This is a genomic window from Psychrobacter sp. LFX-11D, from assembly GCF_904846475.1.
Taxonomy (GTDB): Bacteria; Pseudomonadota; Gammaproteobacteria; order Pseudomonadales; family Moraxellaceae; genus Psychrobacter; species Psychrobacter cryohalolentis.
Genome location: NZ_CAJHAV010000015.1, coordinates 1 through 57,671, shown reverse-complemented (window position 1 = coordinate 57,671; position 57,671 = coordinate 1). Strand labels below are relative to the sequence as shown.

The 57,671-nt window shown below is 42.5% G+C and carries 42 protein-coding genes and 3 tRNA genes (1 of these 45 running past the window's edge); 14 read left to right on the top strand and 31 right to left on the bottom strand.

Going from position 1 to position 57,671, the window contains the following annotated elements; genetic code table 11:
- Together JMX75_RS10880 and JMX75_RS10875 are read right to left on the bottom strand one after the other, a co-directional pair.
- Positions 1-481, bottom strand: partial view of an RluA family pseudouridine synthase gene (locus JMX75_RS10880; protein ID WP_201532329.1) — the beginning only. It extends 536 nt beyond the left edge of the window; the window shows 481 of its 1,017 coding nt (coding positions 1-481); the start codon lies at positions 479-481; its stop codon lies off the left edge, out of view.
- A gap of 381 nt (positions 482-862) precedes the next feature.
- On the bottom strand, positions 863-1,120 hold the full coding sequence (locus tag JMX75_RS10875; protein WP_144061740.1) for a hypothetical protein: 258 nt from the start codon (positions 1,118-1,120) through the stop codon (positions 863-865).
- A gap of 569 nt (positions 1,121-1,689) precedes the next feature.
- On the opposite strand from JMX75_RS10875, the gene JMX75_RS10870 reads away from it, so the two are divergent.
- Positions 1,690-6,030 carry an Rne/Rng family ribonuclease gene (locus JMX75_RS10870; protein WP_201532328.1) on the top strand — a complete coding sequence of 1,447 codons (4,341 nt, stop codon included), beginning with the start codon at positions 1,690-1,692 and terminating at the stop codon, positions 6,028-6,030.
- A gap of 124 nt (positions 6,031-6,154) precedes the next feature.
- Here JMX75_RS10870 and JMX75_RS10865 read toward each other — a convergent pair whose 3' ends face one another.
- Positions 6,155-7,078, bottom strand: a complete 924-nt coding sequence (locus tag JMX75_RS10865; protein WP_201532327.1) for a DUF808 domain-containing protein — start codon at positions 7,076-7,078, stop codon at positions 6,155-6,157.
- A 415-nt stretch (positions 7,079-7,493) separates the two neighbouring features.
- Between JMX75_RS10865 and JMX75_RS10860 the strand changes: the two genes are divergently transcribed.
- The 5 genes from JMX75_RS10860 (at position 7,494) to JMX75_RS10840 (ending at position 13,228) form a co-directional block, all read left to right on the top strand.
- A complete protein-coding gene (locus tag JMX75_RS10860) occupies positions 7,494-8,351 on the top strand; it encodes a DsbC family protein (RefSeq protein WP_201532326.1) in 858 nt (285 codons plus the stop codon).
- 214 nt (positions 8,352-8,565) lie between these two features.
- Positions 8,566-9,912, top strand: coding sequence for a homoserine dehydrogenase (locus JMX75_RS10855; protein ID WP_201532325.1), 1,347 nt, complete (start codon positions 8,566-8,568; stop codon positions 9,910-9,912).
- Positions 9,913-9,970: 58 nt separating this feature from the next.
- Entirely contained in the window at positions 9,971-11,152 is a 1,182-nt protein-coding gene (locus JMX75_RS10850; protein WP_020442635.1) for a thiolase family protein, read from the top strand.
- Between the two features lie 387 nt (positions 11,153-11,539).
- Positions 11,540-12,388: a DUF2382 domain-containing protein gene (locus tag JMX75_RS10845; protein ID WP_020442634.1), complete on the top strand. Its 849-nt coding sequence runs from the start codon at positions 11,540-11,542 to the stop codon at positions 12,386-12,388.
- 171 nt (positions 12,389-12,559) lie between these two features.
- Positions 12,560-13,228 carry a YsnF/AvaK domain-containing protein gene (locus JMX75_RS10840; RefSeq protein ID WP_020442633.1) on the top strand — a complete coding sequence of 223 codons (669 nt, stop codon included), beginning with the start codon at positions 12,560-12,562 and terminating at the stop codon, positions 13,226-13,228.
- A 94-nt stretch (positions 13,229-13,322) separates the two neighbouring features.
- Here the strand turns inward: JMX75_RS10840 and JMX75_RS10835 are convergent, their stop codons facing one another.
- Together JMX75_RS10835 and secA are read right to left on the bottom strand one after the other, a co-directional pair.
- Positions 13,323-13,847, bottom strand: coding sequence for a hypothetical protein (locus tag JMX75_RS10835; protein WP_020442632.1), 525 nt, complete (start codon positions 13,845-13,847; stop codon positions 13,323-13,325).
- A gap of 234 nt (positions 13,848-14,081) precedes the next feature.
- A complete protein-coding gene (gene secA, locus JMX75_RS10830) occupies positions 14,082-16,862 on the bottom strand; it encodes a preprotein translocase subunit SecA (protein ID WP_020442631.1) in 2,781 nt (926 codons plus the stop codon).
- Between the two features lie 398 nt (positions 16,863-17,260).
- Here secA and mutS point away from each other — a divergent pair, with 398 nt between their 5' ends.
- A complete protein-coding gene (gene mutS, locus JMX75_RS10825) occupies positions 17,261-20,335 on the top strand; it encodes a DNA mismatch repair protein MutS (RefSeq protein ID WP_201532324.1) in 3,075 nt (1,024 codons plus the stop codon).
- 93 nt (positions 20,336-20,428) lie between these two features.
- Positions 20,429-20,752: a ferredoxin FdxA gene (gene fdxA, locus JMX75_RS10820; RefSeq protein ID WP_201532323.1), complete on the top strand. Its 324-nt coding sequence runs from the start codon at positions 20,429-20,431 to the stop codon at positions 20,750-20,752.
- A gap of 99 nt (positions 20,753-20,851) precedes the next feature.
- On the opposite strand, the gene tfpZ is transcribed toward fdxA, so the two are convergent.
- The 23 genes from tfpZ to JMX75_RS10705 all read right to left on the bottom strand — a co-directional run bounded on the left by tfpZ (position 20,852) and on the right by JMX75_RS10705 (position 45,808).
- Positions 20,852-21,640: a TfpX/TfpZ family type IV pilin accessory protein gene (gene tfpZ, locus JMX75_RS10815; RefSeq protein ID WP_201532322.1), complete on the bottom strand. Its 789-nt coding sequence runs from the start codon at positions 21,638-21,640 to the stop codon at positions 20,852-20,854.
- A gap of 29 nt (positions 21,641-21,669) precedes the next feature.
- On the bottom strand, positions 21,670-22,083 hold the full coding sequence (locus JMX75_RS10810) for a pilin (RefSeq protein ID WP_201532321.1): 414 nt from the start codon (positions 22,081-22,083) through the stop codon (positions 21,670-21,672).
- A gap of 133 nt (positions 22,084-22,216) precedes the next feature.
- Entirely contained in the window at positions 22,217-22,648 is a 432-nt protein-coding gene (locus tag JMX75_RS10805; RefSeq protein WP_201532320.1) for a pilin, read from the bottom strand.
- Positions 22,649-22,962: 314 nt separating this feature from the next.
- Positions 22,963-23,454, bottom strand: a complete 492-nt coding sequence (locus tag JMX75_RS10800) for a type IV pilin protein (RefSeq protein ID WP_201532319.1) — start codon at positions 23,452-23,454, stop codon at positions 22,963-22,965.
- Positions 23,448-23,945, bottom strand: a complete 498-nt coding sequence (locus JMX75_RS10795; protein WP_320157705.1) for a type IV pilin protein — start codon at positions 23,943-23,945, stop codon at positions 23,448-23,450. The genes JMX75_RS10800 and JMX75_RS10795 overlap by 7 nt, the downstream gene beginning before the upstream one ends.
- Before the next feature lies 1 nt (position 23,946).
- On the bottom strand, positions 23,947-27,750 hold the full coding sequence (locus JMX75_RS10790; RefSeq protein ID WP_201532318.1) for a hypothetical protein: 3,804 nt from the start codon (positions 27,748-27,750) through the stop codon (positions 23,947-23,949).
- 101 nt (positions 27,751-27,851) lie between these two features.
- Positions 27,852-28,655 carry a PilX N-terminal domain-containing pilus assembly protein gene (locus JMX75_RS10785; RefSeq protein WP_201532317.1) on the bottom strand — a complete coding sequence of 268 codons (804 nt, stop codon included), beginning with the start codon at positions 28,653-28,655 and terminating at the stop codon, positions 27,852-27,854.
- Positions 28,655-29,812 carry a PilW family protein gene (locus tag JMX75_RS10780; protein WP_201532316.1) on the bottom strand — a complete coding sequence of 386 codons (1,158 nt, stop codon included), beginning with the start codon at positions 29,810-29,812 and terminating at the stop codon, positions 28,655-28,657. The genes JMX75_RS10785 and JMX75_RS10780 overlap by 1 nt, the downstream gene beginning before the upstream one ends.
- A 1-nt stretch (position 29,813) precedes the next feature.
- Positions 29,814-30,404: a type IV pilus modification protein PilV gene (gene pilV, locus JMX75_RS10775; RefSeq protein WP_201532315.1), complete on the bottom strand. Its 591-nt coding sequence runs from the start codon at positions 30,402-30,404 to the stop codon at positions 29,814-29,816.
- A complete protein-coding gene (locus JMX75_RS10770) occupies positions 30,404-30,910 on the bottom strand; it encodes a Tfp pilus assembly protein FimT/FimU (RefSeq protein WP_201532314.1) in 507 nt (168 codons plus the stop codon). The genes pilV and JMX75_RS10770 overlap by 1 nt, the downstream gene beginning before the upstream one ends.
- 295 nt (positions 30,911-31,205) lie before the next feature.
- The gene (locus JMX75_RS10765) at positions 31,206-32,048 is read right to left on the bottom strand and encodes a ComF family protein (protein ID WP_201532313.1); all 843 of its coding nucleotides are present in this window, start codon (positions 32,046-32,048) and stop codon (positions 31,206-31,208) included.
- A 42-nt stretch (positions 32,049-32,090) separates the two neighbouring features.
- On the bottom strand, positions 32,091-33,509 hold the full coding sequence (locus tag JMX75_RS10760) for a phospholipase A (RefSeq protein WP_201532312.1): 1,419 nt from the start codon (positions 33,507-33,509) through the stop codon (positions 32,091-32,093).
- A gap of 473 nt (positions 33,510-33,982) precedes the next feature.
- Positions 33,983-36,217 (bottom strand): protein-disulfide reductase DsbD domain-containing protein, encoded by a 2,235-nt coding sequence (locus tag JMX75_RS10755; RefSeq protein ID WP_201532311.1) that lies wholly within the window; start codon positions 36,215-36,217, stop codon positions 33,983-33,985.
- A gap of 59 nt (positions 36,218-36,276) precedes the next feature.
- A complete protein-coding gene (locus JMX75_RS10750) occupies positions 36,277-36,801 on the bottom strand; it encodes a protein-disulfide reductase DsbD N-terminal domain-containing protein (RefSeq protein ID WP_227673176.1) in 525 nt (174 codons plus the stop codon).
- A 441-nt stretch (positions 36,802-37,242) separates the two neighbouring features.
- On the bottom strand, positions 37,243-37,776 hold the full coding sequence (gspG, locus tag JMX75_RS10745) for a type II secretion system major pseudopilin GspG (protein WP_413786639.1): 534 nt from the start codon (positions 37,774-37,776) through the stop codon (positions 37,243-37,245).
- Between the two features lie 515 nt (positions 37,777-38,291).
- A complete protein-coding gene (gene gspF, locus JMX75_RS10740) occupies positions 38,292-39,494 on the bottom strand; it encodes a type II secretion system inner membrane protein GspF (protein WP_201532308.1) in 1,203 nt (400 codons plus the stop codon).
- An 83-nt stretch (positions 39,495-39,577) separates the two neighbouring features.
- Positions 39,578-40,666 (bottom strand): hypothetical protein, encoded by a 1,089-nt coding sequence (locus JMX75_RS10735; protein ID WP_201532307.1) that lies wholly within the window; start codon positions 40,664-40,666, stop codon positions 39,578-39,580.
- Between the two features lie 283 nt (positions 40,667-40,949).
- Positions 40,950-41,885: a helix-turn-helix domain-containing protein gene (locus JMX75_RS10730; protein WP_011512626.1), complete on the bottom strand. Its 936-nt coding sequence runs from the start codon at positions 41,883-41,885 to the stop codon at positions 40,950-40,952.
- Between the two features lie 346 nt (positions 41,886-42,231).
- Positions 42,232-42,307: transfer RNA gene (locus tag JMX75_RS10725), tRNA-His, on the bottom strand.
- Between the two features lie 40 nt (positions 42,308-42,347).
- A tRNA-Arg gene (locus tag JMX75_RS10720) sits at positions 42,348-42,424 on the bottom strand.
- 92 nt (positions 42,425-42,516) lie between these two features.
- Positions 42,517-42,593, bottom strand: a tRNA-Pro gene (locus tag JMX75_RS10715).
- Positions 42,594-42,841: 248 nt separating this feature from the next.
- The gene (locus JMX75_RS10710) at positions 42,842-44,293 is read right to left on the bottom strand and encodes an McrC family protein (protein ID WP_227673175.1); all 1,452 of its coding nucleotides are present in this window, start codon (positions 44,291-44,293) and stop codon (positions 42,842-42,844) included.
- A 57-nt stretch (positions 44,294-44,350) separates the two neighbouring features.
- On the bottom strand, positions 44,351-45,808 hold the full coding sequence (locus JMX75_RS10705) for an McrB family protein (protein ID WP_227673174.1): 1,458 nt from the start codon (positions 45,806-45,808) through the stop codon (positions 44,351-44,353).
- 287 nt (positions 45,809-46,095) lie between these two features.
- Here JMX75_RS10705 and JMX75_RS10700 point away from each other — a divergent pair, with 287 nt between their 5' ends.
- Positions 46,096-46,818 carry a DUF4442 domain-containing protein gene (locus JMX75_RS10700; protein WP_201532304.1) on the top strand — a complete coding sequence of 241 codons (723 nt, stop codon included), beginning with the start codon at positions 46,096-46,098 and terminating at the stop codon, positions 46,816-46,818.
- A 146-nt stretch (positions 46,819-46,964) separates the two neighbouring features.
- A complete protein-coding gene (locus tag JMX75_RS10695) occupies positions 46,965-47,486 on the top strand; it encodes a RidA family protein (RefSeq protein ID WP_201532303.1) in 522 nt (173 codons plus the stop codon).
- A 22-nt stretch (positions 47,487-47,508) separates the two neighbouring features.
- Here the strand turns inward: JMX75_RS10695 and gspE are convergent, their stop codons facing one another.
- Positions 47,509-49,077 (bottom strand): type II secretion system ATPase GspE, encoded by a 1,569-nt coding sequence (gspE, locus tag JMX75_RS10690; protein ID WP_201532302.1) that lies wholly within the window; start codon positions 49,075-49,077, stop codon positions 47,509-47,511.
- 161 nt (positions 49,078-49,238) lie between these two features.
- Between gspE and JMX75_RS10685 the strand changes: the two genes are divergently transcribed.
- Complete coding sequence (locus tag JMX75_RS10685) at positions 49,239-50,063, top strand: thiazole synthase (protein ID WP_011512620.1); 825 nt, start codon at positions 49,239-49,241, stop codon at positions 50,061-50,063.
- A 46-nt stretch (positions 50,064-50,109) separates the two neighbouring features.
- Positions 50,110-51,549: a WS/DGAT/MGAT family O-acyltransferase gene (locus JMX75_RS10680; protein WP_133103850.1), complete on the top strand. Its 1,440-nt coding sequence runs from the start codon at positions 50,110-50,112 to the stop codon at positions 51,547-51,549.
- Positions 51,550-51,597: 48 nt separating this feature from the next.
- Here the strand turns inward: JMX75_RS10680 and JMX75_RS10675 are convergent, their stop codons facing one another.
- Complete coding sequence (locus JMX75_RS10675) at positions 51,598-52,425, bottom strand: inositol monophosphatase family protein (RefSeq protein ID WP_011512618.1); 828 nt, start codon at positions 52,423-52,425, stop codon at positions 51,598-51,600.
- A gap of 368 nt (positions 52,426-52,793) precedes the next feature.
- The gene (gene dxs / locus JMX75_RS10670; protein ID WP_201532301.1) at positions 52,794-54,845 is read right to left on the bottom strand and encodes a 1-deoxy-D-xylulose-5-phosphate synthase; all 2,052 of its coding nucleotides are present in this window, start codon (positions 54,843-54,845) and stop codon (positions 52,794-52,796) included.
- Between the two features lie 563 nt (positions 54,846-55,408).
- Here dxs and ribA point away from each other — a divergent pair.
- Both ribA and hemF read left to right on the top strand, forming a co-directional pair.
- Entirely contained in the window at positions 55,409-56,083 is a 675-nt protein-coding gene (gene ribA / locus JMX75_RS10665; RefSeq protein ID WP_201532300.1) for a GTP cyclohydrolase II, read from the top strand.
- 18 nt (positions 56,084-56,101) lie between these two features.
- The gene (gene hemF / locus JMX75_RS10660) at positions 56,102-57,112 is read left to right on the top strand and encodes an oxygen-dependent coproporphyrinogen oxidase (protein ID WP_201532299.1); all 1,011 of its coding nucleotides are present in this window, start codon (positions 56,102-56,104) and stop codon (positions 57,110-57,112) included.
- The last annotated feature ends 559 nt before the right edge of the window (positions 57,113-57,671 follow it).

The following is a 57,671-nucleotide window of genomic DNA, read 5'->3' as shown; positions in this document are numbered from 1 at the left end:
GCTCTAAATACTTCTTGCCTGTGACTTCACGCATGGCTTCAATGACACCAAAGGCAAGACCACTACCGCCATGAACCGCAATACCTGATGGTTTATTAAGCACGATCAAACCTTCATCTTCATAGACCACACGCGCCAATAAGCTTTTGGCAAATTCGGTGCTGATGATAGGTTTTTCACGAGTGGCAAGTACCACTGGCGCAATACGTACCACATCTTCACGCTGCACTCTGTCATGAGCCTTGCAGCGCTTGTTATTGACGCGAATCTCATCTGAGCGAATCATTTTATAGATATGCGGTTTTGGCAAACCTTTTAAGCGATTAAGCAAAAAGTTATCCAAGCGCTGGTCGTGCTGATGACGCGTGACTTCAAGGTAATTGACCTTGCCGAAGTTGCTAATCTCATCGTCAGCACTTTGTGGGCGCGTTTTGCTATTAAAGATAGCTGGCGCTTCGTGGATAGGTTCGTCGTTTGTCATTTTTGAGTTCGTCATTTTTAGTTAGGCAATTACATAAAGATTTGCTATAGTTTAACATGTTGAGCGCCAATTAAGCAGAGGCTGAGACAATAATTCATTGCTAATTGATTGTTGTTTTAGGTGGAAAATATCGATTTTATGACTGGCTAATCACTTGTCAATATAATCGGCTGACTCATACAACCTATGCAAGCTCGGCGCTTCATCTGATTTTAAGGGTGTTATAGCAACAGATATACTTTATAATACCTAATAAATTGAAAGAACATGACTGATATTTATCAGTAAAAAATTATTTTTTAGTAAAAACTATTTATTCTTATGAAGCATTTCTTACAGGATATTATGACAATAGATAGTATCGACTTTATAAATATGGCATTAGCCTTTTATTAAGCGATAACCAACCATACACCCTTTACTCACTACCCGCATGATAACGACTTGATTTGATGATTTATTATCTAACAGTCCTTTAGCCGCGTGCAGTTGAGCAAGTATGGGTCGTTGAGAGTGCAATCGAGTATTACCCTGTAAACCTCGATAACTGCCTGAGTATTGGTGGTCAAACAGAGGACGATAAGTAGAATAGACATGAGACACCGTGCCGATAAGCCGGTCATTTATTCTGTTTGCCAAGTACGCCCCGCTGATGACTAACGCAGCAAGAACTCGCTTTGAGACGCCCAAGATATTATTAACGTTATATCCAAAAGAACGATAAATAAAGAATGACTAATTGCTTAATCTGGACGGATAACCGCTGAATTGTAATTTATACAGTCAACAGCGATATGATTGCTAGACCTTGATTGATTATGTGACAGCACGATGCTTTTTTGGTATCAGTAATACCTTTATATATCAGTAACCATCCGCCACTATGACGAAATGACAAAGTGCGCTGACCACCAATATGGTTCAAAATACTGATAATAAACGATCACTAACCTGCTTATGCATTAATCGCTATAACAAGCCTGCTTATATTAAGATATAGACTTACACCCTATACCTTCTATATTGAAGTTACTATCACTGGTCCAAAGTTAAGCTTTCGAAACGCGTTTCTGCGCTTTATTAATGCCATGCTTTATGTTCTTTCGTTAATTTATATCTGTTTATGCTGATTTTGTTATTAGCAAGTACTTGCCACTTTACCCTAAAGCCTGTCTTTTCGTTATTATGCGTACTCATAGGATACTATTATGAAACGCATTTTAATCAACGCCACCCAAAACGAAGAGATTCGTGTTGCCCTCTGTAAAGGCAATCATCTATACGATTTCGATCTCGAAAACCGTACCCGCGAACAAAAAAAATCTAATATCTATAAAGGTCATGTGACCCGTGTCGAGCCCTCGCTTGAAGCGGTATTTGTCGAATATGGCTCACAGCGTCAAGGCTTCTTGCCGATTCGTGAAATCTCTGCCGAATATTTAAGCGGAAATCCACGTGATGAGAACATCAAAAAGCTGATCAAAGAAGGTGACGAGCTCATCGTCCAAGTTGAAAAAGAAGAGCGCGGCAATAAAGGCGCTGCCCTTTCAACTTATGTGTCATTGGCTGGTCGTTATCTGGTATTAATGCCAAACAATCCTCGCGGCGGTGGCATCTCGCGTCAAATCTCAGGCAAGCTGCGTGAAGATATGAAACGTATGCTTGGCAGCTTAGATCTGCCAAAAGGCATGAGTGTCATCATACGTACTGCTGGTATTGGTAAAACCCAAGAAGACTTGCAGCACGATTTAAATCATTTGCTAAACATCTGGCAAGCCATTCAAGAACAAAACCAAAAATATCCATCACCGCGCCTAGTGCATCAAGAAGCGGGCGTCGTTACGCGTGCTGTCCGTGACTATCTACGTGATGACATCTCTGAGATTTGGATTGATAACGAAAATGCTTATATTGAAGCGGCGGGATTTATCGATGCTGTGATGCCAAAACAGGCTGAAAAACTACGCAAATATACCGATTATGAGCCGATGTTTTCGCGCTTTAATATTGAAAAACAGATTGAAACCGCCTATCAGCGTGAAGTTCGCCTACCATCAGGTGGCTCAATTGTTATCGATCAGACAGAAGCATTGGTATCTATCGATATCAACTCTGCTAAGTCTACTAAAGGTTCAGACGTTGCTGAAACCGCTTACCATACCAATCTAGAAGCCGCCGATGAGATTGCCCGTCAATTGCGCCTTCGCGATATGGGCGGTTTGATTGTCATTGATTTCATTGATATGAATGATAACAAGCATCAAAAAGAAGTTGAAAAACGTCTGATTGATGCCACTAAATATGACCGTGCCCGCGTTCAGTTTGGTGATATTTCCAAGTTTGGTTTGATGGAAATGAGCCGTCAGCGCCTGCGTCCGTCATTAGAAGAATCAACTGGTTATATCTGCCCACGCTGTCATGGTAATGGCATGATTCGTGACCTGCGTTCATTGTCATTATCTATCATGCGTCAGATCGAGCAAATCGCGCTAAAAGAGCGTCAAGGTGAAGTTCAAGCAGAAGTACCGACTGATATCGCAGCGTTTTTGCTGAATGAGAAACGCGACAGCTTGGTCTATCTTGAGCAAGACAGTGGTACGCGTATCACTATTTTGCCGCATGCGCATTTAGAATCGCCAAACTTTAAACTTCACTTTAATCGCGATGGCTTTGCTCCATCAAGCTACGAGCGTATCACCGATACTCAGCTGCAAGAACATAGCGAGCTTGGCTACAACGTTGACTGGCAAACGGCTGAAAAAGAGCGCCCTGAGCAGCAGCCAACTCGACAGCCTCGTCAAGCTGCGGATAAAAATAGCAGCGATCAAGCGCAGGCTCGTCCTAACGCCCAGCAAAGTACGCCTACGCAGCAGCAACAGAATAGCACCAGTCATAGCAATGAACATCGCAGTAATAACAATAGTAGCAATGTGACATCAGCACGTGCGTCACAGGCTCAAGAGACTCCAAGCGCTCAAAACCCTCAGAGCTCTCAAAACATTGTGACCCCATCAGCGCCAGTAGCACCACAACCTACTGCTATTGCCGCTGCACAGCCGCAAGCAGTTGCTTGGTTGTCTAATTTATTTGCGCAAGCACCGCAAGCTCAAACCACATCAAGTGTTAGTAGTCGAGATGCTGCTGAAGCTATTGAAGCATTGGTTAATACCGGAGCACAAAGTCTAGGCTCGTTTGGCCAAGTGGATAATACGGCTTTAGCGAACAATGACAATAGTCAAAATACTGCAACGCCTCAGCCAGCAACTAATCAGCAAAGTAGTGATGAGCAAAATCGTCAATTGACACGTTCTGCTGAGAGTAGTACTGATGATAGCAGCGACGCTGAAGAAAGAAGAAGACGTAAACCACGCAAATCAAGACCATCTAAGCCGCGTCAAAGAAAAGAGCAGGCAGATGAAACTGAGAATAGCGCCACTAGCAATACGACTGACAGCAGCGCTAGCACTGATGACAAAGCTAACAATCAAGATAAACGTCAGCAGGATAATAGACGTCATAACGATCGTAATCGCAACAATCGCCAAGACAATAATCGTAATACAAATGAAGACAACGCTAATCCGACCAGTGTTAATGCAACCAGTGTCAGCGACAGCAGTCGTTCTGACAGCTCTGATAATGTAGTAGAAGAGCAAACTCGTACTAAGCGCAAATCGAACAGTCAACGTGGATCACGTGGCAAGCTTGAGCGCGGTGAAACTTTAACGGCAGCTGACTCTAAGCAAAACAATCAGCAAGCCTCTAAAAATGCTAACAGCAACAAACACCATTCTAATGCGCGTCGCAACCAAGACCCTAATGAAGTAGTATTACAGGTGAATGAAGCTGCTAGTGAGCTCAAATCACCAGAAGTGGTACATTTGTCATTAGATGATAGCAAGTCTGCATCACGCCAAGCGACTCACAAGCAAGCAGTAATTGAAAGTGATACTGATGCTGAAAAAGAGCGTTCAGAGAATAATAATGAGCAGCGTGCGGATAAGCAAAAGTCAGTCGATAACAAACCAGCTCAACAAACTGCTAAAACGATTGATACCAGCAGCGTTGCATCTGATAACACACAACAAAGTAGCGTCCAAGCTGAAACTTCCGAAAAAGTCTCTGCACAAGTCAATACTACTCAGATCGATCAAGTAGAAAAAAGCGCTAATCCCAACAAAGCGGATCAACCTACTTCGAAAGAAGACGATAAAAGCGGCGATAAAATTAGTAGCCACAAACCTGCTGTAGATGAACGAGCTAATACAAAAATTAGCATAGACAGTGAAGCCGAGAATACTGCATCAACTCAAGAAGTGGTAGCGGTACAAGTAGAAAAGGCAGCGCCAATCGAAACCACTCAGAAGGCTCATGTTGCTGAAGATACTGCCGAAGAAAATGTGGTCGTGGATTCTAACGAAGTTGCTGCCGAGGATAGTAGCAGTCAGGCAGTACTTGAGCTTAGCCGTGATTCTTTATTTGCTGAACGCTACGTTGCGGCAAATAAGTTTGGTCAAGCCAGTAATGACCCACGCGTCGTACGTCTTCAACAGGTGCAAGCATCATTTGCTAAAGCGTCTCACGCAAATGAGCAAGATGTGCAAGTTAGTGAACGCGCGCCTACCATTCGTGGTACGGTTGGTGAATTTATCCGTGCAACCTTAGCAGAGGCAGAAAATCGCTTAGCGACAGACGGTGTCATCAGCTGCTTTAATGCTGCTATCGCTAAGCATCTAGAGCAGACGCTAGTTAAAGACAGCGCTGACAAGCAAGTGGCTATTAAACCAGTTGCTCATAGCGACTTTGACTTTAGTAACTACGGCTATCAGCCTTTAGCAGCGGACTACATTGCACGTTTTGAGTCAATGACAAAAGCCGTCAGTCAGTTTGCAGCGTCCCAAGGTAAAACCTCAGTAGAACCCCGTGCTATCAGTAAACGTGCTAGCAACGATCCACGTGGTCAGCATCCTGATTATAAAGAATCAGCGGTATTGGCGGTTACTGATGCGGCAAATAACGAGCCCGTTCAAACGGGCATCGATATTGATGCGCATGAAGTAGAAGCCGGTGCTCTGGTCAATCAAGCTCAAACAGATGCTGTCAGTGATCAAAGCAAGCAGTTATTAGATACTGAGCAAACATTAGCAGAAGTAGATGCAGTGCAAGCTCATATCGAAAGCACTGATATCGAAAGTATCAAAAGTGTCGAAAATGATGTACCTGAAATCAAAATGACCGACATCGACGCTGCTGAGGTTGCAAACGTTACTGTCGAGCAAAGTGAGACCGTACAAGATGCTGAATCAATAGTAGCGCCTTCTCTGAAAGACGACAGTCAAGCAGCCAAGTCAAAAACGACCATAGCCAGTTATAAAAACATGATTGAAAATGTGGCAGAGCAATTACTACCACAAAAAGGCATGTTCAACTTAACAACGCCTAAAGTACCAAAGGCTCGTGCCCGTAAGCCAAAAGCTGACCATAAAAAGCCGACGCAAGCTGAAAAACTTGAGTCAGATGATTCAGATAACTCAGATAGAGAGAGCTAATCGTAAGTTACCCTGTCTAAAAAGCAAAAGCCCCAAAGTTGTCAGCAACTTTGGGGCTTTTTTTATTTTCTATTTGATTGAATATAAGAGCTTATTTAATATTGTCGATTAATAACCAAAGCTATTAATGAGCAGCAGATTCATCCTTGTTGCGTATTTTACCAACAACCGTCAAGAGTGCAACGATGATCGCGCCAATAATAAAGCCAATAACACCATTCAATAATGCGGTAGTGAAACTTTCAAAAATACCGGTCAAATGGGCAATATCCTCAACACCATGATATAAGAAATTAATGCCATGCACTAAGATACCACCACCGACTAAGAACATCGCCAAGGTACCAGCGATAGATAGAAATTTCATTAATTTGGGCGCTGCGGCAAATAAAACCTTACCGACCTTTTGGGTAAATGCGCCTTCTTTTTCCATCATATGTAAACCAACATCATCAATCTTGACAATACCAGCAACCAGACCATAAATACCAACGGTAATACTAATCGCTAAAATAGACAGTACCAAACTGCGCTCTAGCAAAGTTGCGCTAGCAGTAGCACCCAGTGCAATCACAATAATTTCTGCTGATAAAATAAAATCGGTACGTATTGCTCCTTTGATTTTCTCTTTTTCAAAAGCAACCAAATCTACCTTTTCATCAGCATTGGCTTTGCGACGAGCTTCTTGCTCTTCATCATGCGGTAAAGCATGTGGCCAAAAGCGGTGGATGACTTTTTCGGCACCTTCATACACCAAAAACAACCCACCACACATCAATAAAAACGTAATTAATGGCGGGTAAATAGCGCTGATAAGTAACGCCGCTGGCACCAAGATAAGCTTATTAATAAATGAGCCTTTGGCAACCGCCCAAACAACGGGAAGCTCACGGTTTGCTTTGACGCCTGAGACCTGCTCAGCGTTAAGCGCTAAATCATCACCCAGTACCCCTGCTGTTTTTTTAGCAGCAAGTTTAGTCATGACTGAGACATCATCCAATATCACGCTGATATCATCAAGTAAGGTTAATAAACTGGCACCTGCCATAGTTGCTCCTTAAGCTAAATTGCTTCAATAAGTAAATTTTCAAATAACAGATGACTCTGTCATAAAATATGGTCAGTCACAAAACACAGTTATAAGCAGTAGCCTACCTAGACATAAAATGATATGAAATAGCACAAATGTATTTTATTTATATTTTCTTAACGAATAGCTACAAATTGTGTATTTAATAAGACCGTTATACAGGCTTTCGCTGTTATTTATAAAAATATGCTAATATGAGGCTGATTATTAGTTATCTTTTGTTATCAATAAACTGTAAAAATTTATTACCTCTTATGGCTCGATCTAGTCATCATGTTAGATCAAAATATGTTAGATCAAAATTCCAAAAAATCTTCATTACCTTTTGCTATCAAAATCTTGATTAGGCATGACTGCCTAAAGGAAACATCCTATGTTCTTAGCGCCTTTTTCTAAAACCAATCTCAACCGTGATACATTTTCTCGCAGTCCTCTTACTCGTGTTATGAGTGCTGCCTTGCTGGTTATCGTTGCAGCTGGCTGCTCTAATAATGCAGCAGATGCGACCAGCAATACAGATCTTGTCAATAGCAGCAAAGCCAAAACGAGTACTGCTGCGGTTTCTAAGGACAGCGATGCTAAAGTAGTAAAGTCTTTGCAAGCCAATTTAAAGGCTTCTGGCATTGAAGAGACTATTCTCTCAGCTGTACCAACCGATATGACTGGTATTTATTGGGTGACAGCTGAAGGATTGCCTTCTTTTTTTACGGATAAGGCGGGCAAGCATATTATTCAAGGGCAAATCATCGCGGTTGGTGCAGAAGCGCCTGTAGATATTAGTGCCGCGTTGTTGGCCAGTACTGCCCAAGAAGCGTTAAAAGCAGTCGACAAAAAAGACATGGTTATTTATCCAGCAAAGGGCGCGACTAAAGCTGTGGTTTACGCCTTTACAGATGCAGATTGTGGTTATTGCCGTAAATTGCATGAAGAGATGGATGATATTAATACACGTGGCATCGAGGTACGTTATCTGGCATGGCCACGTAGCCAAGAATCAGTGCCAAAAATGGAAGCTATTTGGTGTAGTCAAGATCGTAAGGCGGCAATGAATCAGGGGAAAGCTGGCGCCGATGTGCAAGCGCCTAGCTGTGCCAATCCTGTGCAAGAACAGATGGCATTAGGGGCAAAACTTGGTGTGCGAGGTACGCCGGCTATCTTTACTGAAGCAGGACAGCAAGTAGGCGGCTATCTACCTGCAGCTCAATTGGCAGAAGCAGTTGGCGCTAACTAAAGACGGTTATATGCTTTAAGTATTTGTGATATGTATGACGGTGGCGACATTGTGTAGACGTCACAACTGCTTATCGGTATGATAGGATAAAGCGCTAGGCAAACTTAGCCATATCATTTCTATATAAGCGCTTATTTATGTTAGTGATTCTTGTAGTTTCAAGATCTTTCATAGCAGCGTTTTTTATCCCACTATTTAATCTCTTGAGGATCCTGTGAGCAAATCCATCAAACTAGCGATACTTGGTTTAGGCACCGTCGGAACGGGCGTGGTCAATCTAATCAATGATAATTTAGATGAACTAAAACGTCGTAGCGGACGCGACATTGTGATTACCGAAGTTGGTATTCGTCGTCAGCGTGATGACATTAATCCCAATATTATGCAAAACAGTGATCTGATGGCAACCGCTGCCAGTGACAATGTCGATATTGTCATCGAATTAATTGGCGGTACGACCCTTGCAAAAGACGTTATTATGTACGCTATCAAAAATGGCAAGCATGTGGTGACCGCCAATAAAGCGTTATTGGCTGAGCATGGTAATGAGATTTTTGCTTTTGCTGAACAGCATAATGTTCATGTCGCCTATGAAGCAGCTGTAGCAGGTGGTATTCCAATTATTAAGGTCATGCGTGAAGGTTTGGCTGCCAATAAAATTGATTGGCTAGCGGGTATCATTAATGGTACGGGCAACTTTATCATGACAGAGATGCGCGATAAAGGTCGCCCTTTTGCCGATGTACTGAACGAGGCGCAAGCACTTGGTTATGCTGAAGCCGACCCTACTTTTGACGTTGAAGGTATCGATGCGGCGCACAAGCTGGCGCTGCTTGCCTCTATCGCCTTTGGTATTCCATTGCAGTTTGACAAAGTCTACTGTGAAGGTATTACCGGTATTACTTTGCAGGATGTCAATTACGCTGAAGAGCTTGGCTATCGTATTAAGCACTTGGGCTTTGCAGTTCGCCGTGCAGGAAATGGCAGCGGGGACGACAGCGCCGGTATTGAGCTGCGTGTACACCCAACGCTGATTCCACAGAACGCCCTACTTGCTAATGTTAATGGCGTAAAGAATGCCGTACTGGTGAACTCTCACCCTCTCGGTCAGACGTTATATTGCGGTGACGGCGCGGGTGCAGGCGCAACGGCTTCTGCAGTGATGGCAGATGTGATGGATTTAGTGCGTGTATTAGGATGTAAAGATGCTGACCAACAAAACAGCAATGGTCATCATGTACCGCACTTAGCCTTTATCCCTGAAAAATTGTCAGATACGCCGATATTGCGTGCTGAACAAATGATTACCGGATATTATTTACGTGTACATGCCTATGACAGTCCTGGAGTATTGGCAGATATTACCCGTATCTTGAGTGATGCCGGTATCAATATCGATGCTATTTTACAAAAACCGGCGCATAAGCTTGGGCAAGTGCCAGTGATTATTTTAACGCTGCCAGTGGTTGAGAGTCAGATGAATCTTGCCATCGAAAAAATCGAGAAGTTAGACACCATTACTGATAAAGTAGTACGCATACGCTTAGATGAGCTGGCGTAAAAATATGCTTTAATCAATCAAATATGTTGGATTAAAATACTCAAAAAAGGAAATAACAATGTCACATGATGCAATTGTAATCTTAAACGGCGCTCGTACCCCAATGGGCGGCTTCCAAGGCGCATTGACAGACATAAGCGCCACAGATTTGGGCGCAGCGGCTATCAAAGCAGCTGTTGAGCGTTCAGGCGTTAATGTTGATAATATTGATGAAGTTATTATGGGCTGTATCTTAACCGCAGGTTTGGGTCAAGGTCCTGCGCGTCAAGCGATGCGCAAAGCTGGCTTGTCTGATGCGACGGGTGCAGTTACCATCAATAAGCTGTGCGGCTCAGGTCTAAAAGCAGTTATGCAAGCTCATGACGGTATCAAAGCCGGAAGCTTTAAGGTTGCTGTTGCTGGCGGTATGGAGTCGATGACCAATGCGCCTTATATCATGCCAGGTTCGCGTGGTGGCTATCGCATGGGACATAAAGAAGTCAAAGATCATATGTTCTTAGACGGTCTAGAAGATGCCGATACTGGTAAGTTAATGGGTCAATTTGCACAAGAAATGGCGGATGAAAAAGGCTATACGCGCGAACAAATGGATAATTTTGCTATTGAGTCGCTAAATCGTGCACTTACAGCGATCAAAGACAATCATTTCAAAGATGAAATTGAACCAGTTACGTTCAAAACTCGTAAAGGCGAGCAAACGGTTGATACCGATGAGCAGCCTGCCCTTGCTAATGCTGAGCGCATCCCTACTTTGCGTCCTGCCTTTGCAAAAGACGGTACCATCACCGCAGCAAACGCCAGCTCTATCTCAGACGGTGCTGCAGCTGTTGTATTGATGAAAGAGTCACAAGCCAAAGAAGAAGGTCTAGAGTATCAAGCGCGTATCATTGCGACTGCCTCTAATTCTCGTCATCCAAGCGAGTTCACTATTGCCCCAGTTGGCGCGATTGAAAAAGTATTGGCAAGTGCTGGCTGGTCAGTCGCTGATGTCGATTTATGGGAAATCAATGAAGCATTTGCCATGGTTACGATGGCAGCAATGGATGAGCTAAACATCGAACATGCTAAAGTAAACATCGAAGGCGGTGCTTGTGCCCTTGGTCATCCAGTGGGCTGTTCAGGCGCTCGTATCCTAGTGACGCTTATTAACTCTCTAAAGCGTACTGGTGGCAAAAAAGGCGTTGCTACACTGTGTATCGGTGGCGGCGAAGCAGTAGCAGTAGCAATCGAATTGGCTTAAGCTATTTTAAAATGATCGGTATGCTGTAAATATTTAGCTTATTATTAGAATCTAAAACCGCGTAGCTTTGAGCAATGCGGTTTTTTTATGTCAAAATATTAACACCCGTCTGCTTAAACGTATTAGCGTAGGAAAGCCTTAACTTAAAGGTTATATAGTGATTATGCTCTTTACAGCCTATTACACACCCTTACGTCAAGCGCACACTTTGCTACCTTGCTTATATATCTCATGCCAAATCGTCCTGTTACGATAACAACAAGTCGAGATAGCGACTGGCTATAATAAATACTATTGCTTGAACCGTTTATCTAATAACAGTTCATATAAGAATATCAATAAACCATTTTATAAAAAGAAATTTACTCATACAAAAGGAAGATAATAATGAGCCAACTTATTCGTTTAAGAGATATCCAAGCAACTCACCGTGATCTGATCGGTGATGATTATTATGACCCAACTGGCAAGACTGCTTTTGGTGTTAATGAAGAAAAAATCGGTAAAATTGAAGGCGCATTGGTAGAAGATACTACTGGTCGCATTCGTTACTTAATCGTCGATGCAGGTGGCTGGTTTAGCTCAAAAGAAGTATTGGTACCAGCAGGTTTAGCACGTATCGTTGGTGATGACGTATTCTTTGATAGCTTGACCAAATCGCAGGTCGAAGCGATGGAAGTCTATGACCATGATTATCAATATAGCTATAAAGAACAGTATGAAAGAGACCGTCAGGCATTTGTCGCTGACAGTATCCCAGAAGCTGAGCGTATGGAAATTGCCGATCATAATTACGATGCACCAAATACGTTAGAGCTATTAGAAGAACGTCTGACTGTTAATAAAGATCGTATTGTGGCAGGTTTGGTAAAAGTCGGTAAACATGTCGTGACTGAAGAGCGTAACGTCAATGTTGACTTGGAAGAAGAGCATGCCAATATTGAACGTACCAATGTTAATCGCCCAACTGAACGCCGTATCGGTGATATCGATGGCAATAATACGATCGAAGTTGAGCTAGAAGCTGAGCGTGCTCATGTCAATAAAGAGACCTATGTCACAGAAGAAGTGAATGTTGGTAAAACGACAGAGCGTCATACTGAGACTATCGTAGATACTATTCAACGTGAAGAGCTAGATGTCGATAATAATGGTAACGTGATTGATCGTGATGGCAATTTGTTTACCCGTGATGATATCACTGCTGAAGATGTACGCCGCGCTCGTGGTATGTAATAGGCTAGCCATTCGTATGCCTTTGTAATCTAAATAGTATTTGTGATATTGTTATATACTATTTAAATCAATACCATACGACAGCCATTAGCCACTGAGTGATTTGCTCAGTAGATAAGACCAGAGCTCGTCTCTGGTCTTTTTTTATATACAATAATAAGGACAACAACCATGAATGCTAATAATGAAAATAACTATCCTAATACCAACTATCCTGATTTTACCAATAATACCGCTAGTGGCACGCAAGATGATTTAACCTCATCTGACTTGTTATCATCTGATCATAGTCAGAAGCAAACAATAATAAGCAATCAACAAGAAAGTATTTCAGAAAATCTACCTGATACTAATAACAATAACGGTGGTTATCTAGAATTATTAGAAGAGCGCCCAGTAGTCAATAAAGAGCGCTTGGATGTTGGTAAAGTAACTGTCACCAAGCATTTTCGCACCAAAACTATTCAAGTACCTATTGAGCTGGTAGAAGAATATATCACGGTACGTACCGATTATCAGGATGCCGAAAGTCAGGATCTATTGTCAGGGAACTATGATGATAAAGACATATTGCGTCATGTGGAGCCTTCATTAGACAGTAAAGCCGTCGTTACTATCAATGGCACACAAGTTGAGATTGGCGATGCGCCTATTGAAATTGTCTTATCGCGTCAAATCGCAACCATTACTAAGGACACTTATGTTATCCAAGAAATAGCCATTGAAAAAACCACACATACGCATACTGACAGCATTGAAGTCGAACTCAAACATGAGGAACTCGATGTTACTGAAGAAGGGTTTTTGGCACATGAACAAAATACGGCTCATAAGAGATAAGCTGTCGAATTTCGAATTTTGTGGAAAGCAAAAGCAAAAAAGCAACGCGAACGTTGCTTTTTTTATATTAAATTATCCATCAACGTTCTAGCCATTATTGAGTCTTTTTACATTCATAAGTAGTGACGTTAGTAGTGTCAGTGCCAGCGGTACGCATTACACCTGTTTCGCGATCTTTATGGGCTACGCGCCATTGTACAAAGCCTGTCGTCCCATCGATAGCCGTTGCGCCCTCAAATACTTCAGGATTGCTGGCTTCATTGGTTTTTGTCAAAGTGACAGTACCTTTAGCAGTTGCAAGTACCACTTGGCTATCCGTATCTTTATAAGTCGCTTCGACTTCTAGCTCAGGAGAGCACAAGTACGTTATTTGATTGACGCCAGTATTTACTGTAGCTACGGTATCATCTTCTACGTCGCTGGCAGGCGCATCTACCACCACATCACTAGGCTCGGCAGGATCAGCGGACATGGGTACAGACTGCTCTTCACTGATACTGTCTTCTAGACTTGGCTCTGTCTCTTGCTGTTGTTGACAAGCGCTAAGCGTCATGGCACCCGCCAGTAAACTGGTTAGGACGATAGAGGTACGCAATTTTTTTAATAATTCTACATTCATCACACTCTCCCAAATAAAGATGTTAAACACTATAGCGCGCCCGTAAATTCACGCCTATGTTGGATTTGTAATTAATCGCCAAAAAGACACTGATACTTTTATAATCGTAATTCTCATACTCATACTCATACTTATACTCATATTAATTATTCGATATAAGTACTAAGGCTATATCTATAAAAAAGCCCCTATCTATTCGATAAGGACTTTTTAATCAAGGAATGTTAGCTAGGTTTAGATTTTGCCATGACATTGCTTATACTTAAGTGCTGAACCACATGGGCATGGGGCGTTACGGCTGATATTCATACCAGCATATGGGTCTGTATCATCGCTACTGCCCGCCATAGCACCTGCCACGCCAGCACCCGTAGCACCGCCAACGACATTGCGGCTTTGCACTGCTGCTCTTTCCACACCGCCATCCATATTATCGATATCACTATGCTCAAACTGCATTTGCATATGGGCTGCATTTTCACGTTGCTGTGTTTCTAACGCCTCTAGCTCTTCTTTGGTTGGGATATGCACACGTGATAAGTCTTGTACTGTTTCAGACTTGATCGCGCCAAGCATCATCTGGAACAGCTCAAATGATTCACGCTTATATTCCTGCTCAGGGTTTTTCTGTGCATAGCCACGCAGATGAATACCTTTACGCAGCTGATCCATCTGGGTTAAATGCTCTTTCCAGTGCTTATCTAAACTTTGCAGCATAAAATGACGCTCAAGCTGGGCAGCATCTTTTTCGCCCATTTGCTCACGGCGACTGTGATAACGATCCAATGCTGTTTCGATGATCTTGGCTCGTAAGCCTTCTTCATCTAGGCGGCGATCTTCATCAAGCCAATCGTTAATGGGCATTGCAATCTTAAATTCGTTCTCAAGCTCATCCTCTAACCCATCGATATTCCACTGATCATCGATAGAACCTGGCGGAATAAACTGGTTAATCATGGCATTATAGACTTCTTGATGCATGATTTTAATGGCCTCTAACAAATCCATCTCAGCCAACAAATCATCACGCTGACCATAGATGACTTTACGTTGATCATTGGCCACATCATCGTATTTCAGTAGGTTTTTACGCGCATCAAAATCACGACTTTCTACTTTACCTTGAGCGTTTTCAATCGACTTTGAAACCATTTTATGTTCAATGGCTTCATCTTCTTTGAGACCCATGGCACGCATCATATTCACGACGCGGTCACCGGCGAAGATACGCATTAAGTCATCTTCAAGTGATAAGAAGAAACGTGACATCCCAGGATCACCTTGACGACCCGCACGACCACGCAGCTGATTATCAATACGGCGTGATTCATGACGTTCAGAACCAATAATATGCAAACCACCAGCCGCAACGACTTGGTCATGCTTGATTTGCCATTGGGCTTTTAGACGCGCCATTTCTTCAGGGCTAACCGCATCAATATCTTCAATAAACGATTGCCAGTTACCGCCAAGGATAATATCGGTACCACGACCTGCCATATTGGTAGCAATCGTGACCGATTTTGGACTACCTGCCTGCGCAATGATTTCAGCTTCACGCTCATGCTGCTTAGCGTTTAGCACATTATGCTTAACGCCTTCTTGATCGAGCAGATAGGACAATTCTTCACTGGCTTCAATCGTTGCCGTACCGACCAATACTGGCGCGCCTTTAGCTTGAATCTCTTGAATCTCGCGGATGATGCCTTTGTATTTGCCTAACTTGGTTAAGAAAATTTGGTCATCCATATCGACACGAGCAATCGGCTCATGCGTTGGAATCACAATGACGTCTAAATCATAAGTTGATTTAAATTCTGCCGCTTCAGTATCAGCGGTACCCGTCATACCAGACAGTTTGTCATACAGACGGAAAAAATTCTGGAATGTGGTGGTTGCAAGGGTTTGATTTTCGGCTTGAATCTCAACATTTTCTTTGGCTTCAACGGCTTGATGCAGACCTTCTGACCAACGACGACCCGGCATAGTACGACCGGTGTTTTCATCAACGATAACCACTTCGCCATCATCGACAATATAATGGATATTTTTGACAAAGACATGGTGGGCACGAATCGCCGCTTGTACGTGAGCCAATAATGGCAAACGGCTTGGGCTATAAAGACTTTCGTTTTCGCCAAGCTCACCGACTTGGATTAAGAAGCGCTCAATCTTCTCATAGCCTTTTTCACTAATCTCAATCTGGCGATTTTTCTCATCAATCCAAAAATCTTCTTCTTCATTATTCTTATTAGCTTCTTCGTCTTTTGAGCGAATCAGCACGGGAATAATGGTATTAATCAGCGCATACATGCGTGATGAATCTTCAGCTTGACCCGAGATAATCAACGGCGTACGAGCTTCATCGATTAAAATAGAGTCAATTTCATCGATAATACAGAAGTTTAGCGGGCGCTGCTTTTTCTCTTTTAAACTAAAGACCATGTTATCGCGCAAATAATCAAAACCGTACTCGTTATTGGTACCGTAAGTGATATCCGCTTGATAAGCATCGACTTTTTCTTGTGGTGGTTGCTGCGAGTAAATCACGCCAACCGTCATGCCCAAAAAGCCAAATAAGGGACGGTTTAATTCCGCATCACGTGCCGCCAAATAATCATTAACCGTCACCAAATGTACGCCTTTGCCACTGATGGCATTCAGGTACATGGCCAAGGTGCCCATCAAGGTTTTACCCTCACCAGTTTTCATCTCAGCGATTTTGCCTTCGTGCAAGGTAATACCACCGATCAGCTGCACGTCATAGTGACGCATACCGTTAACACGCAGGGACGCTTCACGACAAACCGCAAACGCTTCTGGCAATAAGGCATCTAGACTTTCGCCGCCTTGGTGTCTTGCTTTAAATTCTTCAGTTTTTTGTTGTAATTGCTCATCAGACAGGGCTTGTATCGCAGCCTCGTATGCGTTGATTTTGCTGACCACTTTGCGCATGCGTTTAAGCTCACGCTCATTTTTGGTGCCAACGACACTGCCTATAATCTTTGATAACATAATTTTTTGACCTATGGAAATATTCGATAATTAGTGCGCATGACAACGCTTTACTCGCTGTTTTTTTAATTATTTGGCTGGTTACTGTCCAATTTAAGACAGTCCAATAAAATATCGCCCAATTAAGTGTGACGTCATTATATATGGTTATGACGGCGATGGATACAAGGGCAGTTAGCAGATATTTGCCGACGTAAAAAGGTGATAGGACGTGTTAAAATAACACTTATAAACCTATGTTTTTCAGTTTTTTTGCTTATTGCCAGCACACTTTTTAGATGATCTATTTTATTTTGAACCGATTATTATTAGCCTTTATATCTAAAGCCTTCTATCTAGCCAAACTTATTTAAACACCCCTATTCAATAAATAAAAAAGACAACTTAAGAGATTCTGCATGCCAGTTAAACCTTCTGCTCAAAATAACAATCTTAGTAAACCCACTTCAAAATCTGTGCCAGTTGACTCTGACTCATTGGTCATAGGTGATGCCATCTATCACTTAGCAGATCATACGCCGATGATGGTGCAATATCTCAATATGAAGGTTAACTATCCCCAAGCGTTATTGCTGTACCGGATGGGTGATTTTTACGAGTTATTTTTTGATGATGCCAAACGTGCGGCGCAGATATTGGACATTACTTTAACTCGTCGAGGGACCGATAAAGCAGGTAATACGATTGCGATGGCAGGTGTCCCTTTTCATGCTGCAGATAGTTATATGGCAAGATTGATCGCTGCTGGGCAAACCGTGGTTGTCTGTGAACAAATTGATGAATCAGCTACTAATATTTCCAACTCTCCCACCATAGGCGATAAACAGAAGAAAGATAAGAGCAAATCTACTGCTGGCACTATTATGCGCCGTGAAGTGGTCAAAACGCTGACCGCAGGGACTATTACTGACGATGCACTCATTGCGCCCAATCACACCCCGACTGTCGTCGCTATTGATATCGAGACTCCTAAATCGAACAGCAAACAACCTGTGCAAGCTGCCGTTAGCCAAATGGATTTAGCCGCTGGGACTTTGACGACGCAAACGATCAGCGCTAATCAAGATGATATTGAATCTTTACAAACCCAAATGCTCACGGTGCTGGCACGCTTTGCGCCAAGCGAATGTATTATTAGTGAAGCGCTGAGTGACAGTAACGGTGATATCAGCGAAGAGTGGCTGCTATGGCTACGTCAACATCTTAATTGCCCTATTATTGAAGTTGCGGCCAATGACTTCCACCGTGAGCATGCCAGCGCAACCCTTTGCCAACAGTTTGAGGTTCAGCGTCTTGATGGGCTTGGTATTAGCGGTGCACCACTTGCCCAGTCTAGCTGTGCGGCGCTAATACATTATGCACGGCAAACCCAACAACGCCATGTACCACAACTTAATCAGCTGATCGTTGAATATAATGATGACTATTTAATCATTGATGCCAATAGTCAGCAAAATCTTGAGCTATTTACGCCCGTTAGCAGCAATGGTACGTCATTAATATCTGTCCTCAACCATTGTCAAACGCCGATGGGTCGACGCTTACTCGTGCAGCAAATGAAACGCCCACTGCGTCAGCATTCGCGTATTAACTTGCGTTTAGATGCGATAACTAGCTTGTTAGATACTGATAAACAGTCTGAGCAATGCTCGGGAAATATCTCATTAGTTACCAGCTTGCGCGAAACCTTAAATGCTATCGGCGATATTGAACGTATCAGTAGCCGTATCGGTCTGATGAGCGCCAAGCCACGCGATTTACGTAAGCTTGCAGACGGTATTGCTAGTAGCGCCCAGCTTACGACGCTACTGACGAATGCGGGTATCAGCCATGAGCAGGCAGGACTGTTGCCGATGTTAATGCAGCAATTGCCAGACCAGCTACCGGCGGCACAATCCGTAGCTAAGCTGATTGAGCGCGCTATTATTGCAGAGCCACCTGCTCATATCCGAGATGGTGGCATGCTAGCCACGGGCTATGACGAAGAGTTTGACCGCCTCACACACCTGCATGACAATATCCAAGTGACACTAGATGAGATGGTCGCGCGCGCCCGTCAGGACAACCAGCTACCCAGTCTAAAAGTTGGGTTTAATAAAGTCAGCGGTTTTTATTTTGAGCTGCCCAAAATGCAAGCCAAAAACGCACCCGCGCACTTTATCAGGCGGCAGACGCTCAAGAGTAGTGAGCGTTTTATCACCGATGAGCTAAAGGAAGTCGAGACCGAATATCTAAGTGCGCAAAGCTTAGCATTAACTCGTGAAAAGCAGCTGTATCATGAGCTGTTAACCATATTAGGTAGCCACTTGGCTGAACTGCAACAGCTGAGTGCGGCTATTGCGCAAATAGATGTGCTTAGTAATTGGGCACAACTTGCTACCCTTTATAATTGGCAACGTCCAGTTATGACTAAAAATTCAAACGATGGCAATTATTCGGAAAATATCAGCCAAACCAGTATCAATATTAAACAAGGTCGTCATGTCGTTGTTGAAGCTGCGTTAAATCCAATCCATACGAACAACAACCTTCATCAAAGCAGTACGAAACCTGGTAGCCATTTTGTCGCTAATGACTGTGCGCTCGGCAGCGATGCAGATCCTGAACGCCTTCTGATGATTACTGGCCCTAATATGGGTGGTAAATCGACCTATATGCGTCAAACTGCACTAATTGTCCTGCTTGCTCATTGCGGCAGCTTTGTCCCAGCAAGTAGTTCTTATATTGGTGATATCGACCGTATCTTTACCCGTATTGGCTCGGCTGATGATTTGGCGGGCGGTAAATCAACCTTTATGGTGGAGATGATTGAAACCGCTAATATTCTCAATCAAGCGACCAATAAATCGCTGGTGCTGATGGATGAAGTCGGACGCGGCACCGCTACTACGGATGGCTTAGCAATCGCTCATGCGTGCGTCAATCGATTGGTTGAGATTGGCTGCCTGACATTATTTGCCACCCATTATTTTGAGTTGACACAATTGGTCAACCCTGCTGCCAACCAACACGCCAGTATTCGTAATGTGCATGTCGCCGCCAGTGAAGTCGATGGTCAACTGCTACTACTACATCAAATTAAAGATGGCGCCGCAAGCTCTAGCTTTGGACTGCATGTCGCAAAAATGGCTGGTATCCCGACGCAAGTGCTTAATGATGCCAAACGCTATTTAGTAGACAACTTAAAAATAGACAACTTAAAAGCAGAAAACGAAAAAGTTGTTATTGATAACATTGATGACAAAAATGAATTAGCTAAGTCAGTAAAGGATAAACGCCAGCAGCCTTATAGTGACGGGACAAAACAAGCAAACGACAGCAGCAATAATCAAACTAAGAATATAAATGATAATCCACAGCAAAATCAGCTGTTTAGCTTACAAGATGAGCTAAACGCGATTCATCCTGATAGCCTAACACCCAAGCAAGCGCATGACCTGCTATATCATCTTAAGAAATTCATTAGTCACTAAAGGGAATTGTCAAATAGTGGTAAAGGCGCTAAAATATGCCTTATTTTTAATCTATTCTATTTTGCCCCACTCCAATAACAGGTAGACATCACTATGACCTTTGTCGTTACAGATAACTGCATTCTTTGCAAATACACCGACTGTGTGGAAGTCTGTCCTGTGGACTGCTTTTATGAAGGCCCAAACTTCCTCGTCATCGATCCTGATGAGTGCATCGATTGTGCTCTATGCGAGCCTGAATGTCCTGCCAATGCCATCTTCTCAGAAGATGAGGTACCAAAAGGGCAAGAGATGTTCACTGAGCTAAATGCTGAGCTGGCGCAAAAGTGGCCAAACATCACTGAGATGAAAGGGCAATTGCCAGAAGCTGAAAAGTGGGATGGTGTGGAAGGGAAGATTCAGTATTTAGAGAAGTAGTAAGATTTTTGATGTAGTTCGATAGATTGAAACAATAAAACCACCTAATGGCCATTAAATAAAAAGGGCTGTTTGGTGTTTTTTTATATTCTTGTAGCGCTATAAAGCAGATGTCAGCACTGTATTCATCTGCTCTGTTGTCCAAGGACGCAAATTAACTATATTGAGTGGTACAGCGTCTTTATTAAGCAAAACCACCATATGTTGCTGCTGTCCCCAAAGTGGTAGCCAGCCAGTTGCCTTAGGGTTTACACTGAGGTATTTATCTATTTCTTCTTTACTGTTGGCGGCTTCTAATTTGGATAAATCGTAGGCTTTGATTACGATCTCAGGATATGCTTGTTCAATTGGATAATATAGAGCTGGTTGATGCACTATCTTGGCACCTAACTTATTACCAAACTCTAGATCTTCTATTTCTTGACTACTACCTATAAGTCTCGTCGCGACCCACTTAGGTCCCGTTAGGGAGGCATGCGCATACTCTTTAGGTGCATCTTTTAAATAGATATCCTCTATATCATTAAGTCTCACGATCTCAAACCGATTACTATAAAAAGCCAACCATACTGGACGTGCTTGCGATAGGCTATAAATACCATAAGAGAGCGCCGTAATTTGAATGAGGACAATAACAGTAAGGTCAAACACTAACGATTTTTTATTTTTCTTATAGACTACCAATGTTAATAATGGCCCAATGAGCAAATCTACTACGAATACCATAGCAAATATGGCAAGTACGCCAGTAGCTGCAGCAAGTGGCGTAGGATACCAAACCTTAAATACTAGCAATGCTAAGGCACCTACTATAAGTAAGCTCACTGACAGATGAATAGCCGCTGCCCTAAAAGAGTCTGCCCAGATTCGTATTGGTTGTTGAGACATTTGAATGATTTCCTAGAAGAGATAGAGAGTTAGCACAGGCCTGCCGCGATACAAGTACCACCAGTTGTCCAAGTCAAACTATTATTACTAGGAGTAGGCGTCAAAGTATAAGTAGCGCTATCTACGCTCGGCTCACCAGTTACCGTTATAATTGCAGTATTGGCGTCGATAGTTATAGAGTTGATAGTTTCAGGTGCAGTGACCACTGAGGGATTAATACCTATCTTGTTGAGACTGTCGCAATTACTCAATGTATGGTTGTCTCTATTTTGAAAACAAATATCAATATTACTTCTGACCGAGGCGGCAGCCAAAACCACCTCAGTGAACCTAGCCTTTTTGGTATAACTCTGGTAGGAAGGAATAGCTATCGCGGCAAGGATACCAATAATGGCAATGGCGATCATTAATTCTATCAAAGTAAAGCCTTTCTGTTTTGACATAAGACACCTTTTTATCGGTTTTTATAAACTTTAGGCATAAAAATACCCTACTAACAACGTTGGTTAATAGGGCATTGTGTGACTATTAGGCAATGACCCAAGCTATATTATTAGATTTATTAAATCTAACTTATTAGCATAGACCAGCAGCGATACAAGTACCACCTTCTGCCCATTGTAATGAACCAGCAGAGTTGCTGGCTGTGAGGGTATAAGTTTTGCCATCTACAGACGTAGTGTCACCAGTAGCCGTAACTACACCGTTTTCATAGGCAACAGATGCTACTTGACCACCTGCTGCTGCACCTGTCAAGTCTGCACCAACTAGTGCAGCAGTAGCACACTTTCCGCCTGTAGCAATAGCTGCAGCAGCTGACTCGCCACGCGTTTGATAGCATACATCAACTTTACCTTTTACTGATGATGCGGCTAGTACCACTTCAGCGAAACGTGCTTTTTTAGTATAAGTCTGATACGCAGGTAGTGCGATCGCAGCCAAGATACCGATAATGGCGATGACGATCATTAGTTCGATTAAGGTAAAACCTTTTTGAGCAGTGTTCATATGAACTCCTTTTGGGGTATATAAAGATAAGTGGCTGTTGTTAATACAGTCGCGTTTTATCTTTAGGGATATAATTTCTTTCTTACTATAACTGCTGCAGGTAACATGCCAAAATATCGCTATTATTGTTTTTATAGCTAAAACACGGCTATAACTCCTAATTTCGGCATCACTTAGACATTTGTTGTCTTATTATCCTTACATACCATTACCAATGTTACTACCAACCTACTGAAAATTGTCAGTTGATAGTATTTTAAAAGTATATGATAAGTAAAGATGACATTTTTTGTCATCACACATATATATGACAATTATCTCCATTCGCTACCTAACCCACAATAAGTGTCTCTACATTTCTGTCCAGTGCTGTCCAAAGTCAGGCTGCCATCGGTAGCCATTCTAGTACCAGTAATGGGAGCAGCTTCTATCTCCCACTCTCTATCGGTTAAAGTAGTCGTGTTATTTGGCGTCACTGTAACTGTATATAATGCAGTGCCAGCAGAAGGGAAGTTTGTACTACCATCCGCAGCTACCGTACCTGACAATATAGAGGATAATGGTATTCTGTCATAGCGCTTGTAGTTTATTTTATTAGACTCAATGCGACTGGCGATTTGCTGCATCTCTACCATCATATCCGCACGATTGGTACGCTCAACGTACCCTTGATAGCTAGGATAGGCTATAGCTGCTAATATTCCTATGATAGCAACGACGATCATCAGCTCTATCAACGTAAAGCCTGTCTGCGGCGCAGCTTTGATCGATGAGCAATGTGTATTAGTACTATAGTGAATTACCATGTCGTCTGTCCCGTACCACAATCGGCATCCGTGATTTCAAAATCAGCACTGTTGGCACAGCGTACGCCTTGGCTGGTTAGCATAAAGTTGTCTGCACCTACCATATCGATGGGCGTTGCTATCATAATCCAATTATTAGCGCGTCCACCGCCTTGATGCAAAGTACTAAAAGTCGTAGGTCCTGTCAGATGTCCCAACGTAATCACATAACGTGGATTGGTAGTCGGTGAGTTCATCACGCCCGTAGTATCGGCAATATTATCAGGCTCAAAACCTTTATAGGTTAAGGCCTTGGCTCGCCACTGTTCAAGCTCATTACTCAGGGCTAGCATCTTGCGCTGTACATCGGCCTCAGCATTACGAATGATATAAGCACGATAGCTCGGTATCGCGATGGCAGCTAAAATAGCGATAATAGCCACAACAATCATCAGCTCTATAAGGGTAAACCCTGTTTGTCGTGTCATTTTATCATTCGATAGTTTAGACATATCAATGCTCAATCCAACTTAGCGGGTTGATACGTTTGTCCGTATTAAAACCATCTAAAGGACTGCAAGTAGGCCCTGTACAGGTAGGCGGTGCAGGTTCGCAGTCGCCACTTGGGCAGATAACCTTAGGTGTACAAGCCGCACCTTCGCAGCGATTGACTAAGCCACTAAAGATACTAGTATCATTAAACTGAGTGACGATATTATCGACAATTCCTGATCCAGCATTAAACGTAGAGCGAGCGGTCACTACTCCATTACCTACGCCATCTAAGCAGGTGCCATAGGGCAGACAAGTGCGTTCGCGTTGAGTCTCACCTTTGACACCAGCACTACAAGCTTGAATGGCTTGACCCTTGTCAGGGTTATATGAAGAGGATACTAATATCCCAGCTAAGGCATCAGGCTCATTGAACATTTTCATCTTATAAGGGCCTGTAGTCTGCTTTGCCTCATTTAGCCAAGTATCAAACGGCATATACCAGCCTTGTACGGCACCGCTCTGCATGTTTTCTTTGATACCTGCTCTGGCAGCTGCGCCTCCTGGTATCGCTGCTGCGCTGATATCAGCGGCAGAAAAAGTCAGCTTCTGTAGTTTATTATTGGCGTCAGTTGATACCCCAACTCTGTTTACGGGTGTGCGTAAACTGATTGTCGGCGCTGTTCCTGTTCCATAAAAGAATAGATCACTACGAGACACATCCTTATCGATGATACTGTATAGCGCATTAGGGACATTCCTTGTTGCCGTTACCGGATTACTACGATCTCCTGTCCCCACCGTGACCATAGCTTGTACACCACTAGCAGTGCCTGACTGATTAGCAGCATCGATATAGCCAAACTTGCCATTATAAAAGGTAATTAGCGGGCGCTCATAAATACGTGGCGGCGCATCTCCAGTACCCACTTGGTCACTGACATCTAGCACTTTAACGACTCGATCTACTTTGAAGTTACTAGTATCTGTATTGTTATTAATATCAGCGCGCCAAACCTGCCCACCTAAATCAGCAAAGTAGATATGATCAGTCAGACCATCATAGTTGCGGTCTAAGGTTCTGATCTGAGTCACGACACTATGCTTGAGATCTTCTGCTTTTGAATACTGTAGTGAAGCGGTCATAGAAGTAGAAGCAGCGGTAACACTAGTACCACTATTGCTTGCCCACCATAATAAGTTACCATTATTAACTGACGTATCTACTGTTTCTTCTTTATTGGTTTGGGTCTTAACTTCACCCATTTGCACCATATACACGCCATTCCCTTGAGCTTCAACTCTACTTTTACAGGCAGCTTTGCTATTGGTTGTATCATTTAATTTAAAGTTGCTGTCCTCATAACAGGTATCATAACCACCAGGTAAAAAGCTGACCATAACGCGCTTGCCCCCACTTTTGACATAGCCAAGAGTTGGTTTACCCCATGATTGACCCATTTTTGCAAAGGCTTTTTGCTCCTCAGTCGCAGTCCCAGTAGTATTATTTTTGGTACCGCCTAATGCTGTCGTATCTCCTGCTAAGCGATTGGCATAGTTTGAGCCTATACCATAAATTATCTTGGGTGTATTGACATTGGAAACATCCAAAGCATAGTACATCGACCCGCCCATACGTAGACCACCTAGAGCGAAGCTTTGTTCCGCTTCATAGGTGTTGACAGTGGTAGCTGCATCTCCTTCACCTGTGGTGGTAGCTTTAGTGGTATAAGAAACATACGTTAACCATGGAGCATCCACACCATAAGGATAACTACCATCTTCGGCAGTACCATTGCCAGTGAGCGCTCTAGGTTGCAAGTCAAGGATTTGCTTAGGTACAAAGGTAAAAGTCTCTTTGCCCGTTTTATCATCAAGCATATGTAGCGCGCCGTCCATAGAGCCGTAGATAACATAGTCTTGACGTTGACTAGTATCAAATTTGCCCGTAGCATCGACGGCTACTTTTGTGGTAATCAACTGCGGTATAGAGTGCAGGACACCACCGATATTTTTTAGACCCGTGTTTAATGAAGCAGTGATTGCGGTACCATCAGTTACCGTTGTGGCTATAGGTTCACCATACCCCATAAAATTGAGTAACGTGATTTTCTTGGGGTTGGTATATCCGTTTGCAGTCGTTAGGGTATTAAAATTTACAGGTTTTTTGTCTGCAGTGACTTTTAGATTGACCAAACTACTGCCATTATTTACGAACAGATTGCGACTACCTGATGTGGTTGCGCCTGTATTCTCAAATACCTTTTGGTACGCACCGCCCACTTGGGGTAAAGATTTATCTGGCCTTAGGGCATCAGGACGACTGGAATCAAGAGTATTCCATAAATCATAAGTATTTTTTGCGAACAGACCACTGTTGTCAGAGAATACAAAATTGTTGTCACCACCAAGCAAAGTAGAATTTCTAACCTTGTATTTCTTTAGGTTACCCTTCCATAGCTGTGAAGATCCAGGAGTAGGTTCGAGTATCGGCAGATAAGCGAATTGACGTGACTCAAGTCCCCCTAGACTATCGAGCGGTACAGACATCGTCCCTGTGGAGATGGAATCAATCTCTGTACTGCCCACTTCTTCGATAAAGGACTTGACACTTGCAGCGATTTCTTGAGGCTCTTCAGTATAATAAAATCCACCTTCACCATGTTCTTGACCCTTTTCACCCAGTTTACATAAATTTTTGGCATCTGGGCTAATACCTGATGCATCACATTGATAGACGTCTACCGTTTCAGGAGGCTTACCCGGTCTAGTGATGACCTTAGGGACTGTCCCTTTTTCTTTGAGCTTCTTATAGACGTTACCAAAGCCCACAGTTGCGGTTGCAATATTATCTTTTTTGACGTTGTCTTTACTATACAGTGCTCGGGCATACTCACCAATACATTCCCATCCCGGAGAACCTTGATTTGAACCTTGATATACTGTTCCGGTAGAGTCAAGTCCCGACTGACAAGAACTCCCGATTGAACGAGAACCCCCTACTAAGCTGGTGTTCATAAGGCTTCGAGTATTTGACTCTGAGGAAACCCCGTTAGGCTCGCCATCAGTTAAAAAGTAAACCCCATAGCCATCACACTGGCTTGGGTTATTAGGCATAGGAGAAGTATAAGACGAATTGCTGGCGTTAGTTTTTGTCCCTAGCATATAGGCACCAGCTTCAGCGTAGGCATTGGCTATTGGAGTGGCTGTTTCCGGTTGCAGTGCAATTATTTTATCAATCAGCAGTTTTCTATGTTCTAATGTTAAAGCTGCTACTGAACTATCAATCTTACCTCCACTGCCCAAAAAACGACCTAAGCCAATTTTATACTTGGTCAAATCAACATCAGCGCCGAAGCCTTCATCTCCCTTAGGATTGGCAAACATAGGAATCAGCGCCCTTTTTAACCGTGACATTCGATCATAATACTTCCCACTTCTATTTTCACAATAAGTTACGGAGTAACTTTTAAGCCCAGCATCTCCGGAGATAGCAATACCATTATTATCATAGAGTCTTTGTGGTACTGTATCCGTTTTTACAGAGTTAAAAGGAGAACAATATATTCCAAAAAAATTAATGATGGAAAACCCTTGAGCTGGATAATCTTCAGGAATGCTATTATAATTCATACTTCCCGAGTTATCTAACATCATCATAATAGAAGCGTTACCATTACTTGCTGCTTGATAAATCTCAAGATCAGAGGTGTGCCCAGCACTACTTGCCATGCAGCCTACGACCACAGTCGATAGTAATTTTATAGACCAGCCTTTTACAATAGGGCGGACTTTATCAGCTTTGATTCTGTTTAAGACTCTCATAGTAATCATCCCTATATATATTAAATGCTGTTATAAATAAATTGCTAGTCATCTATTGCTTTTAAGCTAACGCGCTAAAAATAGCAACAGCTTAAATAATCCTAGTTTCCAGAAACACAAGTCACACCAACCGGCTGGTTGATATAAGTCTGTTGTTGCGTCTGATACGGTACGCTCAGTGCAGTTAAACAACTGTCTACAGTAGTAGACCCTGTACGCATCTGCTTAAAGCAGCCCGCGATAGAAGTAGTATCATTGCTACTCGCATTACCCAATGGTGCGCTAGAGAGTGCTGGTATAACTGAGGTAACATAACCGATAAAAGTAGTGCAGCCAATAGCGGCATTTACCCCAGTTGTCGCAGGCTCAACATTGTTAGACGAGGTGCCTGAGCCTTCCTGAGAGAAAATACCACTACTCTCAGGTCGCACAAAGGTCATTTGAGTAATTACCCGACCTTCACTGACATAGTCGTTGCTATCGTTAGGATTGCAGTAGCCATTGTTTTTAGCAGTCAATAAAGCGTTGTCTTTATTAATCTCACTGATTTCGAGAATACTAAATAGCTTAGTACTACGCGGTCTAACACAAAAACTGATCTTATGACCTTCGCGCTCGCTACTTGACATATAACCTTTGAGAGTATCGTTCTTTTCGCGGCTAGCAGCACTCAAGACACGATCTTCTTTTTCAACCTTCAGAAGGGCAGCATCATTGGCTTGAAATAATAGCTTGTTTACCTGATCAGCAGTTGCCACTTTAAGATCGGTGGTGCTCTGTCTGACAGCGATCGCTCCTACTATCATAATTAAAATAAGTACCAATAGCACCACAATTAACGCTACGCCAGATTGATTATGAGGATTTGTTGATAGTTTAGGATGGTCTATAGTCTTAGGTTTCATTACACCCCCCCTCGCGCATTACGTAGTAAAATAGTAGTTTCGTAGATATTGCGTAAATAAGTTGGGCCAGATGTCGCGACACTATTAAGCTCTGCATTTGCTTTGTCTAGGATTGTAAACCTCAAAGCACTGTTAGCTTGTGCAGTCGCGGTTGGATTGTCCGAACGCGCTAATATACCTATCTGCAAGCTGACAATACGCCTAGTGTCGAGCACTGTTGTAAGACTTGCAGCTGCGGGAATCGGTACGTAAGCAATAACTAGATTTTCAGGATCAGTGGCGAAATCTCTACTCGACGATATACCAAGCATCACTCTAAAGTAATCAACGTTAGGTATAATGATAGTACCAGTAGTACTTGCAAGATTATTGTTTTTTACAGTAGCGGGTACAGCTGGTGCAGTAGGCAGTGTAGTTACAGCAGGTATAGCGGGTGCAATATAGCTTTTTATATCGATACCCGTGGTGCTTCCAGCAGCAGTTTCATTGTAATCGTAAATAGCTGAAGCACAGGCTAACCCTAGTACATTGGGAGTAACCGTAGTATCCGTTCGCACAAAATAGCGCTCAATGACGTAGAACCCTTGTGGTATTGCATCACCTTCACAGTCAAAAGTACCTTCTCTGTCCGATCGATATTGAATCGTTAACTGATCGCTATTGGCGATACCTTCTAAGTTACTAGTACTAGTACTGTTAGCGGATGCATTGCTAGATAATAAAGTCGCTGGAATAGCAGCACCATTTAATACCAAGCCAGACAAATTACCTTGCAGCCAACTAACTGGTGTACCAGCACCACTTGGCGCGGTGAGTACCACGCCTCCTTGCGGGGTCAAATGATTCATAAAAAACTCATTAAAGGCCCCTGTGGATTTGGCACCATAGTTAGTACGTCTTAGATGTTGCTGCATTTGAGAAAATCCAAAAATAGCATTGTCTTGAATCTGCGAGCTGGCCTCTTGACGGCGACTATTGACTGAGCTGGTATAGAATATTTGCAATGCTGCGGCGGAGATAAGCAAACCTAGCACCAAAGAGATCATTAATTCTACTAAAGTAAAGCCTTTTACCCTATCAAAAGTCACTACTTTCACAGCAAGCACGCTGTTGCTTGAAGGGTTTGAGCTCGAGGAGTTATGATGCTTTAAGTTCATATCATATCTCCATCATCATGCAAGTGGCTGCAGAATGATAATTACCACCCGCTTGCGCAGCTACATTTTCGGCAGCGGCCACTTGCGCCGTCAAACAGTCTGTCTCATCATCACTACCAATAGTAGCTGTGGTATCTCCCCATGCCGAAATCAAACAATACGAAAACATAATATTAGTTGCCGCATCTGCTCCAGTGCCCCCTGTATCAGGGCAAGGATGCATCTGTATCTGAAAATCATAATTCTGTAGATCAAGTTTAATTTTATAGCTTTCAGCCTCTGCAAGCTGAACGGGGGTACACAAGGTCGTTACTGCCACACCATCTAGACCACACTGAGTACTAGGCGCAGTGACAGAATCCATATCATTGATTTGAGTTTCATAAGTTTCGATAGCAAAAGGATTGGCATGAATTTTTTCTGCTATATTGCGCATCATGACTAGTGACTGCGAACGCTCAAAGGACTCATTAGTTGCTTTTATGGCTTGGCCTTGTAGCGCACTATAACCTAATACTGCCACTGCTAATAATAGCAGTGCAACCATCACTTCTACTAAACCTACCCCTGACTGTGTCGTATTACTGTTCATTAACAGCTCCCAGTGTTTGTAACACTGATGTTAGCGATTTTGTTAACTGTGACCTGTTTTGGGGTCTCGTTAGTAGAACCGTCATCGCAGATAGTATAGACAACTTCAGTACCCGCCCCGCTGACCATCTTATTCGGCTGAAAAACGACCTGAGTAACAGTGGCTGGAGTAATGACTTGACTCACAGTACTTTGGCTATTGATGTTATAAGTAGCTATAACAGTATTATTTCTACCTGTTATAGCAATAGTATTTAGAACACTACTATAAGCAACCGTAACATTCTGTCGACGAATAATGCTCTCAGCCTTAGCCTCTTTTAAAGCATTTTCTAACGTTGAAGCAGTCGACTTAACTCTTTGATTGGCAAGCTGAGTACTGATATTAGGTGCTGCAATACCGACAATAATAGCAAGCACGGCAATCGTTACCATCAGCTCAATCAGAGTAAACCCTGAGCTACTTCTACGCAATTTCTGTGGTCGATTGTTAGCCGATGCTTTCACGTTAAATTCCTATATAGCTGCTGGCATATTCAAGCATGACTGGCTTTACAGTCGTAGTGAATACCTAATATTTAAACAGGCTTTAATCTAATACATTCAACTATAGCCATGCAACTTTTGTTCCATAAAACAAGTTATCTAATCAGCTTAAACACTTTACTTCTCTATATGTAAAGCAGGCTAGCTATTGGCAGCATATGTTTATAGTCTATGTTATTGTCAATATAGCGTGGGATTAAAATATTAGCAACATAATAGCAACATAATAGTAGTTGCCAACAAGTTTTATTAGCATCTATGACTGGCTACCATGCGCTAATGCATAAGCACACAGATAGTATTTATTATTGAAGGTAGAAGATGTTGAAGGGTAAATTGATAGAATGCGAGCTAAGGCTTGTAAACTTGCTCCCGTAGTTGCTACATCATCAAATAAGATAAGGCGTTTAACGGGAGAAGGCTTTAGTAAAGTAAAAGCATTGTCTAAATTACTCAAGCGTTCGACACGGGTGAGTCCTTGCTGACTGACCGTATTATCAATACGCTTGATACCTTGCCATAAAGGAATGTCCCAATGCTTAGATAAATGCGCGGCCAAAATACTGACAGGATCGAAGCCACGTTTAATGAGACGCACATCGGTCGTTGGCATAGCGACAATCACACTATTATCATGATGGCAACCATAAGGTCGTGGTAGTTGACGTATCACATGTAACAATAATGGCAGCTTTGTCATATCCTCATGATGCTTAAAGGCTCTAATAGCTTGGCGCATGGGATAGTCATAGTAGGTTGCTGCTTGAATGGTGAGCGTCATGCCAGCAGTAATATCGACTTCAAATGGCTTGGGCAACCACGCAATACTACTATGGCAGCTGGCGCATAATAGTCCACTACTAAAACGGCTATAGAGTTGCTTTCGGATTTTGCTAAAAGAAGAATGGCTATCCAATAAAGAGTAAGATGTATTTTCAGCTAATAAACTGTTTTGACTGAATAATGGAGTATTTGACGAAGAGGGATTTTGTAACAGCTGTGATTGCGGAGTACTACGATAAACGGCACATAACTGGCAGCGTAAGTTTATATACTCTGCCAGCCATAGTCCGGCTTGATAAGGCGCTAAGTGACGCATGACTTGCTGTCACTATAGGCACCGATATTTAAAGCGCTAATATTACAGCCCTTTCCAATCATTGAGTACGATACCAAAGCCGATAGAAGTATTCTCATAGTTATAATCTACGATAGATTCGCCATAACCTTGGAATACCTGCACAAAACCATTAACATTTTTCGATAAAGGATAAATATAATCGATTTGCGCAGCGCCTTTATTGGTGCCTGGATTATAGCGCAACGTACCACTTAGGCTTTGTTGACTCGGTAAATCATATAAGAACTTGATATCGCCATAACCCATGAAATCTTCGATATCGGGATTGTCTTCACTGCTGTCATTTTCATTGTTCACTCGTAACCAGAATCTCGGTATGACAGATAACTTACCCCACTCTGCCCCTGCCATCACATAAGCACGGTTCCACGAGCGCGATAATGGATCATCTTGACCATTTGAGTGGTGAATAGCACCTGCTCCGAGCATGCGCAGTCTTCCACCAAAAGGCAGATTTGCTGTCACAGGCTGGGTCAAAAATATTTCTGGCTGATAATCGGTTGCACGAAATGGTCGTGAATTGTCTTCATTATAAACTTGCCAATGCGACTCTTGAGTATAACCAAACCACAAATCAGCATTGGTATTAAACAAATCTTCTGCAACTTTAGTCTTTAATGATAGTTGAAACTTTAGATCCGTATTACGAGTGTCATTAGACGTAAAAGGTTTTTCCGGTTGAGGTCGAGTGGGTGTACTTGGGCTTAAATTGGGATCAAAGGTATAAAACAGTGGCATAACATAGGTTGGACGGTAAGGTCTGACTGTCCATGTACCACGTTCACTGTTTTTATCAAGATCATATGCCAAGCTTAGCGGCGTATATTTTTCAATATCTGCTTGAGTCACGCCGACACTTTCCAATACCTCTGCTTCTCTTTGCGTCAGTCCAACCGTATCCAAACTTTCAGTCTCAGCGGGCGGGTTTGTTTCAATATCTTGAGGATAATTGCTCGAAACCTTTTTAGCGATGACATTGCCATTGGCAGTAATGGTACTGGTTTCTTCAGCCAGTATGACTTGAGGGTTGCCTGACAGCGTACTTATAACCGTTTTTGCCAAATCTACTGGCTGTTTACTTGTGACATAACTTGGCGTTTTGCCTTGTTCTGCAACCTTATCAAAGCACGCCAAACGGGCAGAACTGGTCTGTACTTGAGTACATTCAAAGAACAGAGCAGCCTGCTGAGCGATAAAATCTTCGCTTACTTCATTGCTATTTTGCACAGCGATACTGGTATTTATAGGCTGTAAGCTCTTAGTCTGAGCTGTATCAGCAGCCTGAGCTTGTACTGTGAAACAAGTGAGCGCTATACCAACAGCGATATGTAGAGAGCATTTAGTCGTTCGGAGCATCATTTTTTTTGGCGTTTCAAGTTTATTTACAGAGAGGCGCTGCGAAGTAATATGGGAAAACATAAGTATCCTTTATTCAACTGATCATTACTGTCAATAGAATATATGAGGTGATTGATATAACAATTAGCATCGACGCTAAACTGGCATAAAAAATCAATATAACTTGGAGATAAAGGGTTGCTGTTACGCTGAATAATGCGCATTTAGCAATGTTGCTTTATTGTAATGAAAACGTACACACTATACTAGCTTTATTGCTGCATAATGTAGCGCTAAATAGATATAAGTAGCATAAAACCAAATGCTTATAATGAGTATAGAATAAAAAAAGGACCCTTTAATCAGTGTCTTACTAATGACGCTCTTAAAGTAATGTTGATTTATTTAGCACGAAATACAACTAATCGAGTGCTGCAAACCTTCTTCTGAGAAAAAATTAAAAAAGCCAACATACTATGACAGTACGTTGGCTTTTTTATAGGAATCGTATTAAGGCATCTAAAGAAATAAAACAAAAATTTCCGATACGACTATTATTTATTTAATGCCGTCAAAGTCTGCTCAAACTCTGCACGCCCAATCTCACCCACTTGTTTTTGTACCAACTGACCATCTTGGTAATACAATAAAGTTGGTGGTCCAAATAATTTATAACGCGCTAAAATTGCCTTAGAATCCGCCGTGGTTTCCGTAATATCGAGTCGTACCAATTGCCAGTCTTGCATTTGTGTGGGACGATTGGTAAATAAATTCTTATCCATAATACGACATTCAATACACCAATCAGCGGTCAAATCGACCAAAACTTTAGGATTGGCGGCAGTGATAACATCCAATTCTGCCAACGTAGTGATATGCTCATCTGAGTTATTCGTCGCATTATTTTGAGCGCCAGCTTGACCGTTAGCTGACTGCACTAACATAGGGGCGGCACTTAATGAAGCTAACGGATGTAAGCTATCATCATTACCAAGTGCGGCACCAATTACTAACGTAGCAGCCCAAATACCAGCTATCAAACCGATGGCTTGCGATAGCATTCGACCTTTACCACGCCAGCTCCATGCCCATGTTGCCACAACCATAAACCATAATGCCCATACCAGTAACATTACTGACGATATAAAAACGCGCTCTATTAATAGTAACGCTACGGCAAATAACAGTAAGGCAAAACCTTGCTTGACCCAGTTCATCCAAGCGCCTGCTTTTGGCATAATTTTGCCTTGGGTAGCACCAATCAAAATCAGTGGCGCTGACAAGCCAAAGCCTAGCATAAATAGGGCAGCAAAACCCAATAGCGGATTACCAATCGTTGAGACAGCAAGTAAAGCGCCAAATAATGGTGCAGAAACACAAGGCGATACTACCAATGCTGATAAAAATCCAGCAGCTAAACTGCCACCAGCGCTACCGAGCTTACTATCGCCTGCTTGGCTTAAGCCCTGCATCTTACTACTGATAAAATGCGGCAAACGAATGGTAAATACTTCAAGCATGTAAAGGGCTAACAAAACAAATATTACTGCAAAACTGATCAGGATGATTGGGTTTTGTAGCCAGCCGATGATGCCGAGTGACTCACCAAATACAGCAATGACAGCACCAAGTATTCCGTAAGCAATCGACACCCCAATCGCATAACTTGTCGTTAAAATGACACCTTTTTTAACCGTTGGATTTTGCTGACGGGCGACAATATTTGCGACGATAGGTAACATAGGTAGTACGCACGGCGTAAGCGCTAAGCCAAGCCCTGCCAAAAACAATAATCCTAATGCCAACCAAGGATGCTTGGCTAAGCCAAACGGATCGCCATCAGCCAAATTATCTGCGGTAGCTAGTGTATCATTTGTCGGAACAGCATTATCTGCTAACAGTGTATCAGCGCCAGAAATCGTATTGGTGGCGCCAAGCTCTCCATCTAAAGCCTCATCATCCAACAACGCATAATCAATGACCTCATCTTCTTCTGCAAGCGCTTGCTCTGTTTCAGGACTCATTGCCTCAGTACTGTCTATACTTGTGGCATTTGGCGCCTCTGATGTTGTGACGCTATTGCTATTATTTACCGAATTTACATTAGTAGTAGTCTCTTGATTGACATCGCCTTTAGCAACACTAGTGACATTACTTGTCGTATTGACCACCGCTTGCGGCGCGCTTGCAACGATATCGACAGTGGTTTTTATTTTCTCAGGCGGATAGCAAAGTCCTGCTTTGGCGCAGCCTTGCCAAGCAATCACCATCGCTGCATTGTCAATGCTCTTGCCACTAGTACTCAGAGTAGTAGTGGCTACCATATTTTTTTGATCAAATACTGGCACTTTACCAAAAGTTGGATCATCAATTAAGACAGGCGTTTGACTAAAAGTAAACGGTGCCGCCGTAACTCCAGCAGGCAAAGTGAGTTTAAGCTGATTCTTATAAACATAATGCTCTGGAGTGATATTAAAATTAATCGATAACTGAGTGCCAGCCTTGACAGCTTTACTGCTACTCGTGACTTGGAAGGCTTTATCCACTGACAGAAATTTCGATTGTCCAGCGCTTTGATTGCTACTAAAAAGATCGCCCAATCCTGCTGCCTGCGTCGTCATAGTCGTCGCAGTCAATCCTGCAAATAACGAGCTACTCGCTATAGTCAATGCCAGCAGATATGACTTCTTTGGCACTTTATTTACAACTGCTGGCAAATTCTTTGAAGACTGATTTCTTGTGGATACCGCTTTAAATGACGAAATGCTTTTTACTGTCTTGATGGACATAAAGGACTACCTGTTATAACGACTATATAAATCAACCTATTTGCGCTATCTATTGGCGACTAACGTTTGACTGCAATGTTTAACGTGGTTTTGACCTTTTCTGGCGGATAGCATAGTCCAGCTTTAGCACAACCTTGCCAGCCAATCATAACCGGCACATTCTTTGCCGCTTTACCATTTTTGGTCGTCATTATAGTCGTTGCTACAACGGTCTTTTGCGTAAATACGGGTACCTTGCCAAAAGTTGGATCATCAATAGAAACCGGCGATTGGCTAAAGGTAAATGGCGTGGCACTGATACCTTTTGGAAAACTTAAGGTCAGCTTATCTTTATACACGTAATGACCTGGTGTGATATCAAAAGCGATCGATAACTGCGTGCCTTTAGTGGTCGCTTTGGTACTGCTAGTCACTTGAAACGCCTTGTCAACGGGCAAAAATTTTGATTGCTGAGCACTATTATTACTAAACAATTCCCCCAGACCTGCAGCTTGAGTCGCAACAGACGTCATTGACAAAGTAGTCATCAAAGCAGTGGCTGTTATAGCAAGCAAATAAGGCTTTTTATTTGATTGTTTATTCATGATAATTGATTTCGATTTTGATGTTTCGATAGACATATGATTACCTCGGATTACTAGAAGAACAGCTGTTTTTTTACAATCAATAGAAAATAGTCACTCGTTTTAATAATAAATAGCAGAGTTAAGATTCCGTTTATCTGAATTTAAAGTTATAGTTAAAATATCTCAAAAGCGCTACAGTGCTGCTGATATAAATTTTTTGCAGCCTCTGTCTGCGTAGGCACAGCAAGCAAGAAAAATGAATATCAGTAGTACTTGATGTATCGATATTACTTTTCCCTGACTATAGTGATATTTATAGTTAGCGATAGTCATAAAAAATATCAACCAATAACGTCTTATTGGTTGATATATTAGTCTCATTAAAGATGCTTTTAGCGACAAGGTATTTATCATGGTATCGCTTGCAAACAATACCTAAATAACTGAGTAGGCTAGAGCTTATAGCTGAGCATAAAGATCAGCGTCCTGCCCTTCTCCGCCCTGTTCGCCATCAGCCCCTAGAGAAAATAAATCATAAGGTCGACCTTCACTACCCGGGGCAACATATTGCAGCTCGTTTTCCCAACCATCCGTTGGATACCCGCCTTTAATATAACCACCGTCGGGATAGTTCTTAGCTTCGGCTGGCGGCGTGGTGAGTGCTTCTAAACCTTGAGCCGTCGTTGGATAGCGCGAATTATCTACTTTATACATATCTAGCGCATTTGATACTGTTGATAGCGCTGTTTCAGTGGTTTTAACCCGTGCTTTATCACTTTGTCCGACCACCTTTGGCACCACTAGACCGGCAAGAATGGCCAAAATCACAATCACTACCATGATTTCAATCAAGGTAAATCCTGACTGGAGATTGCTTACGCGCTGAGTGCTTGATAAAGCAACAGCTTTCTGACTTTGCGCTGCTGCTAAACACTCTGGCGTATCATCCATATTATTTGGTGAAATCGTACTTAATCGAATATTATCAGTCATAGTCATCGCTTCTGGCATCGCTTTTCGCGTCAAGGTTATATAAATAATGAAAATGGCGTTTAAGTTACCTTTATCGTCACATTCATAATAGGCATATTTACAGTGTCTTAAGGAGCACTGAAACGATTATTACTATAAACCATGGTTTTACTTTTATCCAGCATTGAAGGCAGGTTGTCATTTAGATCAATGTGTTATTAATAATCTATGATGGCTAACCTTTTGAAATAGCGTTTGACTGTTACTTATAACTGATACTTACTATAACGCAAGGTTAGATTTGACAACAGTAAAAGCGTTGGTCGGTCAATAATGTACAACAGTAAGCAAAACTTAAGAAACGTAGCCAAATTTGAAGTCAAATTATTATAATATAAATAAAAAAATGAACCACAACATCAGAAGTATAGAAGTTGTATTTGAAAACAGAAAGTATAGAAACAGAAATGCCATTAAGTATAAGGGTAATAAAATAACTATTATTAACAGGAGCGTATATTTAAGGTTAATAAAAACTAGCCAGCCAAGTCATTCATATTCACAATTGGCAGCATCACCGCCATTACGATAATCATGACGACTACACCCATCAGCACCAGCATTAAAGGCTCAAGTAATGACAACAAGGTACTGATAAAATTGGTGGCTTCTGCCTCTTGCATATTGGCAGCACGGCTAAGCATATTTTCAAGCTCGCCCGAGTTTTCACCACTTTTAATCATTTGCACCATCATCGGTGGAAAATAGGGCGATTTGTCTAATTGGCTCGACAGACTTGAACCCTCTGTCACTCTATCCGCAGCGGTAATGATGGTTTTTTGAATATGCAAATTGGTGGTGACCGCAGCGCCAATATGGAGCGCTTCAATCAATGGCACACCAGAGCGCACCAATATCGCAAGCGTACTGGCAAAGCGCGCCGCATTCAACCCTTTCGATAAGCGTGCCAGTATAGGCAATCTTAGCACAGCACTATCTATGGCAAGTTTGCCCGCTTGCGTCTGAGCGAAGCGATAGAATAAAAACGCCGTTCCTGCCAACACCAGCAGCATCAGCCACCACCACTGGGTAATGATATTTGATAAGCTAAGGACAATTTGGGTAATTAAAGGCAGAGCTTGTTCGGATTGCTCAAACACTTTGACAATTTTTGGTACTACAAAGCTCATTAGCCCCATAATTACGCCAACTGCCATCACCATCAGCACGATGGGATAAACCATAGCGCCTTGTATTTTTTTCTGTAAGGCAAAGCGATTTTCGGTGTAATCGGCAAGCTGATTTAAGATCAAATCCAAATGACCAGATTTTTCTCCAGCTGCAATGGTAGCGATATATAGTGGCGGAAAGCTCGCCGCTTGCTGCAGAGAGCGCGCCAAACTGAGACCTTCTAAGACATGCGAGCGAACGGCAAGCATTAAAGATTTGATATGGGTTTTTGGCGATTGTTTGGCGACAGCTGCCAAAGTTTCCTCTAACGGAATACCAGCAGCAAGTAATACAGATAACTGGCGGGTAAGCAGTGCCAACTCATAAGCAGAGGGTTTTTTATAGCGGCTTTTATGCTGACTTTGCCTATCATTGACGGCGTTGACTTCGACAGGCGTCCATTGTTTATCACGCAGCTGCTGGCGTACTTGCCGCGCAGAATCACCTTCAAGCAAGCCTTTTTGGATGCCGCCACGATCGTCAAGCGCTTTATAATGATAAGCGGGCATAGCAGCGGATATCCTAAGACGGTCAAGAGTAAAAGAGGATGGATCAAGATTTGAAAAGTTGGCTTATTAAAAGAATAGACGACTTAAAGAAGCGGCGTAGAATCGTTACTATCCGGCATCAAGCCTTGCAATAATAGAACATCTAAATGCTGTTGTTGTAGCTTTTTATCAAAATCATTGACTTCAGCGATCAGCATACGCTCAATGCGCTTATCACTTGCAAACACACTGAGACGTGCACAAATGACCGCCAATTGATAAATGCGTTTTTTACAATAACCGTCTAAACCTTGTAGCAATCTGACCATGTGCGGGGTTTCAAGGCTGGCATAATCATAATCACTCACCACATCCTGACCAAGTGCTGTCACGCCATAGGTAATAGATAAATGGGCGCAAAAATAACAGCTGAATAAATAGCCAACCACATGTCCGATATAATAGCCACGATCGTAAGTAAAGCTACTGACGCCAAAGTGCCCGAGCACATAGCTGTTCAAACTGCCTTGATCAAAGATAGGTTTATTATGCTTTAGCTTGCCGACGGTGGCAAAGCATAATGGATTATGTCCATCCTGTGTTGTCAACTGCCAACCTGCAGGTTGCTGAGCTGGCATATGGCGTACAATATCTTCGATGATGTCATCGACCACATGCAGCTGCTGCCATAAGCGCTCAATGGCATCCGTATCCATCAAACCGCGTTTATCCAGCTGCTGTGCAAGCAAATATTGCTGGTATTCGGCAAATTGTGTTTTGAGGGTATGTACAAGGTAAGTCGGACGGATAGCAGCAGAAGCCAAATATAATTGCTGCGTGCGCTCATGCTGCGCCCGATAAAGTGCCACGCGCTGAGTAGCAATACTACTGTCACTTGCAGAGATAGATGAGCTTTGGTTTATCAGAGTATGATTAGCATTATTTATATTAGCAGAGCTAGTCTCTGTCAAGCTGCCATCCGCATTTGGCAAAACAAATAATGCTAATAATGCCGCTTTATCAAGCCGAATAGCCATACCTGCCTGTGCGCTATTTTCCTGCTGAAGATTTGAGTCATGCTGATTATTGTTAGCTTTGACTCTGCTATTAAGTTTGTCTTTATGATTAATAGACGCAGAAGAATCTTGTAGATCATTTGATTTTACGCTTGGTTTTGCGGTCGGTTCAGTCATAAAACACCATCAGCTGCAAAAATAAACATCACCTAAGTCATACTATATTCTGGATAGACCGTAATATATAAGCATAAAATATAGGTCGCTAAAACACCGTCGCAACTAGGCGACTTATTACTTCATTGTCATTCCATAGTACCTTAACCTACACTCATTGTCAGCTGTGCAAGATCGAAATGCTAATGATGAAAAATTATTATCAGATAGACGCTATTATATCACTGACTCAGTTTAGAAAATATCACACAGCTTGGATGACTATTTATGTGTGAAGTAGCAGCTAAGCAAGGTTTTGTTTTTGATATTGCTGGCGGTACGCTTTTGGCGATATGCCATATACACGCTTAAAGGCTTGGCTAAAAGTTGAGTCTGAGGCATAACCCACTAGCTCACTAATACGGCTGATACTATTTTGCTGCAAACGCAAATAACGTGCCGCCAGACGCAAACGGTAGTCAATCAGGTAGGTCAACGGCGGCATACCAACCACGTCTTTGAAACGCTGCGCAAAACTCGAGCGTGACATACCTGCAACTTCAGCAAGCTCATGAATGCTCCAGTTTTGGCTTGGATTTTCGTGCATGGCGACCAATGCCTTGGTTAAAAACGGGTCTTTCATGGCTTTTAGCCAACTGTCCGTGGCTTCGGGCAAACTTTCGATATAAACCCGCAAACACTCAATCATCATAATACTTGCCCAATGATTGATAATCGCCGTCTTACCCATCCGCTCATGCTCAGCTTCTAACGTCAGCAGTCGAATCTCAACATCAATCACCTCGAACCGACCATCAGATTCATCGTTAATTTCAGGCAATATCGTTGGTAGCACTGATAATAAAGGACGAATCATCTCTTTATCGTACTTGCATTCAATCAGTATCAAAGATGATTGGGCATCACCATCGCCCTGAATATCAAGCACTTGTTCCGTGCAATTAGTAAGCAACTCATCCAAAGGTTTGGCACTCTCACCATGATGGTTGAGCGCGTAACTGACATGATTGTGCGCGCTAGGAATCATAATAATGTCGCCAGCATGCGCTTCTCTGAGTCCACTGCCCATATCAATACAAAAGCTACCGGACATCACCAAATAAAACACAATCGTATCTTGTCTAGTGAGTGAGTAAGACCAATTGCCTGTACCATTTAAGCGATAGTATTTCGTATCGAATAAATGCACATTCTGTAGTAACACGCTTAATGCATCCATTAACCATTTCCTCAATAACAGCTGCTCAATAACGCGCCACTTTAATAAAAAAATCGCATTAATATGAGGATCGATTTTATTTAAAAATATAGTGCTACTGAGATGAATTTCTTTGACAGTACAGCTAATATACCTTTATAAAGCCCTTACGACACAATATGTATCATAAAAAAATGATAAAAAACGCCAGTAGACTGTTAGATCATGAGCGATTTAAAAGGTTTAGGACTATCACAGAGGCAAAAAGATATAAAATAGACAGATACAAAAAAATGCCAAAAATGGCAGCGGCTTTTTTTAAATGATTTTAATATAGAATATAAACAGAAGGGATATAGCAAAAAAATGGGGCGACTGATGGGACTCGAACCCACGACAACCGAGATCACAACCCGGGGCTCTACCAACTGAGCTACAACCGCCATAACTGTTGCCAAAATTCGGCAATATATGCAGGCTAAATGGTGCGCCTGGCAGGATTCGAACCTGCGGCCACCTCCTTAGAAGGGAGATGCTCTATCCAACTGAGCTACAGGCGCTCTTAGAGGACTTTTACATATTTTGGTCCGCTTGATATACAAGAAACCAAACCATTATACATAAAAAAAAGCCTGTAAGGCTCTTAAATAGATGGTCGGAGTGATAGGATTCGAACCTACGACCCTCTGGTCCCAAACCAGATGCGCTACCAAACTGCGCCACACTCCGAAATTCTCTATTAACACGATAGTTTGTTAATTAACTGGTTGTTGGCAATGCCACTAACTGGCTAACGTTCCTTGCTATCGAGGTGCACATATTAAGGGGAAACGCCGATGGTGTCAACACCTATTTTTAATTAATTTGAAATAACTGCTAAATTATTTAAAAAAGGCTTATTTCTTATAAACTAAGCGTCGACAACAAGCGCTACTCAACATAGTGCCTTATGAGCTAAGCGCATATTATACTAAATCTTATGTCGGAAGCAAGTCAGTGTTTATCGTACCTGTGAGCACATTAAAAGGTATCAGCCATAACTGAGCATAGGCTGCATTTTCACTATTGTATATGTCCTGAGTATCTTGCTTTAATACGACCGCTCGTCTTTGATTGTCTTGCACTGGATATACCAGCCAGACTTGCTCTGCTTGATAAGCCTGCGCATAGCTGCTCAGTTGATAAGCGTCGCTGGCACTAATGGCGCTGGCATGCGCTAAAGGCTTCCATTTAATATCGATCACGTGACTATATTGACCTGCTTGCTTTTCTGATGATGGATTTGCTCCTAAATTCTTTATTAGTAAAGCATCATCATGCTTCTCTTTATTTTTAGTATTCGAACGCATCTGGCGGTAAATCAATAAATCAGGACGAATAGACAAACACGCCTGCCCTTCTGCATCATTAAGCCAAACACGTTGCGCTTGGAATAATGGTTTATAGTCGTCGCTTAATTGCTGAAAAATCAAAGCGATACGCTGGCTTGCCCATTGCTCAAACGCTTGATTCATATCTATCAGTAAGCATAAGCGTGGCGGTGTAGACCTACTACCAAATGGTTTTGGTGCATTAATACTCTGACCGATTTCCATATTTGATTGACTAAGCAGCCAATAAGCGAAATCTACAAGCTGCTGAGCGGCTTGTAATTGCTTTACTTGCAGCGGCTGAATGGCAAGCTCACGCTTTGCTTGAAGATATATCGACTCTAGCTGGCGTATTTCATGCTGATGTAAGACAGACACTTGTTGCCACGGCTGTAAATGCAAAAGCAGATTTGATTGAGACAACAAAGGCGTCAGCAGCGTCAGTGCACTCTTAATGACTCGATTGCCTAGCATGTCTTGGCTCAGCACACTGCGCTCACAAACGAATTTATGTGGCTGCATACTGTTATGACGTAATTGCTCTTTTATGAGTAAACGTCCTTGCAGTACTGCTTGGTTATGGATTTGGGTTTGATACTGTTTGGTCGGTTGATAATTCGTTAAACGCTGCAAAAGCTGCATACTAAGCCAATCTGATAAAGGCAATGTGGTGACTGGCAGAATTGTTAACTGGTTGCTGAATTGCCCAAAATTTTTGCTGTGAGGCGATTTGTTATCGTTACTATTCATTAGGTCTGACAGCATATTTTGTACCCAGTGACGGGTTTGTACAATATCCGCATCTACTGGCGATTCATTTGACTGATATGGCTGCTTAATAGAGTTGCTAGCAGTGTTTGCGATAAATTTTGGCAGTATCTCAAGAGTCATGCCACTAGGCAGTACAATAACGCCAATATAATGTCCAACCTTGAGTTGCCACTGTCCTTGCTTGCGTTTAATACTAAATACTGACAGCTCTTGGGTTATCAGCCACTGAAAATCAGAGTCGTACAAGAAATTAGACGCTATTAAACGCTGATGTTCAAATACCGTCATGATATTCATTTCAGAGCTTTGAGTTTGTTTATCCTTATTTATCACCGATTAACATCCTCATGGATATAAGCGCTGATAGACGGCAGGCTGGGTGAACTTGCCAGTCTTGGCAATAAGGTCAGTATTAATCGCATAACTGCCAGCATTTATAGATTGAGTAAAATAGGATTGCTGTCCTGCAAACATGGAGTTCTGAGAAGCTATACCACTCTCGCTAGCCAGTTGAGTGGGCATACCGTTATGTATTAACGTTTGACTATCATGAATAAATTGCGCCGATATTGGCTGCTGTTCATCTCTAAAAATATACTGCAAGACAGCCGCTTGCCCACCAGCTGCTTGGGCTAATTGTGGAATAATTTGCTCAGTAAGTGCCATTTGTAACTGCTCAAGACTATGCACGGAGAATAAAAACGCATGACCCATTTGCGCCTCAATCCCTAACGTTTGGCTAATACGATGATTTAAACCCGTTAATACTTTGGCTAAATTGATGGACTCCGCTTCGTCGACTATTTCTAATCCTTTATTGAGGTTGATAATCGGTAATAGCTCAGGCTGCGGCAGACAGTTAATAAAGCGAAAACGACGACGCAGTGCCATATCTAGTGGCGCTAACGAATGATCTTGGGTATTCATGGTCGCATAGATATCAACATTGGCAGGCACGCTAAACGCGCGCCCAGAGTATGCCAAACTTACTGTCATCGCATTGGGCGTACCCGCTCGTTTATCAGGTTCAATAAGGCTGAGCAATTCACCAAAAACCCGTGAGACGTTGGCACGATTAATCTCGTCAATCAGCATCGCATAACGCTGCTGAGGATCATTTGCCGCGCGCTGACAGAGCTTTAAAAAGGCGCCATCAGTAATGGCGTAGCTCATTTGAGATGAGCTGTTATTCGACTGATTAGAAGCTGCCATTACCGGGCGAATGCCCTCGACAAACTCTTCATAGCCATATGCCTGATGGAAACTGACCATACTAAAGCGCTGTTGGCTAAAGCGTTGGTTTTGGCTGGCACTATTATCATACTGCGCCTGGTGAAATTCTGACAATTGCTCTGACAATTCGCTTAATAGCATCAGGCTGTTAGGCAGTAAATACCACGCACCGCTAGGGTCTTTATCAAAATACGCTTGGCTGGCTCTATTTTTATACGCAACCGTCTGTGAGCTGGTTGGACTGTGCATTTGCAGTACAGACCACGCTGTATTACTTAAATTTTTCTCACGTGCATTTTGTAATGCTTTGGCGATAAAAAACTCATGATTGATGATTTCAGGTACTTTCACTAAGTCCTGTTTTTGCGATTGAAAATCTAAAAATATTAAACACACCACATCACGCCAGTTCAACTCTTGCAATAACTGCTTGAGTAAATCCTCATTATTGGATTTAGGCAGATAGTCCGTATATTCTTTAGCAATTTGGAGCAATCGGTAGGTTTTACCAGTACCCGCGACGCCCGTATAAATAATATTGGTTGGCTTATCATCACATATATCAGGCATAACATTATCCAGCAAAAAAGTATAAAAAAGCGCTAACATTTTATCATTATAGCTACTCACTCTACATGGTATCAGTGCTTAAATTACTAAGGCCTAAGATGCCGTTACGTCACTGTTATTTTGTAAGCGCAGCAGTACATGGTAATAATAGTAGCGACTGAGCAGTTAATGTACCATAACTAAAATAGCTGCTAGCATAAAGCCTATTCGGTGACTCATTTATAACATGAGCCTTTTAACCCTAGTATCATTAGCATTGTAAATCCCACTTAAATGAGGAATATTGTATGTCAGGATTATTAAAAAAACTCCCGATTAAACGGACCAATAAACTGCCAGCCAAAGTCTCTGAGAACACAAAACCTGCAGTCGAAAAAACCAATAGCACACTTAAACCAATCAGCAATCAATTTACCAAACTGTTATCTATCACCAAATATTTACCTGCTGGCGCACGTTCGAGCATTTTATCGAAAGCATTTGGTAAGGTGGTACCTTATGTGGGCACAACGGGTATCTACTATGAAACGGTCGAGCCAAACCAAGTGGTGGTCAGTTTAAATAATACCAAAGCGGTGCAAAACCATATCGGCTCCGTGCATGCAGTTGCTATTACTTTGCTTGCTGAAACGGCAACGGGATTCATTTTAGGCTTAAACTTACCTGCTGATCGTGTACTATTGATTAAGTCTTATTCGGTGAATTTCTATCGACCGATTAAAAAAGGACAAATGGCTGCCATCGCAAGCTTATCTGATGAGCAGCGTTTAGATATTTTAAATACTCCGAAAGGCGAAATGATTATTCCATGTGTCATTCATGACCGTGAGTCGGACAGTGATCGCGACCCAATCGTAGTCGAGATGACATGGGCTTGGATACCCAAGTCTGAGTTAGAAGCACGTCGTCAAGGCAAAGCTAGTGAGAAGTCGGCAGAGGCTGATACTGATACTGATACTGATACTGATACCAAAGTAGTAGAAACAGACGCAAAAGTAGAAACTGAGTAAGACAATCAATCAGCCGATAATGATGAGGCTGTTTAAGATAAATAATATATTAAGAATACGTAAAGTAGTGCGCTATCCATTTTAAAGCATTTTTATAGCGCACTTCGTATAGCAGTGATTTATAAACTTATAATAAGGAGACAATGATGTCCAAAATGATTTCTAAAGCTATTTCTAAAACAGCGCTTACTAATTTATCCAAGGCTTTTTTCATCAGTATTTGTGCATTAGGATTTACCGTTAGTGCCACTGCGGCACCCGAAAAAACTTCAACTCATACACATCATGCAGCAACTATCACTAAGTCTAGCCCTGTGTTTTTAGGTGACGGCGGCAATTATCCTTTCTCAGAAGCAGTCCGTGTCGGCGATACTTTGTATATGTCTGGTCAGATTGGCTTTAAAGATGGCAAGCTGGTCAAAGGCGGTGTTAAAGCCGAAGCCAAACAGACAATGGATAATATCAATACCACGTTATTAAAATATGGTTACCAAAAGTCAGATATCGTTAAGTGTATGGTGATGCTCACCGATATGGACGATTTTAATGACTTCAATAAAATCTATAAAGCTGAACTGGCAAAGCCTTATCCCGTCCGTTCAGCTTTTGGCGTAGCTGAATTGGCGGCAGGTGCCAGCGTTGAAGTTGAATGTATCGCTGTCAAATAAAAATGTCTCTTAAAATATTACTCTAAACAATCAAAGCGTCCTCAAGTAGGGCGCTTTCTTTGGTCACGCGTAGCACTTCTTCTAATGTCGTACGTCCCGCGATTACCTTACGCAAACCATCAGCACGAATCGATGGTGTCTTTTGGCGGGCGTAATCTTCTAGCTCATACTCGGCGGTATTGCTATGAATCATGCGTCGCAGCGCATCATCAACGGGCACCACTTCATATATCGCTGTTCGCCCTTTAAAGCCTGATTGGTTACACTTATCGCAGCCGACTGCTCTAGGTAGCTTAATAGCTTTATCTGTCAGATTATCAGCAGCATTGTTAGCTGCAATATTGTCAGACATTGATTGAATACCAATCTCAGTAAACAATTTGGCTTGTTCATGGTCAGCTATTTGCCAATCATGACAATGTGTACATAACGTACGTACCAAACGCTGGGCGACCACGCCTATCAATGATGATGATAATAAAAACGGCTCAACGCCCATATCTTGCAAGCGCGTAACCGCTCCAATAGCGGTGTTGGTATGTAGGGTTGATAAGACCAAATGCCCTGTTAAAGATGCTTGCACAGCGATTTCTGCTGTCTCTAAATCGCGAATTTCACCCACCATGACCACGTCTGGATCTTGACGCAACATTGCACGCAAGCTCTTAGCAAAGGTCATATCGACTTTATTATTGACCTGCGTTTGCCCAATACCATCGAGCTGAAATTCAATTGGATCTTCAGCGGTCAAGATATTACGGGTTTGATCATTTAAATCAGTCAATGCGGAATATAGCGTGGTGGTTTTACCCGAGCCTGTAGGTCCTGTCACCAAAATAATGCCATGCGGGCGATGGATTAAGCGCTTAAGCTCACTATAATCATTATCAGATAGCCCCAAATAGGTCATATTCAGGCGACCTGCTTGCTTATCTAGTAAGCGCATGACCACACGCTCACCAAAACTTGACGGCAATGTCGATACCCGCACATCAACCTCGCGCCCCGCTAGGCGCAAGCTAATACGCCCATCTTGCGGCACGCGCTTTTCAGCGATATCCAGTTTTGCCATCACTTTAATGCGTGATACTAATAACGGCGCTAATTGACGTTTTGGTGTGATGATTTCTTTAAGCTCACCATCGACGCGGAAGCGAACGACCAAGCGTTTTTCAAAGGTTTCAATATGGATATCTGAGGCGTTTAGACGTATCGCTTCGGACAATAATGCATTAATCAGACGGATAATAGGTGCATCGTCTTGTTGGTCCATCAAGTCTTCAGTTTCAGGCACGCTATCTGCCAAGCTATCAAGATCAGGATGGTCTTCAAGGCCAGCGGCGATATGCTGTGACTCGCCAGTGTTACCTGCATAAGCAGCATTCATGCGTTTCTCAAAATCGTCCGAGCTTACACTTTCATATATTGGCACACCGCGTATGCCTTGCTGCTGTAAAAATCGCACCGCTTCATTGATTGCTGAAAGCGGCGTCACCTTGGTCAATAGCAATGTCGGTGGCAGCTCAGGATCAATGGCTAGAATAACCAAAATCTGATGGCGTTTTGCAAAACTGTACGGCAATTGCATCATAAAAACGACCTAATAGATAAAGAAAAACTCAGAAAAAAACTTGTATCAAAGCATGGTAAATGTATTATTCTTAACTGGCTCAACTCAAAAAGACTGCAAGTAAGATTGCATGATTTTGTTATAATAGCATTTTGTTTTACTCGCCATTAGGATTTTCAGTTATGTCAGATAACACTAGCACTGCCACTCAATCGACACCCCTTTTGCAAGATACTTTTACGGTAGGCAGTCGTACTTTTTCTTCTCGATTATTGGTCGGTACGGGTAAGTATAAAGATATGACTGAAACGGGTGCCGCCATCGGCGCGTCAGCAGCAGAGATAGTGACGGTCGCTATTCGTCGTACCAATATCGGTCAAAATAGCAATGAGCCCAATTTGCTTGATGTCATTTCACCAGATAAATACACTATTTTGCCAAATACAGCGGGTTGTTTTGATGCAGAAACGGCGATTCGTACTTGTAAGCTTGCTCGCGAGCTATTAGGCGGGCATAATCTGGTTAAGCTTGAAGTATTAGGGGACGAAAAAACCTTATACCCTAATGTGATGGAAACACTCAAAGCGGCAAAAGTGTTGATTGATGACGGTTTTGAGGTCATGGTATATACCTCGGACGACCCTATCGTTGCTCAAGAATTAGAGAGTATGGGCTGCGTGGCAATTATGCCACTTGGTAGTCTGATTGGCTCTGGTCTTGGTTTGCTCAATCGCCATACATTAAGCTTGATTATTGAAAATGCGAAAGTACCCGTATTGGTTGATGCTGGTGTCGGTACAGCTTCTGATGCCGCGATTGCCATGGAACTTGGCTGTGATGGCGTACTAATGAATTCAGCCATTGCCAATGCGCAAAATCCTGTGATGATGGCTCAAGCAATGAAGCATGCGGTATGGGCAGGTCGTCAGGCTTTCTTGGCGGGTCGTATGCCGATGCGCAAAATGGCAACTGCCAGCTCACCACAGACGGGATACTTTTTTCAGTAGTATTAAAGGTTAGGTGATTATATTTTTCATTATAAAAGGATTTATTATGCGACTTCTTACAGCAGTCGACCAGTTGTTTTTACTTCTTGAGTCGCGTAAACAACCCATGCATGTTGGAGGTCTATTTTTATTTGAATTACCAGAGGATGCCGATATCAGTTTTGTTCATCAGCTTGTAAAGCAGATGCAAGACTCTGATGTACCTCCAACGTTTCCGTTCAACCAAGTACTTGAGCATATGGTATTTTGGAAAAAAGACAAAAATTTTGATGTTGAGCACCACTTGCATCATGTCGCCCTACCCAAGCCCGCCCGTGTGCGTGAACTTTTGATGTATGTTTCAAGAGAGCATGGTCGTCTATTGGACCGTGCTATGCCCCTGTGGGAATGCCATGTGATTGAAGGCATTCAGCCAGAGAGCGAAGGTAGCCCAGAGCGCTTTGCGCTGTATTTCAAAATCCATCACTCGCTGGTTGATGGCATCGCTGCCATGCGTTTGGTCAAAAAATCCTTGTCACAATCGCCCAATGAGCCGGTTACTTTGCCTATTTGGTCATTAATGGCACGCCATCGCAATCAGATCGATGCTATCTTGCCCAAAGAGCGCTCCGCTTTACGCATCCTAAAAGAGCAAGTATCTACCATTAAGCCTGTGTTCACAGAATTACTGGATAATTTTAAAAATTATAATGACGACAGCTATGTCAGTACCTTTGATGCGCCGAGAAGTATTCTAAACAGACGCATCTCAGCATCGAGGCGCATAGCGGCACAATCTTATGATATTAAGCGCTTCAATGATATTGCTGAGCGTATTAATATTAGCAAAAACGATGTAGTACTAGCCGTTTGTGCTGGTGCTATCCGGCGTTATTTGATTTCGATGGATGCACTACCTAGCAAGCCTCTGATTGCGTTCGTGCCCATGTCTTTACGAACTGACGATAGTGTCGCGGGCAATCAGCTGTCATTTGTCCTTGCCAATCTGGGTACTCATCTGGATGATCCATTGAGTAGAATCAAGCTAATTCATCGCAGTATGAACAATGGAAAACGCCGTTTTAGACGTATGAATCAAGCGCAAGTTATTAACTACAGTGTGGTGTCTTATGCATGGGAAGGGATTAATCTGGCGACTGGTTTGTTTCCTAAAAAACAAGCCTTTAACCTGATTATCTCAAATGTGCCAGGCTCCGAAAAATCATTGTATTGGAATGGCGCGCGCCTACAATCTTTGTACCCTGCCTCGATTGTCTTCAACGGGCAAGCGATGAATATTACGCTGGCAAGTTATTTGGATAAGATTGAATTTGGTATTACTGCCTGTAGCAAGGTCTTACCTCATGTGCAAGATATGCTGATGCTGATAGAAGAAGAGTTGCAGCTGCTTGAAAAGGTTAGTAAAGAGCTTGAATTCAATGGTATTACAGTTGAAGATAAAAGTGGCTATAAAGATAATGGTAAAACAAAAAAGCTGGCTCCGTAACGGAACCAGCTTTTTGTTTGTCATACTTAGCTATCTAAAAGGGGACGATTAAAGCGCATCGCCCCATGCTGGCACAACCACTTGCATCAAAGGTTTTAGCAGTTTTATATTACAAGCAAAGATAGAGCCTGATGTCATCGAATTGTGTGCGCCGGTATGATCAACGACCACGCCACGTGCTTCGGTGACAATAAGCTCGCCTGCTGCGATATCCCAAGGCTTGATTGACATCTCAAAGTAGCCATCAAAGCGACCAGCAGCCACATAACATAAATCAAGAGCAGCTGAGCCTAAACGACGGATTTGACCGCCCGCTTCAGTGATTTTTTGTAGGCTTTCGTAGTGCTCTTTGGCATATGAGATAACTTCGCCATTGCGCTTACGCTCAAGAGGATGCCCAGTAGTAAATAAACCACCATCGATCGTTTTACGCTCACTCACACTGATACGGCGTTGGTTTAAACGCGCGCCTTTACCACGGCTAGCAGAGAACATCTCATCACGGACAGGATCATAGATAACACCATGCTGAGTCACACCTTTATGCTGTACGGCAATAGACACACAGAACTGTGGTACGCCATGAACGAAGTTTTTAGTGCCATCTAGTGGATCGATAATCCAGCACCAGTCAGCATCTTCGCCGCGACCTTCCTGCATACCAAACTCTTCACCCAAATACGAATGATTTGGATAGCTGGCTTTTAGCGTCTCAATCGTCAGCTCTTCACTAAAGCGATCAATACGAGTAACCAGACCATCTAGTCCTTTTGACTCGATATCCAACTCAATTTTGTGGCGGTTTTGATGCGCGTACAAAATTTCTTTACCGACTTTTTCAGCAGCACGCGCTGCGATGACGACCATGGGTTCCATACAATAACCTGCTTGTTTGATAAATGGATATTACTAGATAAATATTAATTTATAAGTACCAATCGATAGATACTTATTAATAAAAAAAATATGTAAAGTAAGAGATACTTATAGCACCAACACTACTTATAAAATCAATGAAAAATAAAGCCACATAGCAAACCACAATATTTGGTTGCTATTAGTCGCACCGCTCAAATTGTCAAATAGTTCACACCTACGGCAAGCAGGCGATATCTTGGCACAAAAATACAGCTTTATTTTTTACACAGCTATTTTATCAACTTTTTACGGACTATGGGTATTTATTATTTTTATAATGTAGCAGATAGATGATTAATCGTCTTTTAAACCTTAAGCCACATCAGTTAAGATAATAAGTTTTGGAGCTGATTGAACACACCTTCCACATCTAGACCACAATCTGCTAGCTGTTCTGCTTGAGAGCCATGCGCTACAAACCGATCAGGGATACCTATATTGCAGATAGCTGGACGATGGATTTTAAAAGCAGCCGATTCATTTAATAAATATTCATTGACCGCACTACCCGCGCCGCCCATGATCATATGCTCTTCTAAAGTCGCTATATGAGTAACACCTTGCTCGACTAGGGTTTCAAGCAAGTTAGTATCTAAAGGCTTCACCCAACGCATATTGACCACATGCAGCTGACAGCTTGATGCTAATAAAGGGGATTTCGCAATCATTTCTGCGGCTTTCTGAGCGGTTTCGACCATCGTACCAAATGCCAATAATGCCAGTTTCTTGGGTGCATCGTCTGTACCAAGTACCGACTCTATAACCGCTTCACCAATATTATAAATTTGCGCAGGCTGCGTAATAGTCGCGCCAGTGCCGACACCGCGCGGATAGCGCACTGCGGTACAACCTTGGTATTCATAACAAGTATTGAGCAAATGATAGCATTCATTTTCATCTTTTGGCGCTGCAATCAGCATATTGGGCACGCAGCGTAAAAAGGCAAAATCAAACACCCCTGCATGCGTAGCACCATCTTCACCAACTAGACCGGCGCGATCAATGGCGAACATCACATCAAGATTTTGCAAAGCAACATCATGTATCAGCTGATCGTATCCGCGCTGTAAAAACGTCGAGTAAATCGCTACAATCGGCTTCACGCCTTGCGTTGCCATGCCACCCGCTAACGTCACAGCGTGTTGCTCAGCAATCGCTACATCAAAGAAACGCTCTGGAAATTGACGAGCAAACTCAATCATCCCTGAGCCTTCTTCCATCGCTGGGGTAATGGCGAGCAGCTTCTTATCTTGTGCCGCTTTGTCACATAAAAACTGTCCAAATACTTGCGAGTACTTTAAGGAAGATTTAATCGCTATTATTTCTGGTTTCTCAGTTTTTGGTACGTTATCTTCAGCAGGTAAGCTACTAATAGCATGATAGCCGACTGGGTCTAATTCAGCAGGCGCAAAGCCTTTACCTTTGGTGGTATAAATATGGACTAAAACTGGACCTTTGACTTGCTTGGCAAGCGACAATACACGTAGTAGCTCAGGAATATTATGACCATCAAAAGGACCAAAATAGGTAAAGCCTATCGCCTTAAATAGATTGTCTTCTAGTTGCGGTACATCGCGCTGCTCTTTATGACGCTTACGTCGATCAAAGGCTTGCATATCAGGGCGTTGACATAATATTGGCTCGCCTGCATCAGAGATATCAACCTGATACCCTGACTCCCAAAGCATTGCTAAATGCCGTGAAAAGCCACCGATCGAGCAGGATATAGACATGTCATTGTCATTCAAAATCACCATCAAATCAGCGTCTTGTTGCACCGCGTCATTCATCGCTTCAAACGCCATGCCACCTGTCATCGCCCCATCGCCGATAATACAGGCAACCGTCTGCGCGCGCCCTTGATAGCGTAGCGCTAAGCTCATGCCTAAACCGGCTGAGATGGACGTTGATGAATGACCAACCCCAAAAGTATCATAGACAGATTCGGCGCGTTCTGGAAAAGCCGTTAAGCCAGTTTTAGAGCGGATAGTACCTAACTGATCACGGCGACCTGTCAGTACTTTGTGCGCATACGCTTGATGACCCACATCCCAAACGATCTGATCTTGCGGGGTGTCTAGCAAATAATGTAGCGCAATAGTCAATTCAATCACGCCTAAATTGGCACCGAAATGACCGCCGCTTTGACCTGCTGAATACAATACAAACAACCTTAGCTCATCGGCTAAAGTAATCAGCTCAGCACTACTAAAATTCTTGAGATCAGCAGGACTATCCACACTGTCGAGCAATGGCGTCTGTGGACGCTCACGTGGAATCACTGCATACGTTTGTTGCAGTTTTGATAGCGGTACAGCAGAATCAACAGCTGACGCAGATAATGACTGAGACTGTGGGGAATGAGGTGACTGCTGCATAAAACGTACGATACCTACCAATCTGCTGACCAGATGCTACCTTAGACAAGGTCTAGCAATAGCAATAGTCTAAGTGGCGTTAATAATAGCCATGCCATCATTTGTATCATTGCTAATACAAGGGATGGCATCGACTATACAATTAGTGATACAGCTTTTATCGCTGCAATAACCCAAAATACGCTATTTGATATAAAGATAATAACGTTCAATGACAACCCTAAAGACTGCTCTAATAGCTGCCTCAAAGGTCATAATAATGGCTATTATGCCTTATTATTTTGTATCCATACCGGACGTTAGTGACGACATAGTAATGTAAGGGCAAAGACTTGTCACTGTATCCGTCAAAATAGTATGGCATAATAGCATTTATTTTTAATTGTCGCTTTAATCATCGTGCGTCGTCTGTGAACTTTGTGTGTTTTTATAATTTGTGGTTTTTATAATAAATATAATTAGCATACTATCTTGCAAACCCGCTAGCTTACAAGAACTTAGCTATTATAATAAAGCTATGTCAGACAGTTAGCGCCACGATGATCAGCTTATGCAGGGCATTAATGTCATATCAATTTATTACTAGCGCCAAATTGCCTACTCGTCACGGCGAGTTTGATATTCATATCTTTGAAAATGATGAGGGTCAAGAGCATGTGATGCTGACGGTAGGTCTACCTGTGTTTGATCAAACGGATATTGCCGACAGCATCTTAAATCAAAAAGATGATGCTTTATCAGAACGCTCTATTCCGTTAATAAGAATTCATTCTGAGTGCTTAACTGGTGACGCTTTTAGCTCTTTAAAATGTGATTGCGGACCACAGCTAAATACCGCTATGGATGCGATACAAAAAACGGGCTGCGGGGCGATTTTATATCTGCGTCAAGAAGGACGCGGCATCGGTCTGACCAATAAAATCCGCGCTTACGCCTTACAAGATCAAGGTCACGACACTCTAGATGCCAACCTTATGTTGGGGTTGCCTGCTGATGCGCGTATCTATGATATGTGTGGACCCATGCTTGCTCATGTAGGCGTTGATGCTGTGCGCCTTATCACCAATAATCCTAGTAAAGTCGCTTACTTGACCGAGCATGGTATCGATGTCATTGAGCGGGTGCCATTAGTCGTTGGGGTGAATGATATGAATGCTGAATATCTAGCGACCAAGCGCGATCGTATGGGTCATCTATTAGACACAGATTTCAATACCACCCTACACCTTAATAAATAGCAAATAATCAGATATTTTATGAGCATTCCAAATATAGATAACGATATCAATGTGTCGGCCACCAATGCAACAACAACACCAAGCCATCATGACATCATGCGCGTGCGTGAGTTTCTAGTCGATTTGCAAGCGCGTATCTGCCAAGCTCTAGAAGCGCAAGAAAGTGATGGCTGCACTGGTGCGCAGAAAGCCGCTACCTTTGTCCCTGACGATTGGGAGCGCCCTGAAGGTGGCGGTGGTCGTTCGTGCGTATTGGCAGACGGTGAAGTGATAGAAAAAGCCGGCGTTATGTTTAGTCATATACACGTCCAAAACCTGCCTGCTTCAGCAACTGCGCGTCATCCTGACATTGCTGGTCGTAAAGCACAGGCAATGGGCGTATCTCTTGTTGTGCACCCCAAAAACCCTCACGTTCCCACTAGTCATGCCAATGTACGCTTGTTTATTGCCGAAGCAGAAGGCAAAGACCCTATTTGGTGGTTTGGCGGCGGTTTTGATTTAACGCCATTTTATCCTGTGCTTGCTGACTGCGTGCATTGGCATCAAGTCTGTCATGACCTCTGTGCACCTTTTGGCGATAGTATTTATCCTGATTTCAAGCAATGGTGCGACGAGTATTTCCATTTACGTCATCGTGATGAGCAGCGCGGTATCGGCGGCTTGTTTTATGATGACGTCAATACTGAAAGTCGCGGTTGGGATTTTGAAACCTGCTTTAAATTTATGCAAGCGGTCGGTAATGGCTACCTTGAAGGTATTCTGCCAATTTTTGAGCAGCGTAAAAATGTGCCCTATACTGAAGCAGAGCGTGAATTTCAGCTCTATCGCCGAGGTCGCTATGTTGAATACAACCTCGTTTATGACCGCGGCACTCTATTTGGTCTACAAAGTAATGGGCGTATTGAATCTATCTTAGTCAGTATGCCGCCGCTTGCCAGTTGGCACTATCGCTTTGAACCAGATCAGGGCACGCCTGAGTTTGAGTTGACTGACTTCTACCTAAAACCGCGTGATTGGTTGACTTTATAATCGGGATTGGCATAATATAGTGAGTTCAGTATTAAAGCGATACAGTAGGACTGGGATGAATTTTACGCAGCCTCTGTCGGCGTAGGCACAGCACGCCAGAAAAATTTATACTAGTACTGCGTTGGAACATAACGTATCTGTTTTATTTGGAATTGACTATAACTTACTAGTATTTATTGGTTTTGATATAAATCATTTTATTGTTAAAAAGGTCAGCTAATTATGCTGACCTTTTTTATTTTAAATAAAGCATTATTCAAAATAAGTAATAATAATTTTTAGGACGGCAATTTATATAGTCAGTCTTGAATAAAAGAAATACAAAAATTATAAGGTACTACTGGTATCAATTTTTCTTGCTTACCGTGCCTACGCAGACAGAGGCTGCGAATAATTACTCCCAGTAGCACTGTATTCTTTTAAAATTGTATCTATAGTCAATCTTAGATAAAACCGATACAATGTTTATAATCAATTCATTTAGTGAAATAAACCGTGACCTATTCAATCGACTTTCGCAAACAAGTACTGCGTAGCATTAAAGACGGCATGACCATTC

Coding starts and splice junctions, on each gene's coding strand:
- secA (WP_020442631.1), bottom strand. CDS start 16,862: ATGTTATCAAAGATTATAGGCAGTGTCGTTGGCACCAAAAATGAGCGT.
- JMX75_RS10800 (WP_201532319.1), bottom strand. CDS start 23,454: ATGGTAATTCACTATAGTACTAATACACATTGCTCATCGATCAAAGCT.
- JMX75_RS10790 (WP_201532318.1), bottom strand. CDS start 27,750: ATGAGAGTCTTAAACAGAATCAAAGCTGATAAAGTCCGCCCTATTGTA.
- JMX75_RS10865 (WP_201532327.1), bottom strand. CDS start 7,078: ATGGCAGGTGCCAGTTTATTAACCTTACTTGATGATATCAGCGTGATA.
- JMX75_RS10685 (WP_011512620.1), top strand. CDS start 49,239: ATGTCAGATAACACTAGCACTGCCACTCAATCGACACCCCTTTTGCAA.
- JMX75_RS10675 (WP_011512618.1), bottom strand. CDS start 52,425: ATGGAACCCATGGTCGTCATCGCAGCGCGTGCTGCTGAAAAAGTCGGT.
- fdxA (WP_201532323.1), top strand. CDS start 20,429: ATGACCTTTGTCGTTACAGATAACTGCATTCTTTGCAAATACACCGAC.
- JMX75_RS10705 (WP_227673174.1), bottom strand. CDS start 45,808: ATGCCTGATATATGTGATGATAAGCCAACCAATATTATTTATACGGGC.
- JMX75_RS10680 (WP_133103850.1), top strand. CDS start 50,110: ATGCGACTTCTTACAGCAGTCGACCAGTTGTTTTTACTTCTTGAGTCG.
- JMX75_RS10850 (WP_020442635.1), top strand. CDS start 9,971: ATGTCACATGATGCAATTGTAATCTTAAACGGCGCTCGTACCCCAATG.
- gspF (WP_201532308.1), bottom strand. CDS start 39,494: ATGCCCGCTTATCATTATAAAGCGCTTGACGATCGTGGCGGCATCCAA.
- dxs (WP_201532301.1), bottom strand. CDS start 54,845: ATGCAGCAGTCACCTCATTCCCCACAGTCTCAGTCATTATCTGCGTCA.
- JMX75_RS10695 (WP_201532303.1), top strand. CDS start 46,965: ATGTCCAAAATGATTTCTAAAGCTATTTCTAAAACAGCGCTTACTAAT.
- JMX75_RS10755 (WP_201532311.1), bottom strand. CDS start 36,217: ATGTCCATCAAGACAGTAAAAAGCATTTCGTCATTTAAAGCGGTATCC.
- JMX75_RS10845 (WP_020442634.1), top strand. CDS start 11,540: ATGAGCCAACTTATTCGTTTAAGAGATATCCAAGCAACTCACCGTGAT.
- JMX75_RS10810 (WP_201532321.1), bottom strand. CDS start 22,083: ATGTCAAAACAGAAAGGCTTTACTTTGATAGAATTAATGATCGCCATT.
- JMX75_RS10765 (WP_201532313.1), bottom strand. CDS start 32,048: ATGCGTCACTTAGCGCCTTATCAAGCCGGACTATGGCTGGCAGAGTAT.
- tfpZ (WP_201532322.1), bottom strand. CDS start 21,640: ATGTCTCAACAACCAATACGAATCTGGGCAGACTCTTTTAGGGCAGCG.
- JMX75_RS10870 (WP_201532328.1), top strand. CDS start 1,690: ATGAAACGCATTTTAATCAACGCCACCCAAAACGAAGAGATTCGTGTT.
- JMX75_RS10795 (WP_320157705.1), bottom strand. CDS start 23,945: ATGTCTAAACTATCGAATGATAAAATGACACGACAAACAGGGTTTACC.
- JMX75_RS10805 (WP_201532320.1), bottom strand. CDS start 22,648: ATGAACACTGCTCAAAAAGGTTTTACCTTAATCGAACTAATGATCGTC.
- JMX75_RS10860 (WP_201532326.1), top strand. CDS start 7,494: ATGTTCTTAGCGCCTTTTTCTAAAACCAATCTCAACCGTGATACATTT.
- JMX75_RS10710 (WP_227673175.1), bottom strand. CDS start 44,293: ATGACGGTATTTGAACATCAGCGTTTAATAGCGTCTAATTTCTTGTAC.
- JMX75_RS10750 (WP_227673176.1), bottom strand. CDS start 36,801: ATGAATAAACAATCAAATAAAAAGCCTTATTTGCTTGCTATAACAGCC.
- ribA (WP_201532300.1), top strand. CDS start 55,409: ATGTCATATCAATTTATTACTAGCGCCAAATTGCCTACTCGTCACGGC.
- JMX75_RS10760 (WP_201532312.1), bottom strand. CDS start 33,509: ATGTTTTCCCATATTACTTCGCAGCGCCTCTCTGTAAATAAACTTGAA.
- JMX75_RS10840 (WP_020442633.1), top strand. CDS start 12,560: ATGAATGCTAATAATGAAAATAACTATCCTAATACCAACTATCCTGAT.
- JMX75_RS10780 (WP_201532316.1), bottom strand. CDS start 29,812: ATGAACTTAAAGCATCATAACTCCTCGAGCTCAAACCCTTCAAGCAAC.
- JMX75_RS10835 (WP_020442632.1), bottom strand. CDS start 13,847: ATGAATGTAGAATTATTAAAAAAATTGCGTACCTCTATCGTCCTAACC.
- JMX75_RS10730 (WP_011512626.1), bottom strand. CDS start 41,885: ATGGATGCATTAAGCGTGTTACTACAGAATGTGCATTTATTCGATACG.
- JMX75_RS10735 (WP_201532307.1), bottom strand. CDS start 40,666: ATGACTGAACCGACCGCAAAACCAAGCGTAAAATCAAATGATCTACAA.
- hemF (WP_201532299.1), top strand. CDS start 56,102: ATGAGCATTCCAAATATAGATAACGATATCAATGTGTCGGCCACCAAT.
- pilV (WP_201532315.1), bottom strand. CDS start 30,404: ATGAACAGTAATACGACACAGTCAGGGGTAGGTTTAGTAGAAGTGATG.
- JMX75_RS10700 (WP_201532304.1), top strand. CDS start 46,096: ATGTCAGGATTATTAAAAAAACTCCCGATTAAACGGACCAATAAACTG.
- gspE (WP_201532302.1), bottom strand. CDS start 49,077: ATGATGCAATTGCCGTACAGTTTTGCAAAACGCCATCAGATTTTGGTT.
- mutS (WP_201532324.1), top strand. CDS start 17,261: ATGCCAGTTAAACCTTCTGCTCAAAATAACAATCTTAGTAAACCCACT.
- gspG (WP_413786639.1), bottom strand. CDS start 37,776: ATGACTGATAATATTCGATTAAGTACGATTTCACCAAATAATATGGAT.
- JMX75_RS10785 (WP_201532317.1), bottom strand. CDS start 28,655: ATGAAACCTAAGACTATAGACCATCCTAAACTATCAACAAATCCTCAT.